General features: G+C 43.2%; 44 protein-coding genes, 1 tRNA gene, 6 pseudogenes, 1 riboswitch and 1 other annotated feature. Of the genes and pseudogenes, 38 read left to right on the plus strand and 13 right to left on the minus strand.

Going from position 1 to position 45757, the window contains the following annotated elements; genetic code table 11:
• Positions 1-239, plus strand: a 239-nt coding sequence (locus KY305_RS18995; protein WP_316252461.1) for a glycine betaine ABC transporter substrate-binding protein, incomplete at its 5' end; no start/stop codon positions are given.
• Positions 240-544: 305 nt separating this feature from the next.
• Positions 545-1154 (plus strand): annotated as a pseudogene (locus tag KY305_RS20190) (DinB/UmuC family translesion DNA polymerase); the annotation flags it as partial.
• 137 nt (positions 1155-1291) lie between these two features.
• Here KY305_RS20190 and KY305_RS19000 read toward each other — a convergent pair.
• Together KY305_RS19000 and KY305_RS19005 are read right to left on the minus strand one after the other, a co-directional pair.
• Positions 1292-1516: a hypothetical protein gene (locus tag KY305_RS19000; RefSeq protein ID WP_262417879.1), complete on the minus strand. Its 225-nt coding sequence runs from the start codon at positions 1514-1516 to the stop codon at positions 1292-1294.
• A 24-nt stretch (positions 1517-1540) separates the two neighbouring features.
• Positions 1541-2710 (minus strand): alpha-hydroxy-acid oxidizing protein, encoded by a 1170-nt coding sequence (locus KY305_RS19005; RefSeq protein WP_223063815.1) that lies wholly within the window; start codon positions 2708-2710, stop codon positions 1541-1543.
• A gap of 183 nt (positions 2711-2893) precedes the next feature.
• On the opposite strand from KY305_RS19005, the pseudogene KY305_RS20195 reads away from it, so the two are divergent.
• The 3 genes and pseudogenes from KY305_RS20195 to KY305_RS19015 form a co-directional block, all read left to right on the plus strand.
• A pseudogene (locus KY305_RS20195) lies at positions 2894-3039 on the plus strand (UV damage repair protein UvrX); the annotation flags it as partial.
• A 107-nt stretch (positions 3040-3146) separates the two neighbouring features.
• Complete coding sequence (locus KY305_RS19010) at positions 3147-4193, plus strand: LLM class flavin-dependent oxidoreductase (RefSeq protein WP_396021548.1); 1047 nt, start codon at positions 3147-3149, stop codon at positions 4191-4193.
• Between the two features lie 194 nt (positions 4194-4387).
• Positions 4388-4558 (plus strand): hypothetical protein, encoded by a 171-nt coding sequence (locus KY305_RS19015; RefSeq protein WP_223063854.1) that lies wholly within the window; start codon positions 4388-4390, stop codon positions 4556-4558.
• On the opposite strand, the gene KY305_RS19020 is transcribed toward KY305_RS19015, so the two are convergent.
• Positions 4550-4663: a YjcZ family sporulation protein gene (locus tag KY305_RS19020; protein WP_223063817.1), complete on the minus strand. Its 114-nt coding sequence runs from the start codon at positions 4661-4663 to the stop codon at positions 4550-4552. The two genes, KY305_RS19015 and KY305_RS19020, sit on opposite strands and share 9 nt — an antisense overlap.
• Positions 4664-4819: 156 nt before the next feature.
• Here KY305_RS19020 and KY305_RS19025 point away from each other — a divergent pair, with 156 nt between their 5' ends.
• Positions 4820-5035 carry a hypothetical protein gene (locus tag KY305_RS19025; protein WP_223063818.1) on the plus strand — a complete coding sequence of 72 codons (216 nt, stop codon included), beginning with the start codon at positions 4820-4822 and terminating at the stop codon, positions 5033-5035.
• 13 nt (positions 5036-5048) lie between these two features.
• Here KY305_RS19025 and KY305_RS19030 read toward each other — a convergent pair whose 3' ends face one another.
• Complete coding sequence (locus KY305_RS19030) at positions 5049-5234, minus strand: hypothetical protein (protein WP_223063819.1); 186 nt, start codon at positions 5232-5234, stop codon at positions 5049-5051.
• A gap of 18 nt (positions 5235-5252) precedes the next feature.
• Complete coding sequence (locus KY305_RS19035) at positions 5253-7316, minus strand: molybdopterin oxidoreductase family protein (RefSeq protein ID WP_223063820.1); 2064 nt, start codon at positions 7314-7316, stop codon at positions 5253-5255.
• Between the two features lie 147 nt (positions 7317-7463).
• A riboswitch (SAM riboswitch) is annotated at positions 7464-7555 on the plus strand.
• A gap of 121 nt (positions 7556-7676) precedes the next feature.
• On the opposite strand from KY305_RS19035, the gene KY305_RS19040 reads away from it, so the two are divergent.
• The 5 genes and pseudogenes from KY305_RS19040 to KY305_RS19060 all read left to right on the plus strand — a co-directional run.
• Positions 7677-8678 carry a 2-hydroxyacid dehydrogenase gene (locus tag KY305_RS19040; protein WP_223063821.1) on the plus strand — a complete coding sequence of 334 codons (1002 nt, stop codon included), beginning with the start codon at positions 7677-7679 and terminating at the stop codon, positions 8676-8678.
• Between the two features lie 18 nt (positions 8679-8696).
• On the plus strand, positions 8697-10172 hold the full coding sequence (locus KY305_RS19045) for an FGGY-family carbohydrate kinase (protein WP_223063822.1): 1476 nt from the start codon (positions 8697-8699) through the stop codon (positions 10170-10172).
• 68 nt (positions 10173-10240) lie between these two features.
• Positions 10241-11488 carry an RbtT/DalT/CsbX family MFS transporter gene (locus KY305_RS19050; protein ID WP_223063823.1) on the plus strand — a complete coding sequence of 416 codons (1248 nt, stop codon included), beginning with the start codon at positions 10241-10243 and terminating at the stop codon, positions 11486-11488.
• 536 nt (positions 11489-12024) lie between these two features.
• A pseudogene (locus KY305_RS19055) lies at positions 12025-12709 on the plus strand (response regulator transcription factor).
• Between the two features lies 1 nt (position 12710).
• Positions 12711-13181 (plus strand): annotated as a pseudogene (locus KY305_RS19060) (histidine kinase dimerization/phospho-acceptor domain-containing protein); the annotation flags it as partial.
• Between the two features lie 256 nt (positions 13182-13437).
• Here KY305_RS19060 and KY305_RS19070 read toward each other — a convergent pair.
• Both KY305_RS19070 and KY305_RS19075 read right to left on the minus strand, forming a co-directional pair.
• Entirely contained in the window at positions 13438-14181 is a 744-nt protein-coding gene (locus tag KY305_RS19070; RefSeq protein ID WP_223063824.1) for a hypothetical protein, read from the minus strand.
• 68 nt (positions 14182-14249) lie between these two features.
• Positions 14250-14552, minus strand: coding sequence for a DUF948 domain-containing protein (locus KY305_RS19075; protein WP_223063850.1), 303 nt, complete (start codon positions 14550-14552; stop codon positions 14250-14252).
• Positions 14553-14676: 124 nt separating this feature from the next.
• Here KY305_RS19075 and KY305_RS19080 point away from each other — a divergent pair, with 124 nt between their 5' ends.
• From KY305_RS19080 to proB, 4 genes are all read left to right on the plus strand, one after another.
• The gene (locus tag KY305_RS19080; protein WP_223063825.1) at positions 14677-15393 is read left to right on the plus strand and encodes a 3-ketoacyl-ACP reductase; all 717 of its coding nucleotides are present in this window, start codon (positions 14677-14679) and stop codon (positions 15391-15393) included.
• Between the two features lie 327 nt (positions 15394-15720).
• Positions 15721-16089, plus strand: coding sequence for a replication termination protein (rtp, locus tag KY305_RS19085; RefSeq protein WP_223063826.1), 369 nt, complete (start codon positions 15721-15723; stop codon positions 16087-16089).
• A gap of 172 nt (positions 16090-16261) precedes the next feature.
• Entirely contained in the window at positions 16262-17113 is an 852-nt protein-coding gene (gene proC / locus KY305_RS19090) for a pyrroline-5-carboxylate reductase (RefSeq protein ID WP_223063827.1), read from the plus strand.
• Between the two features lie 41 nt (positions 17114-17154).
• Positions 17155-18255 (plus strand): glutamate 5-kinase, encoded by a 1101-nt coding sequence (gene proB, locus KY305_RS19095; RefSeq protein ID WP_223063851.1) that lies wholly within the window; start codon positions 17155-17157, stop codon positions 18253-18255.
• A 62-nt stretch (positions 18256-18317) separates the two neighbouring features.
• On the opposite strand, the gene gltC is transcribed toward proB, so the two are convergent.
• Positions 18318-19220 carry a glutamate biosynthesis transcriptional regulator GltC gene (gene gltC / locus KY305_RS19100; protein ID WP_223063828.1) on the minus strand — a complete coding sequence of 301 codons (903 nt, stop codon included), beginning with the start codon at positions 19218-19220 and terminating at the stop codon, positions 18318-18320.
• A gap of 147 nt (positions 19221-19367) precedes the next feature.
• Between gltC and gltB the strand changes: the two genes are divergently transcribed.
• Positions 19368-23930, plus strand: a complete 4563-nt coding sequence (gene gltB, locus KY305_RS19105) for a glutamate synthase large subunit (protein WP_223063829.1) — start codon at positions 19368-19370, stop codon at positions 23928-23930.
• 16 nt (positions 23931-23946) lie between these two features.
• Positions 23947-25428: a glutamate synthase small subunit gene (gene gltD / locus KY305_RS19110; RefSeq protein ID WP_223063830.1), complete on the plus strand. Its 1482-nt coding sequence runs from the start codon at positions 23947-23949 to the stop codon at positions 25426-25428.
• 135 nt (positions 25429-25563) lie between these two features.
• Here the strand turns inward: gltD and KY305_RS19115 are convergent, their stop codons facing one another.
• The gene (locus KY305_RS19115) at positions 25564-26544 is read right to left on the minus strand and encodes a zinc-binding dehydrogenase (protein ID WP_223063831.1); all 981 of its coding nucleotides are present in this window, start codon (positions 26542-26544) and stop codon (positions 25564-25566) included.
• 118 nt (positions 26545-26662) lie between these two features.
• On the opposite strand from KY305_RS19115, the gene KY305_RS19120 reads away from it, so the two are divergent.
• From KY305_RS19120 to KY305_RS19135, 4 genes are all read left to right on the plus strand, one after another.
• On the plus strand, positions 26663-27544 hold the full coding sequence (locus KY305_RS19120) for a LysR family transcriptional regulator (protein ID WP_223063832.1): 882 nt from the start codon (positions 26663-26665) through the stop codon (positions 27542-27544).
• Positions 27545-27940: 396 nt separating this feature from the next.
• Positions 27941-28166, plus strand: a binding site (T-box leader).
• Between the two features lie 51 nt (positions 28167-28217).
• Positions 28218-30146, plus strand: a complete 1929-nt coding sequence (gene thrS / locus KY305_RS19125) for a threonine--tRNA ligase (RefSeq protein WP_223063833.1) — start codon at positions 28218-28220, stop codon at positions 30144-30146.
• A 36-nt stretch (positions 30147-30182) separates the two neighbouring features.
• Positions 30183-30485 carry an ArsR/SmtB family transcription factor gene (locus KY305_RS19130; protein ID WP_223063834.1) on the plus strand — a complete coding sequence of 101 codons (303 nt, stop codon included), beginning with the start codon at positions 30183-30185 and terminating at the stop codon, positions 30483-30485.
• A gap of 134 nt (positions 30486-30619) precedes the next feature.
• Positions 30620-31795, plus strand: coding sequence for an MFS transporter (locus KY305_RS19135; protein ID WP_223063835.1), 1176 nt, complete (start codon positions 30620-30622; stop codon positions 31793-31795).
• Between the two features lie 44 nt (positions 31796-31839).
• On the opposite strand, the gene ggt is transcribed toward KY305_RS19135, so the two are convergent.
• Complete coding sequence (gene ggt, locus KY305_RS19140; RefSeq protein WP_223063836.1) at positions 31840-33606, minus strand: gamma-glutamyltransferase; 1767 nt, start codon at positions 33604-33606, stop codon at positions 31840-31842.
• A 229-nt stretch (positions 33607-33835) separates the two neighbouring features.
• On the opposite strand from ggt, the gene KY305_RS19145 reads away from it, so the two are divergent.
• From KY305_RS19145 to KY305_RS19155, 3 genes are all read left to right on the plus strand, one after another.
• Positions 33836-34066, plus strand: coding sequence for an excisionase family DNA-binding protein (locus tag KY305_RS19145; protein ID WP_223063837.1), 231 nt, complete (start codon positions 33836-33838; stop codon positions 34064-34066).
• A 315-nt stretch (positions 34067-34381) separates the two neighbouring features.
• A complete protein-coding gene (locus KY305_RS19150; RefSeq protein ID WP_061521137.1) occupies positions 34382-34927 on the plus strand; it encodes a site-specific integrase in 546 nt (181 codons plus the stop codon).
• A 42-nt stretch (positions 34928-34969) separates the two neighbouring features.
• Positions 34970-35042: transfer RNA gene (locus tag KY305_RS19155), tRNA-Arg, on the plus strand.
• A gap of 159 nt (positions 35043-35201) precedes the next feature.
• Here the strand turns inward: KY305_RS19155 and KY305_RS19160 are convergent.
• Entirely contained in the window at positions 35202-36032 is an 831-nt protein-coding gene (locus KY305_RS19160) for a site-specific integrase (RefSeq protein WP_262417881.1), read from the minus strand.
• Between the two features lie 337 nt (positions 36033-36369).
• Between KY305_RS19160 and KY305_RS19165 the strand changes: the two genes are divergently transcribed.
• The 14 genes and pseudogenes from KY305_RS19165 (at position 36370) to KY305_RS19230 (ending at position 44062) form a co-directional block, all read left to right on the plus strand.
• Complete coding sequence (locus KY305_RS19165; RefSeq protein ID WP_223063838.1) at positions 36370-36825, plus strand: ATP-binding protein; 456 nt, start codon at positions 36370-36372, stop codon at positions 36823-36825.
• Positions 36818-37135 carry a DUF6906 family protein gene (locus KY305_RS19170; RefSeq protein ID WP_223063855.1) on the plus strand — a complete coding sequence of 106 codons (318 nt, stop codon included), beginning with the start codon at positions 36818-36820 and terminating at the stop codon, positions 37133-37135. Before KY305_RS19165 ends, KY305_RS19170 begins: the two co-directional genes overlap by 8 nt.
• Positions 37132-37680, plus strand: a complete 549-nt coding sequence (locus tag KY305_RS19175) for a hypothetical protein (protein WP_223063839.1) — start codon at positions 37132-37134, stop codon at positions 37678-37680. The genes KY305_RS19170 and KY305_RS19175 overlap by 4 nt, the downstream gene beginning before the upstream one ends.
• Positions 37681-37787: 107 nt before the next feature.
• Positions 37788-37928 carry a BH0509 family protein gene (locus KY305_RS19180; RefSeq protein WP_223063840.1) on the plus strand — a complete coding sequence of 47 codons (141 nt, stop codon included), beginning with the start codon at positions 37788-37790 and terminating at the stop codon, positions 37926-37928.
• 12 nt (positions 37929-37940) lie between these two features.
• Positions 37941-38096 carry a hypothetical protein gene (locus KY305_RS19185; protein ID WP_223063841.1) on the plus strand — a complete coding sequence of 52 codons (156 nt, stop codon included), beginning with the start codon at positions 37941-37943 and terminating at the stop codon, positions 38094-38096.
• Positions 38097-38192: 96 nt separating this feature from the next.
• Positions 38193-38375, plus strand: coding sequence for an XtrA/YqaO family protein (locus KY305_RS19190; RefSeq protein ID WP_223063852.1), 183 nt, complete (start codon positions 38193-38195; stop codon positions 38373-38375).
• 140 nt (positions 38376-38515) lie between these two features.
• The gene (locus KY305_RS19195; RefSeq protein WP_223063842.1) at positions 38516-38896 is read left to right on the plus strand and encodes a hypothetical protein; all 381 of its coding nucleotides are present in this window, start codon (positions 38516-38518) and stop codon (positions 38894-38896) included.
• 53 nt (positions 38897-38949) lie between these two features.
• On the plus strand, positions 38950-39153 hold the full coding sequence (locus tag KY305_RS19200; RefSeq protein WP_223063843.1) for a MerR family transcriptional regulator: 204 nt from the start codon (positions 38950-38952) through the stop codon (positions 39151-39153).
• Positions 39150-39893, plus strand: a pseudogene (locus KY305_RS19205) (DNA cytosine methyltransferase). Before KY305_RS19200 ends, KY305_RS19205 begins: the two are co-directional and overlap by 4 nt.
• An 18-nt stretch (positions 39894-39911) precedes the next feature.
• Entirely contained in the window at positions 39912-40619 is a 708-nt protein-coding gene (locus KY305_RS19210) for an HNH endonuclease (RefSeq protein ID WP_223063844.1), read from the plus strand.
• A gap of 64 nt (positions 40620-40683) precedes the next feature.
• Positions 40684-42735, plus strand: coding sequence for a Z1 domain-containing protein (locus KY305_RS19215; protein WP_223063845.1), 2052 nt, complete (start codon positions 40684-40686; stop codon positions 42733-42735).
• Positions 42736-42838: 103 nt separating this feature from the next.
• Positions 42839-42982 (plus strand): hypothetical protein, encoded by a 144-nt coding sequence (locus tag KY305_RS19220; protein WP_223063846.1) that lies wholly within the window; start codon positions 42839-42841, stop codon positions 42980-42982.
• Between the two features lie 88 nt (positions 42983-43070).
• On the plus strand, positions 43071-43523 hold the full coding sequence (locus KY305_RS19225; RefSeq protein ID WP_223063853.1) for an ArpU family phage packaging/lysis transcriptional regulator: 453 nt from the start codon (positions 43071-43073) through the stop codon (positions 43521-43523).
• Positions 43520-44062 (plus strand): tyrosine-type recombinase/integrase, encoded by a 543-nt coding sequence (locus tag KY305_RS19230; protein ID WP_223063847.1) that lies wholly within the window; start codon positions 43520-43522, stop codon positions 44060-44062. Before KY305_RS19225 ends, KY305_RS19230 begins: the two co-directional genes overlap by 4 nt.
• Positions 44063-44147: 85 nt before the next feature.
• On the opposite strand, the gene KY305_RS19235 is transcribed toward KY305_RS19230, so the two are convergent.
• A complete protein-coding gene (locus tag KY305_RS19235) occupies positions 44148-44579 on the minus strand; it encodes an SMI1/KNR4 family protein (protein ID WP_223063848.1) in 432 nt (143 codons plus the stop codon).
• Positions 44576-45757 (minus strand): annotated as a pseudogene (locus tag KY305_RS20430) (pre-toxin TG domain-containing protein); the annotation flags it as partial. The gene KY305_RS19235 and the pseudogene KY305_RS20430, both read right to left, overlap by 4 nt.

Genomic DNA, 45757 nt, shown 5'->3' on the forward strand with positions numbered 1-45757 from the left:
AATATAAATTGTCTGTACTGAAAGATGACAAGCACGTATTCCCGCCATACCAAGGTGCTCCATTGGTAAGGAAAGAAACATTAAAAAAATATCCAGAGCTGGAGGGCGCGTTAAATAAACTTGCGGGAAAAATAAGTGATGATGAAATGAGGGAAATGAACTATAAAGTCAATGCAGGAGGAATATCCCCCAAAAAAGTGGCAGAAGATTACCTGAAAAAAGAAAAACTTATTAAGTAACCTTAGAATCTCAATGAATTTTATTCTCATGAAATGTTTTATTCCTAATTTAGAAAAGAATACTTTCAATTAAATAGCTTGGTTTCTAGCCAGCTACTGCCGATACAAAGAAGCCCAACATCACCGACTAAAACATAAGCATCTGCTACAATAGTATCCATTGTTAAAATTCCAGACCAACTAAAGTATCCAAGCCGAGCAGTCCCGTCAATTCAACAAACTAGGACATCTGGTATGAGGAATAGGCTTTTCCAACATTTTCATCGAACTTTCGTTCTTGTTCATATTGAATAAAGAACGTTAGTTCCGTTGGTATTGGTGACAATATGTTGCTGAGTAAGTTAGCTCTTGATTAAGAGAGTAAGAAAAAAGAATGGGATAGCACGATGGAGATGTGAAGATGTCCGAAAAAGATGCGGAGTGTTCATCCGTTATCTGAAATGTGGGGAATAGAGGGAGGAAGGAGCTGTAAAGAAATTTGGGATCATGGGCAATCAGCTTTACTATCATACTCATGGCATTAACCTTTCTGAAATTCGAGCGCCTTTGATACAAGGGCAGATAAGCTATGGAGAAAGTTAAATTTTACTTAGAGACTATGCAAAGAAAGAGGAAATAAAAGCGGTTATCTTGGAGATATACGAAGCGATTGCACGACGAGTCCGTACTCATCATAAAAGCAGGGCACACCATCAGTTTAGGAGTCGGTTACAGTAAAGATGAATTTGGAGGAGGCTTTCTGAGCTAAAACGATTGATCTGCCTACAAATACCACAATGAATATTTAGAGATATTGCTTGACCCTCTTTGATAAATTCTGCTCAGGCAAAACGGTTAGAAGTATTTCAGTATATTGAGGATGTAAATCATCAGTTAAGCCTGTTTGAAAAAGATAATGAAAAAAGAGAAAGCTTGGATAACCCCAGTTTTAAGATGCCGGAATAGTCAGACCGAAACCGAGGATCACAGTCGTTTTGCAAATTCTTGATTTGAAAACACACTTTTGTTTCCGCCAACTTAACATGTTTTGCAAAGAGAGGAGAGCACCATCTTTATTGATTGTCTCCCTTTCCTCCATAGCTGGGCGGATAAGCGCCGAATTGGCGTGAGTAAAGCATTGTTAATAATTGATCATGTCTCTGAACATGCGTTAAGATCTCATTCGTTGCCGCCAATTGCTGTTCCATGATCCGGTACAGCTGTTCTATTTTATTTCTATTCATGAAGTCCGGCTGACTTGAATAGTTGTAAAAAACCTGCGGATGCCAATACATCATCTTCTTTTTCCTCCCAATGTAAAGTTATTCGGAAACATGCTGAAGCAGAGAACGATCGATGTCTGCAATGGACTTGACCCCGGCATTGGTCATGCTTATATCAATATCCTTTATAAAATTGCTTATGACCTGTTTTACGCCTGCAGCGCCTGCAACAGCTAAGCCATATATATAGGTGCGGCCTAAAAAAACCGCCGATGCCCCAAGTGCGAGTGCTTTAATGATATCGCTGCCGCCCCGGATTCCGCTGTCCAAAAGGATGGGCATACGCCCCTGAACTGCTTCAGATATCTTTGGCAAAGCCTTGAGCGAAGCAATTTCCCCGTTCAGCTGCCTTCCGCCATGATTGGAAACGATAATGCCATTAGCGCCATATTGTAAGGCCAATTCAGCATCTCTAGGATCGAGAATTCCTTTTAGCAGGATTGGGAGGTTTGTATGTTTTCGTAAGTAAGGAAGGTCATTCCAGGTTAAAGTCGGTTCATTAAAAATATCTAAGAAAAAAGCAATAGCAGCTTGCATGTCTTTTTCGGGAGATTGCCGCAGCTTAGAACGAAAGACAGGATCTGACATATAATTGGCTGTTCCTAAACCTGCTTTAGACGGAGAGTAGCCGTTGCGTATATCTCTCTCCCGCCACCCTTGTTCCGGGAGATCAAGAGTGACAACGATGGCTGAATACCCCGCTTTTTCTGCCCGCTGCACGAAACTGACCATAATATCCCGGTCCTTTGGCCAATACAGCTGAAACCAGCGCGGGGTATCCCCTAAAACAGCCGCAACGTCTTCGATTGAATAAGATGAGTGTGTGCTTAATATAAATGGAATTCCTGATTCAGCAGCAGCTTTCGCCGACCCCAAATCAGCATCGGGATGAGCAATCTCCTGTACGCCGATCGGAGCCAGAAGAAAGGGAGCAGGGAACGTTTGATCAAATAGGGATACGGTTAAATCCCGTGTCGATACATCTCTGAGTTTGCGGGGGCGGATGTTCCATTCAAAAAATGCTTCCCTGTTTGAGCGCATTGTATCTTCTGTGCCTGCGCCGCCTGAGATATAACCAAATGGACCATCAGGCAAAATCCCACGCGCCGTGTACTCCCATTCATCATGTGAGACGGGGAGCCGCTGAGCTGGAGAAGAAACTTGTCTGTCCCGCGAATTGAATCGGGCATACATTCGCTCATTGTTCATTCATCAAACCCCCCACACATTTTTTGCTATGATATGAAACTCGCCTAATCTTTGTTCACGATGTTAAAAATACAAATTATTCATTCTAATGGAGAGTATGGAAAAAGTCGGAAGGTATGCATTCTTATGCTGAATATAAAAATCTGCTGCAGCCAAGAAATGAATACATTGGAGCTTTTTACAATGATTGATTACTCACAGTTTCCGCGTAAAAACATACTTTGTTTCGATATGGAATCTTTTTATGCTTCGGTTTCAGCTGTAACAATGAAGTTGAAATCCAATGAATTGCTAATCATGCCGTAGTCGGAAACACGGGCAGACAGGGAAAGTGTCAGGATTAATTCCTTTTTTCGAAGGATTGAATAGGATGAAACAAAAGCTTTTTACATCATTGCAGGGGGAGAGAAACTTGAGTGCTGAAAATGATAATAGTATGGAAATTGGAATTTATTCATTAGCAGATTTATACCCAGATCCTCTAACAGGGAAAACAATCAGCGTAAAGCAAAGGATAGAAGAAATTATCAAGGCTGCAAAAATGGCTGACGAAGCAGGTCTGGATGTGTTTGGTGTAGGCGAGCATCATCGTTTAGATTACGCAGTGTCCTCACCGCCGGTCATCTTATCAGCCATTTCACAAATCACCCAAAACATTAAGCTGACAAGTGCTACGACTGTATTATCCACCGTAGACCCTGTTCGTTTATTCGAGGATTTTGCAACACTTGATCTCATATCAAATGGGCGGGCTGAAATTATTGCGGGACGCGGGGCTTTTTTAGATTCATTTCCGCTTTTCGGATATGATGTAAATGATTATAAAGAATTGTTTGAAGAACATATCAAGCTTTTTCTAAAGCTGAATACGAAGGAATTGGTTAGCTGGAATGGACGTTATCGTCCCTCATTGAAGGATGCAGAAATTTCTCCCCGTCCTGTTCAACAAAAAATTCCGGTATGGTTAGGTGTTTCAGGGACTCTGGAAAGTGCAGAACGAGCCGGAAACTTAGGGACTGGCTTAGCATTAGCCATACTTGGCGGTGATCCAAGCTTATATAAGCCGCTTGTTGACCGATACCGGGAATCAGCTTCTCAAAACGGCCATTCACAGGAAAATTTGAAGGTTGCAGTTACCGGACACGCATTTATTTCAAAAACTAATCAGCAGGCAATAGAAGAATTTTATCCGTATCATTCAAATTATTGGTATCACCTCAATTGTTATCATGGGATTAATGTGCCTTTAACAAGAGCAGATTTTGAACGGGCGTCTAGTAATGAAACTGCCCTTTTTGTCGGAAGCTCGCAACAGATCATCGAAAAAATCATGCGCCAATACGAGCTGTTTGGTCACCAGCGGTTCATTGCGCAAATAGACATAGGCGGTATGCCATTTAAAAAAGTTGCCGAAAACATAGAACGATTGGCTACAGAAGTAGCTCCGGTTATACGAAAAGAAACCAAGAAACGTAATGGCTGAATCACTGCCTAGATTTCAAACTGTTTGAAAACTGATCAGAAAGTATATGGATAAAATAAGAAATAAATACGGCTAAAAGGCTATCGAGCTATATCGTATACCCCTGAAGGAATGCATTGTATTAGAGCAGGTTTAACAGGCGTACACAAAACATAAAAAATACCCCCGCAAAGAGGGGGCTACATAAGTGGTACATGAGAGATGAGAGTGAAAATGAAAATATTCTTTTAGGTAAAAGAAAGTTAGCAGTTGAACTTAGCAAAACAGCGATCAACATGAAAAAACGCCATAAAAGTTTCTTATGGCGTCTATCCGAACAAGGAGGTACTGCTGATATGGCGGTGAGGGAGGTCTTACTAGCCTAAGAATGCTGCACCAACGATGATTAATAGGATGAACAGCACCACAATTAATACAAAGGAGTTATTATAACCTCCCATGCCTGAATATCCCATACCTGAGTATCCCATATTGTCTCACCTCCCTTGCGAGGATTAATATAAGATATGCTGAAATGATATTTTTCGACAGGGATGCTTGTCTAGTTGATTTTAAAATGATTTTTTAGTCTATGTAAATTGAAGCCCCGTAAATTGATGACAGAACAGAAAAGGAAGGTGTTTACGATGCAAATATTTAACTGGTCAGAACATTACGATTGGTTTAATAAAGACCATAAGAGAGATAAACAAGTGATGGCTCTGATTCGAAACGAGCTGACATACGGGGAAGTAAAGCGGTTATATTCAAAAGGGTTTTATCTGAAATCAAAAGAGCGGGATCTTCCGATAAGTGAAAAAGAGATCCGGCGTTTATTGTCAAAGGATGACAAATATGAGTAAAACAAAAAGCATTCTATATGCTGACGGCCGGTGTTATAACAGACGTCTTTGTAACTTTGATGGAGAATCGATTCGTTTTGTCAGCGGGGATTCCGCAATGCTTTCCGCTCCTTAAGATATGAGGGGTTTGAGCGGTGTCAGGCACGATATGTTTTGCTTCTTCTTTTATATGATAGAACGGATAAAAGGTTTCATACATAACAAAACCGCCGAGATTTTAATCCGGGCGGTTTTTATCACCAAGCTTCTCCACTTGTACCTTCCCTGAGAAAAAGACGGCGCCTCCGCCCATATCAGATAATCGGTCAGGGGTCAGCGAATTGACCAGCTGTTTTTTATCATTCATGTCAGCCCAAAGCCCTTGGCTGACAATTACGCCGGGGAGGACTTGTTCTCCGACAGAAGCTGTCAATTCACATTCGCCTCGATTATTCCAAATCCGGACGGTTTCCCCGTCTTTGATACCACGTGAAGCGGCATCCTCAATATGAATAAAAATCTTCGGCGCTTTTTCAAGTTTGACGTGTTTTTCGTTATTCGAGAATGTCGAATTTAAGAAATTATGATTCGGCCCAGGCACAAACAAAAACGGAAAATCTTCATCTTTGTGCAGCGGAAGATGCGTCGGCAGGGGCGGAAAGCCATCTTGCTTCATTTTTTCAGAATATAATTCAATTTTTCCGCTCGGTGTCGGGAGCTTACCCGGGAAGAGCGGTTTTTTTCGATTGGCTCTCATAAAGGATTGATTAGAGAGCGAATCGTAAGTAATATCCTCGATATACGGATTATCAGGAAAGTCTAATGCCTGTCTGATTAACTCCTCATCAGAATCCTGCAGTTCTTGTTCGGTAAATCCCATTGCCTCACCCAATAAACGAAACACTTCCGTATTTGATTTGCTGTCTCCGTATCGTTCTATAACCGGCTTTTGAAGCTGAATAAAATGATGCCAGTAAGAAGTATAGAAATCTGTATTTTCAAAAGCGGATGTAGCGGGAAGAACGATATCCGCATATTTAGCGGTCTCTGTTAAAAACAGATCATGAACGACTACAAATAAATCCTCACGCAGCAGGCCTTTTCTCACCTTATTCGCTTCCGGCGCGACCACTGCGGGATTTGTTCCGTAAATAAACAGCGAGCGTACGGCGGGATCTGTTTCTAAAAGAACTCTCCCAAGCCTGTTCATATTAAACGATCGCGGTGTGCGGCCCTGAAGCAAGCCGGGACGCTGCAGCGCTTTTCTGTTATAGCCTAATACCGCACTGTTATGCTTGATCGCGCCCCCTCCGGCGTGCAGCCACTGTCCGGTAACAGCCGGCAGACAGGAAACGGTGCGGACGATCATTCCGCCATTATCATGATGCTGGATGCCGTTTCCGATTCTGATCAGGGAAGGGGAGGTTTCTCCGTACATTCTCGCAAGCCGGAGGATATCGTCCGCCTTGACGCCTGTAATCAAAGCGACTGTGTCCGGATCATACTGTTTGACATGTTCTTTCAATTCTTCACTGCCTGCGGTGTATTCAGAAAGAAATGCTTCGTCATGCATGTTTTCTTTAAATAAAACATGCATCATACCGAGAGCGAGCGCGGCATCTGTGCCGGGACGAATAGGAATAAACCAATCGGCAAGGCGTCCCGTTTGGTTCTTATGAACGTCAATGACAACAATTTTCGCCCCATTTTTACGGGCTTTTTGAGCAATTGTCACCTGATGCATATTCGTACTGACGGCATTGATTCCCCAAAATATAAACAGCTTTGCATGAATGGTTTCCTCGGGGTCTGTTCCTGCGCCAGCTCCCATCGTGTAGTTGTAGCCTTCAGATCCGGCTTTGCTGCAAATGGTCCGTTCCAGATTGCTTGCGCCGAGACGATGGAAAAAGCGGCGGTCCATTCCTTCTGCCGCAAGTTTTCCCATATTGCCGTAAAAGCTGCATGGAAGAATGCTTTCTGCTCCTTCTTTTGCAATCAGCTCTTTCCAGTGTGTGCTGATGGTGCTGATGGCCTCGTCCCAAGAAACAGGCTCAAACACAGCTTCCCATTTCGCACCGACACGCTTTAACGGAGTGGATAAGCGCTTGTCATCATAAATGCGTTCGGCCATGTTTCTGACTTTATTGCAAATATTTCCTGATGTGACCGGGTGATCGGGATCGCCCTGTATTTTGATGATCTTGCCGTCTTTTTTTGTAACAAGCAAGCCGCATTGGTCCGGACAGTCTAACGAGCATACCGATTTAAAGACCCCGTTTGGTTGTTCGGCAAAAGAATTCATAGCCCATTTCTCCTCTTTTTGTATATTGTAAGCATTATAACATTTCGAAATTGAACGTCAATTTAGAAAAAAAGTATTGACATCACCGAAAGACTTTTCTATGATGAGTTTATTCTTTTAAACAGACTGACAATTTCATCATTTTATTTTCTATCAAGAGAGGTGGAGGGACTGGCCCTATGAAACCTCGGCAACATTATTGTGCCAATTCCAGCAAGCGTATGCTTGAAAGATAGGAAAGAATGGGTCTATACATGTTTGTGCGCATAAAGCGGATAAAGACAGTATACGAATCTCTTTCCTTCTTTGGGAAAGAGATTTTTTTATGAAAAAATTTATGTGAAAAGGATGTTTTGCACCATGACGGTTTTAATTACCGCACCATATCACAAACAAGGGGTGGATGAGCTGGAAGAGGTGTTCGGCACTGTCGTCTGCCGCTCTTGGAAAAAGCACGGCCGAGCCTATCGGGAAGATGAATTAATCCGGCTGATGGCAGAGACGAATGCGACAGGGCTTATTACCGAACTTGATGACGTAACGGATCGTGTCATTACCGCATCACCAGAGCTTGCCTTCATCGGTGTATGCAGAGGGATGCCGTCTAATGTTGATACAGCTGCAGCAACGAAAAAGGGAATCCCCGTTTTTTTCACGCCGGCCCGCAACGCTCAGGCAGTGGCTGAAATGTTTATCGGAAATGTTATCTCTTTTTTGCGCCACACATACCCGTCAAATCAATGGCTGAAGGATAAAAGGTGGAACGGGGATTATTTACAGGCTTACGTCAAATTCAGGGGGAATGAACTGACCGGAAAAACGGTGGGCCTGCTCGGATTCGGAGCCGTCGGCCAGAAAATCGCCGGGCTTTTGAAAGCCTTTGACTGTAAGGTTTTGTACTATGACCCTTTTGTAGATCATGAAAATCGTCAGTATGAGAAAACATCGATCGAACGGGTATTTTCAGAGAGTGATATTGTATCTGTTCACCTGCCGCGCACAGAAGAAACAATCGGCCTCATAGACGCCGCATATTTTCAGTTGATGAAAAAGGACGCCATTTTTGTCAATACATCAAGAGCGGCAGTGACAGACAGGGAAGATCTTTTGCAGGTGCTTAAAGAACGCCGAATCAGAGGAGCAATTCTTGACGTGTTCTATCATGAACCGCCTGAATCTTCTGATTATGAACTGATCTCCTTGCCGAATGTTTTTGCAACACCCCACTTAGCCGGCGCGACCTTTGAAGTGGAGGATCATCACGTGCGTATACTGAACGACGCGCTTATCAAATGGAAAAAAGAACAAACCTATTCAATACCCACGCTTTATAACAAAAACGAACTTCAAACCGGAGGATAAGAAAAGGGGGCGGCAATTTTGGCAAAACAAAAAGGCTATCTTGTGTTTGACATCGGAACGGGGAATGCCCGGGTCGCGGTTGTGACTGCCGGCGGAGAGGTAACGGCGATTGAAAGGGAAGATATTGAATATGTTACAGATACGCTTTATCCGGACAGCTGCTATTTCTCGCCGGAGGTGTTATGGCGGCAAATCAGCGGGATGGCAAAGCGTGCAATCGCCAATAGCCCCGATATTACATTGATCGGCATCACTTCCACCAGCCAAAGGCAGGGGATCGTTCTTATCAACAGAGACGGAAGAGCATTTCTCGGCTTGCCGAATATCGATAACAGGGGCCGCGAATGGGAAGACAAGATTGATGTAAAGGAAGAAGTGTACCGGCGCACCGGACGCCTTCCGAGTGCATTGTTTTCCGCGCTGAAGCTTTTCGGATTAAAAGAAAGACAGCCAGCTTTGTGGAAAGAAGTGCATCAAATGACGAGCATCAGTGACTGGGTGACGTTTGAGCTAAGCGGCATCTTAAGCTATGAACCGTCACAGGCGGCAGAAACGCTGCTGTTTGACGTGAAAAAAAATGCCTGGTCAGAGGAACTGTGCAGCATCTTCGGCTTTTCTTCCTCTATTCTTCCCTCGCTGGTCAGGTCGGGCACAGTCGTCGGGATGTTAACGTTTAAGAAAGCGGATGTTTTCGGCCTTTCAGAAAGGGTTCCAGTTATAGCCGGCGGCGGAGACACACAGCTTGCGATTAAAAGCGCGCATGCACAACCCGGTGATATCATCATTGTGTCGGGCACAACGACTCCCATTACCAAGGTAACCGGGGAAGCTCATGCAGACAGCGAAATGAAAGCATGGCTGAATTGCCATACAGAAGAAGGGCAGTGGCTCATTGAAACAAATCCGGGCATTACCGGGCTTAATTATCAGAAATTAAAAGCGATCTTTTATCCGAATGAGCCTTACAGCGTCATGGAACGGGAAATCGCAAGCCTTTCGAATGATAATGCCTGTGTTTCAGCGCTGGGTTCATATTTATCAACGGAAAAAAATGCGCTGACAAAAGGCGGCTTCGTATTTGACGCTCCGCTTTCTCAAGAGCTGACCAGAGCGCATTTTGTCAGAGCAGCGCTTCAGGAAATCGCTTTTTCAATCAAATGGAACTTTGATATGTTAACAGAAGTCAGCCCTTTCTCACTTGATTATGTAAGGGCGTGCGGCGGCGGTTTTCAAAGTGAAGCCCTGACACAGTTTCTCGCAAATCTCTTACAGAAGAAGATCTATAAGAGAAAAGGCTTCAGTCAGGCTTCGGCAATGGGGGCAGCAATGATTTGCAACGGAGCTCTCGGGGTGAAAGAGGAGCGGCCGAATGATACGAAGGTCATTGAACCGGAAACGGATCAGACAGATCTATTCTTATATGAAGAATGGAAACACACACAAAGCTTATTTTCACATTTTCAGCCGTCTTCAAAAACAGAGGTAATGGCATAATTTACAATTAATAGTATTTAATAAGTTAATTCTTTACACCAAGTAAGCGCATATAGGAGGAAACAGATATGCTCAATAAAATAGGTATCCCGAAACAGCTCGCCTGGGGGTTTTTTGGCGTCGTGCTGTTTATGATGGGAGACGGCCTTGAACAGGGCTGGCTCAGTCCGTTTTTAGTTGAAAACGGATTGACGGTCCAGCAGTCCGCATCCATATTTACCGTTTACGGCATTTCTCTCGCCATTGCCTCATGGTTTTCAGGCGTCTGCCTGGAGGCGTTTGGCGCGAAACGAACGATGTTTATGGGATTATTATTTTACATTATCGGAACGGCCGCTTTTATCGCCTACGGATTTGAACATCTCAATTTACCGGTGATGTATGTGACATACTTTATTAAAGGGTTGGGGTATCCGCTGTTTGCCTACTCATTTTTGACCTGGGTCATTTACCGTACTCCGAAAAACAGACTCAGCACGGCAGTCGGCTGGTTTTGGATTGCCTACTGCTGCGGCATGTTTGTATTCGGCGCCTGGTACTCAAGCTGGGCAATCAAATCATTCGGTTATTTGAATACTCTTTGGAGTTCGATTTTTTGGGTATGCCTCGGCGCGTTTTTTGCATTAGTCGTGAATAAAGATCGTTTTGAGAAGAAAAAAGCAAGCAAACAGGAAACGGTTCATGAATTGTTAAAAGGAGTGACCATCCTTGTGTCGAATCCGCGCGTACTTTCAGGCGGCATCGTTAGAATCATTAACAGCATCGGAACATACGGTTTTCCGGTTTTTCTCCCTATGCATATGGCACAGCACGGCATCTCTACAAATGTATGGCTGCAAATCTGGGGAACGATTTTTCTCGGCAACATCGTATTCAACTTAATTTTCGGCGTCATCGGTGATACGTTCGGCTGGAAAAACACCGTTATGTGGTTTGGCGGTGTCGGGTGCGGCATCTTTACTGTGTTATTATATTACGCTCCCGTTTTCTCACACGGAAGCTTGCTTTTGGTCAGCATCATCGGCTTCATTTGGGGAGGTCTTCTTGCCGGGTTCGTTCCGATTGGAGCCATTGTGCCGACGGTGGCAGGCCAAGATAAGGGTGCGGCCATGTCTGTATTAAATCTGGCAGCCGGCCTGTCAGCGTTTGCAGGACCGGCGCTGGCTTGGGCATTTATCGGCCTTATCGGCGCACAAGGCGTCGTATGGATTTTCGCGGCGTTATATTTTGCAAGTGCACTTTTGACAAAATGGATCCATGTCCCTGAAGAAAAAGCGGCAAAACATAAAGAAGCTTTGCCTGAATATGCATCTTAGCTGCAGCGCCTCGAATAATCGGGGCGTTTTTTTATTAGAGGTTCTGCCAGCAAAACGCGAAAAAACATATGCTGATTCATAATTATTCCCGCGCGATAAGGGAATGAAGTGAGTGTACTTGCGACTCTTTTCCATACAAGGTGTAATCTTAAGAAAATGATATGCTTCCGTCCAAGAGGTGAGATGTAAGACAACAGGTCTTCTCGCAGGCTTCAAAGTAATGTCGATGAACGCTCCCTTCTTCGTCATATATATGCTTTTGCCTTCATTTTGGGATAAAATCTAAAAGAGCACTTTCCGGAACTTTTCTTTTCCCGGATTCTTTCATCTGGTTCAGCCGTAAAATACCGGGGCTTTTGCGACAAAAAATTCAATAGCCTGTTAATTCAATCATGGCTAAGAGTCCGCAAGATCAGCTGCGGGAATTCTTTACATCGTTGAGACAGATGAAGCTCATCAAAAGGCATTGTAATTTACCGTTATTTTCGCTATATTTGATTGATTTTCTCAAAATAAAATAGTTAGGAGATTACCAGATGGAAATTTTGCTAGTGGAAGATGATAAAACGATCGCGTCTGGTCTTGAATATTCGCTTCAGCAAGATCACTTTTCTGCTGTTCTTTGCCATGATGTCGCATCTGCAAAAAAGGTATTAGCTGGAGAAATAGATCAATTTGCTTTATGTCTGTTTGATTTATCACTTCCGGATGGAAGCGGCTATGAATTGTGCAAGATTGTAAAAGAGCAGAGAGATATTCCGGTCATTTTTTTTAACGGTGATTGACGATGAAGTCAATGTCGTAATGGGGCTGGACATGGGGGCTGATGATTATATTACAAAGCCTTTTCGTATTCGTGAGCTTATCTCTCGAATTAAATCAGTCTTGAGGAGATACCATAAGCAGACTCAGACAAAAGCGATGATTGACATAGAAAATGTCCGTATTAACACGCTTGAAGGAAAGGTTTATAAAAATGGCGCTGAAACTTCATTGACGGCTTTAGAGTATCGCTTATTACTTATCTTTAGCAACCATATTGGACAGGTACTCTCAAGAAACCAACTTTTGGAGCAGATTTGGGATGTGGCAGGTGACTTCGTGAATGATAATACTTTAACTGTTTATATAAAAAGGCTAAGAGAAAAGCTTGAGGATCATCCTCAACAACCGAAGTTGATCAAAACAGTGCGCGGTTTAGGGTATAAGGGTGGTGATTAGCATGCTGCGTAATAGAGAAATTCAAATTCTATTACTATTCATGAGCTTAATCAGTTTAGCGGCAATCATTGTTGCGGCATTTATTTCGCCTATTGCCGCAATGATTGTGTTCATCGCTTCTGCTTTTCTTATTGGAAGCAGTTTATTATTTACACGGTGGAGATATCGTGAGATCGAAAAATTGTCTATTTATTTGCGTCAAATCAGCAGCGGAAATTATTCTCTCGATGTTCGTGATAATCAAGAAGGCGAGCTTAGCATATTAAAGAATGATATTTATAAAGTGACGCTCATGCTGTCAGAGCAGCGCTCACTTTTGCAAAAAGACAAGATCCAGCTGACAGATGCCATTTCTGATATATCCCATCAGCTTAAAACGCCGCTTACATCCATGATGGTCATGGCAGATTTATTAAGTGACCCTGAGCTGTCTGTTGTAAAAAGAACAGAATTCACTCGCAATATCCGTATTCACAGAGGATTTGCCATGTTAAGTACGACCGAATTGAAAGAGAAAATGGTTATTCGACTTTGTTCCATCAATCCAAGGACGACAGCAGAAGAATTGCTCCAAATCATGATAAAAATCAAAGCATTGGCAGAGGAAGTAAGCGCATCGTACAAACATCTTACATACGAGTATGTGCCGAGATCAAAGTGACGGTCGCCAAGTTCTATCGTTTTGAGGGTATTTCAAAATATTAGCTTGATGGGCATGTGGCAGAGCACTATTGAATACGTTCCGCAAAGCGCTGTATTTGTTCTTGTAACGATTTTTTATTTTCTCTGAATTGCTTAAAGCGATGCCCGTTTGCACCGGACGGATGCGGAAAGCCGTGCAGGAGCATCGCGTTTTTCAGCCTGCTGTGTTTTTTTAGGGTATGGCACACAGATTCGGCAGCTTTGCCGAGAGGGATGAGCAGGATATGTCTTTTAAGTGTTTCAATTTCAGCAGGGAAGCACTCAAACGCATAATGGCTGAGAAGAACTGATTGGCGGATTGATGGCCGGTGTCCCGTATAGTTTTTTTGCTGATAAAAAACGGGATGCTTGATGACAGATGTCGTATGAAGCAAATCCCGTTTATGGCTGAAAAGCTGTGATGAATCTTGAATGTGAAGCGCGGCTGCAAGGCCGCATTCATCAAGCATTCCGATAATATGCTGTCTCATTGATCCGGAGAGTCCTGCTGCTTTTTTTGTCTCAAATGCTATTTGCTCCAGAGAAGCGCCGCTTTTTAAAAGATTTGCTGCAGTGCTGTATGCTCTTTTCATCTGCGAAAAGCCGGGGGTAATCCCGGCAATGACAATCAATGCTTGGGGATTGATATATTCATTATGAGGAGAATAAAACATATCCAATTCTCCTTCCCGAAAAAGGCGGTATGGAGGGGTCAGTAAGTCTGACTTTGTAAATGGTCCTGTTTTAATCTGATTCAAATAATGCACAAGCCGCTTACGGTCGCAAATCATATTATCCCTCCCGAAACATATCAATCCCTTCTATTTTTAATCAATAAGGCCGATTACATTCAAGATCATCATCCGCTTTTTCCGGCATTCCAGAGTATTTTTAGAACGTGAGGCGTTCCTTTTACCTCAGCTGCTGTCTGTTGAATGGCCGTTTTTTTGATGAAAATATCCTCCCGCAGTTCTTTTTGTTTTTGCGACAACAAGCCGGCCTCTGTTTTGATCTCTTCAATGGCCGTCTGCATGGTGCCTGCTGTTTTGTTCATCTTTTTTAAAGCCGGGTCCATTTTCTTCTTGAAGCGCACGGCCGATACTCCTAAATAAATAAGTGCGGCTGCTGTCAAAGCTGCACTCGCATATAAAATGATCATTATCTGGTCACTCCTTTTTTCTCTTTTTACCCTAAAATAAGGCTTTGAATCGTTTTATTTGCGAATTGTTTTTTTTCTCCTTATAATGTGAAATCGTACATAAGGAAAATCAGAAAGGGTGACAGGCATGGAAAGCTTACAGAATAAAACGGCTCTTATAACGGGTGCGGGCAGAGGAATCGGACGCGCCGCCGCTATTGCTTTGGCAAAAGAAGGAGTCAATATCGGTTTAATCGGCCGGACTGAGGCAAATGTCGAAAAGGTTGCAGAAGAAGTGAGGGCCTTAGGAGTGAGGGCTTCCTTTGCTGCTGCAGATGTGAAAAATCAAAAAGAGGCAGAACAAGCTGTCGCAGCTGTGAAAAATGAACTGGGTGCTGTTGATATTCTCATCAATAATGCGGGAATCAGTAAATTCGGCGGATTTTTAGATCTGTCGCCTGAAGAGTGGGAAGAGATCATCCAGGTCAACTTAATGGGTGTATACCATGTGACCCGCGCTATTCTTCCTGAAATGATTGAGAGAAAATCAGGAGATATTATTAATATTTCCTCTACAGCAGGCCAAAAAGGCGCAGCAGCTACAAGTGCTTACAGCGCTTCAAAATTCGCCGTTCTCGGCTTGACTGAATCTCTTATGCAGGAAGTCAGAAAGCACAATATCCGTGTCAGCGCGCTGACGCCGAGCACTGTTGCCAGTGACATGTCAATTGAATTAAATCTGACAGACGGCAACCCTGATAAAGTAATGCAGCCGGAGGATCTTGCAGAATACATGGTGGCTCAATTGAAATTACATCCGCGCATCTTTATTAAAACTGCCGGTTTATGGTCAACAAATCCTTAATGAGAGGGACCTGTCTTAATGACAGGTCTTTTTTATTGCATTCGAAACGGTCCATCGGCGCTGCTGATCATCTTTTGAAGGGAATGTTAATAGATCAAAAGACTTGTTTTCTGGATTTCCGTAAACGGAAGAATGAAATATCGGCACAAACAGGTTATAATTACACTAAATAAACTATGTACCAAATGTTCATTATTTCAATTTTTCCCTCTAGCCATAAAAACAACAAGATACAAATAAAACTGATACAGCATATAAAAAGGGAAACAGGCGTCTATAGAGAATATTTAGTAAATGGAATTATCTGTAAAGGGAGAGGTGCACATATTGAAAGAAGAAAAAAGAAGTTCGACCGGTTTTTTAGTCAAGCAAAGGGCCTTTTTAAAGCTCTACATGATTACAATGACAGAGCAGGAACGCCTTTACGGACTCAAGCTTTTGGAAGTGCTGCGTTCTGAATTTAAAGCAATCGGGTTTAAACCGAATCATACCGAAGTTTATCGCTCGCTCCATGAACTTTTGGATGACGGCATATTAAAGCAAATAAAAGTAAAAAAAGAAGGAGCCAAACTTCAGGAGGTCGTCCTCTATCAATTTAAAGACTATGAAGCCGCAAAACTTTATAAAAAACAGCTGAAGGTTGAACTTGACCGCTGTAAAAAGCTGATTGAAAAAGCAATATCCGATAATTTTTAATCAGCACAGAACACACCCGGGCCGGGATCGTGCGGTGTGTTCTGTGATTCATTATACATAATGGCAGGCAGGGGACAATACATATAATAAAACCTTCAAACTTGACATCAACTTCTGACGTGGTAACATGTAAAACGTGTGAAAATTACGAACAAAAATGCGAACAAAGGAGATGTTACCGATCTTAGATCAAAAGAAAGTTGCTTTTATCGGAGCAGGATCAATGGCTGAAGGAATGATAGCAGGCATGGTCCGTGCCAAAAAAATTTCTAATCAAAACATCTGCGTGACAAACCGCTGTAATACAGAGCGTCTGGCTGAACTTGCACATCAATACGGAATTCAAGGCGTCACTTTTGACAGCATGAAAACCGAAGACATTGATGTATTTATTTTAGCTATGAAGCCGAAAGATGCTGAAAACGCTCTGGCCACGCTGAAAGCGCGTATTCAACCCCACCAATTAATCCTGTCGGTTCTGGCCGGCATTACCACCTCATTTATACAACAATCATTGCATGACCAACAGCCGGTCGTCAGGGTGATGCCCAACACCTCCAGCATGATCGGCGAATCGGCAACAGCCGCGGCGCTTGGAGACCATGTGACTGACAGCTCGGCGAAAATCGCTGTATCCCTGCTTGAATGCCTGGGTGAAGTGTATGTGATCAAAGAAGATCAAATGGATATTTTCACCGGCATCGCCGGCAGCGGACCGGCTTACTTTTATTATTTAATGGAGTTTATCGAAAAAGCGGGGGAAGAAGCCGGTTTAAACAAACGGCTGTCCCGGCAGATCGGTGCGCAAACATTATTAGGCGCGGCTAAAATGCTGATCGAGACGGGAGAAAAGCCAAATGTGTTAAGAGAAAACATTACCTCTCCAAACGGCACAACGGCAGCGGGCCTCAGTGCGCTCCGTTCAGAAGGCGGAGGGGAAGCCATCGCCAAAGCGATTAAACACGCAACCGAACGTTCCGCAGAAATCAGCAAAACGATAGAAAAAACAGCAGCAACACTATAAAAAGAGAAAACAGGAGTGATACAGTGGCGTCTCGGGCCAAGATGAAAAGAGTCGTTGTCAAAATCGGAAGCAGTTCACTGACGAGCCTGCATGGAGAAATCAGCAGAAGGAAATTAGAAGCATTGGTGGATCAAATCGCACAGCTGAAAGACAGCGGATATGAAGTGATTTTAGTGTCCTCGGGTGCGGTTGCAGCAGGTTATCGCAAGCTTGGGTTTATACAAAAGCCGGAAAGCCTTCCTGAAAAGCAGGCGTCTGCTTCAATCGGGCAAGGGTTATTAATGGAGGCTTATTCAAAATTGTTTTTAGCGCACGGTTATGTCGCTTCCCAAATTTTAATCACCAGAAGCGACTTTTCCGACGAGTATCGCTACCACAATGTCCGCAATACGATGAATGTCCTTTTGGAACGCGGCATCATTCCGATTATTAACGAAAATGACACCGTCACCGTCAACCGTTTGAAGTTCGGCGATAACGATACGCTGGCCGCAAAAGTGGCCGGTTTAATCGATGCCGACATGCTTGCAATTTTATCAGACATTGACGGACTATATGACGATAATCCGCGCAGCAATCCGAACGCAAAAAGAGTCAGACATGTAAGTGACATTACGCCTGAGATTGAAGCAAGCGCGGGAGAAGCCGGGAGTGAAATGGGAACGGGCGGCATGCGATCTAAGCTTGACGCTTTTAAAATCGTCATGGCCTCCGGAATTAAAGGCTTTCTCGGGCAGGCAAACGCTCCTGACATCTTACTTCAAGCGGTAGAAGAAACGGCCGAAGGAACTTATTTTGAAGCGGAAGGAACACTTCCGTTGAACCATAAAGAACAATGGATCGCGTTTAATTCCGGCCCGGAAGGCGAAATTGTAATGGGAAAAGAAAGCAGCCGCCATGCAGCAAACGGAAATGTTTCCCTATCGCCGAAAGACATTGATGGAATTAAAGGTGAATTCAGCAGCGGAGCGGTTGTCAGGCTGCTGGATCAACAGGGTGAGGAGCTCGGACTCGGCATTGTCAATTATTCTTCAGCTCAGCTGCAAACATTAAAAGAAGCGCCTCACAAACAAGCGGATCAATCAGTTATTGATCCAGAAGCGTTTGTCTGTCACGTTGAACTGTCTATACCGATCTGCTGACCTAATATGAAAAGAAAGACAAAGAAACCCGAAGCTTTCATCTGGAAGCTCGGGTTCTTTATTTATTGATATTGCTCAAGTGTGGAGAAAAATTGAATGACAAAATGATAAAAATCGTTCGCAGAGGGAGCCAGGTCTCTGTTTTTTGGTTTAATAATGCCCACGGTCCGTTTCACTTGGGGAAATTCAATCGGGATTTTGACCGTAAACCGGGGAGTGGTTTCTGTAAAAGTGCTTTCGGGTAATAAAGTAACTCCCATTCCCGCGGATACCAATCCTTTAATTGCGTCTAAATCCTCGCCCTCTGTCGACACAAGCGGTGCAAAGCCCGCCTGTTTGCATGCGTCAATCGCCATATTGCGGAGAATGAATCCGTCAGGGAATAAAACGAATTGATCGTTTCGCAGATCAATTAAATGAATATTTTTCTCTTTGGCGAGCGGATGATTGAACGGAACAAGCGCGTAAATTTTTTCTGTGAATAATATATTGCCTGTTATGTCCGGAAAATCCGTCGGAACAGGGCCGAGCAGCGCTGCGTCAATATCTCTGTTTCTTACCGCATCAATTAAAAACTTATAAGACCCTTGGCGCAGCAAAAATTCAACGTTCGGATATTCCTCTTTAAATGCAGAAATTACTGTCGGCAGCAGCTGGCTGGCAAGGCTCGTGGGAAAGCCGATTTTGACGGTCCCGCGGTTTGGATCGAGATATTCATCAATCTGTTCCTTCGCGTAATCGATGGCCTTCATCGCCGTTCTCACGTGCTCTAAAAACTGCTTGCCGATCGGCGTCAGCTTAATATTTCTGCCTTCCCGTTCAAACAAAGTGACCTTCAGTTCTTCTTCAAGATTTGCAATCTGCCTGCTGATGGCGGATTGAGCGACATGCAGATGATCAGCCGCTTCTGACACATGTTCTCTTTCGGCTACCTCCATAAAATACCGAAGCTGGCGCAATTCCATTTATGTCTCACACCTATCTATCTCATTTTGAGATCTATTTGATCTAAATTATATATTGTTTATATTGTTTTGAAAACTTACAATGAATTTAGAGTTGTCAGATTTTATGACCGGTAATTAACGGAAACTGATCGGGGGAGAGGAATTATGACTTACAATCAAATGCCAAAAGCTCAAGGTCTCTACCGTCCGGAATTTGAGCATGATGCATGCGGAATCGGCTTATATGCCCACCTAAAAGGGAAGGCTTCACATGACATTGTCAAAAAAGGACTGAAGATGCTTTGCCAGCTAGACCACAGAGGAGGTCAGGGCAGTGATCCGAATACGGGTGACGGCGCTGGCTTAATGGTTCAAATCCCTGATGCTTTTTTTAAAAAAGAGTGCGGAGAAATGAAACTGCCGGAAAAAGGGCGTTACGGGGTAGGAATGGTCTTTTTCTCGCAAAATGAAGAAGAAAGAAAAAAAATCGAAAAACAGGTTAATACATTAATCGAGCAAGAGGGGCAAACCGTTCTCGGATGGAGAACCGTGCCTGTTAATGTCGGAAAAATCGGAACAGTCGCGCAAAGTACATGCCCGTATGTCCGTCAAGTATTTATCGGTGCCGGCGGCGAATTAAAAGACAGTCTTGCTTTTGAACGAAAGCTGTATGTCATTCGGAAACAGGCGGAAAATTGGGGCGCAGCAGAGCAGCTCGATTTTTACTTTGCAAGCCTGTCAAGCCAGACGATTGTTTATAAAGGTTTGTTAACGCCTGAGCAGGTTGACGCGTTTTATTTGGATTTGCAGGATGAAGCATTTGTATCTGCATTTTCGCTTGTACATTCACGATTCAGCACGAATACATTCCCTACATGGGAAAGAGCGCATCCAAACCGTTATCTCATTCATAATGGAGAAATCAACACGCTCCGAGGCAATATCAATTGGATGAGTGCGAGAGAGCAGCAGTTCGTATCAGAAAGCTTCGGAGATGACCTTCAAAAGGTTCTTCCGATTTTGAATGCCGACGGCAGCGACTCATCCATACTCGACAATGCTTTTGAATTTTTCGTCATGGCAGGACGGAAGCCGGCGCACACGGCAATGATGCTGATCCCTGAACCGTGGACGGAAAACACCCATATGTCAAAAGCGAAAAGAGCTTTTTATGAATATCACAGTTCTTTAATGGAGCCGTGGGACGGACCGACCGCCATCTCGTTTACGGACGGAAAACAAATCGGCGCCATCCTTGATCGCAACGGCCTTCGTCCGGCTCGCTACTATGTGACTAAAGACGATCATATCATTTTCTCATCTGAGGTCGGCGTCATTGAAGTAGAGCAGGAGAACATTCTGCATAAAAAACGTCTTGAGCCGGGGAAAATGCTGTTAATTGATCTGCAGGAAGGCCGGATTATTTCTGATGAGGAAGTAAAAACAGAAATCGCCAATGAATTTCCGTATCAAAAATGGCTTGAGGAAGAATTGGTTCAAGTGAATCCTGATCCGGAAATCCGGGAAGAAGAACAGTTCGCAGATCTTCTCGTCCGTCAAAAAGCATTCGGCTATACGTATGAAGACATCCAGAAATATTTAATTCCCGTTATTAAAGAAGGAAAGGATCCGCTCGGTTCGATGGGAAATGACGCGCCGCTTGCCGTGTTATCAGATCGCGCCCAATCATTGTTTAATTACTTTAAACAGCTTTTTGCACAAGTTACAAACCCGCCGATTGACGCGATCCGTGAACAGCTTGTGACATCAACGGTGACATGGCTCGGGGCGGAAGGCGATCTTCTTCATCCGAGTGAAAGAAATGCCCGGCGCATCAAGCTGTACACTCCTGTATTATCGAATGAGCAGTTTAATGCGCTCAAAACGATTGTACACCCTGATGTGAAGAGTGAGAACATTCACATGCTGTTTTCTGACGATCTTGAGAAAGGCTTAAAGGAATTGTTTGATCAAGCGGAAAAAGCGATCAATCAAGGCGTGTCCCTTTTAATCTTGTCCGACAAAGCAATGACTGAGGAATTGACGCCGATCCCGCCGTTACTGGCTGTCAGCGCGCTGCATCAGCACTTGATCCGCCAAGGCCTCAGGACAAAAGCAAGCATTATCGTTGAATCAGGCGAGGCGCGTGAAGTTCATCACTTTGCCGCTCTCATCGGTTATGGGGCGGATGCGGTAAATCCATATTTGACATATGCCACATACAAACAGGAAATTGATGCAGGACGGCTTGATATCAATTATGAGGAAGCTGTCAGCAAATACGGCAAAAGCATTACAGAAGGCGTCGTAAAAGTGATGTCAAAAATGGGTATTTCAACAGTTCAAAGCTACAGAGGCGCCCAAATTTTTGAAGCGGTCGGCATCAGCCAAGGCGTCATCGACCAATACTTTACGGGTACTGCATCTCAGCTTGGCGGTATCGGCATCGAAACGATTGCAGAAGAAGCAAAACAGCGCCATCAAGCGGCATACAAGGATGATTACAGTAAAACGCTTGATTCAGGAAGTGAATTCCAATGGAGAAACGGAGGAGAGCATCACGCTTTCAACCCGAAAACCATTCATACCTTACAATGGGCATGCCGAAAAAATGATTACAGCCTGTTTAAACAATATTCTCATGCAGCAGATGAAGAGAGGATCGGATTTTTACGCAATCTATTTGCCTTTCAGGAAGACCGCAAGCCTTTAAGAGTGGAGGAAGTGGAATCGGCCGCATCAATCGTTAAGCGTTTCAAAACAGGCGCCATGTCATTTGGTTCATTGAGTAAGGAAGCTCACGAAGCATTGGCAATTGCGATGAACCGACTTGGCGGAAAAAGCAACAGCGGGGAAGGCGGAGAAGATCCGAAACGATTTGTCCCTGATGAAAACGGTGATGACCGGAGAAGTGCAATTAAACAAATCGCGTCCGGCCGTTTCGGTGTAAAAAGCCATTACCTCGTCAATGCGGATGAATTACAAATTAAAATGGCGCAAGGGGCAAAGCCTGGAGAAGGCGGCCAGCTTCCGGGCAATAAAGTATACCCTTGGGTAGCTGATGTTCGCGGTTCAACACCGGGTGTCGGATTGATTTCACCGCCTCCTCACCATGACATTTATTCAATCGAGGATTTGGCGCAGCTCATCCACGATTTGAAAAATGCGAACCGGGATGCGCGAATCAGTGTCAAGCTGGTATCAAAAGCTGGCGTCGGCACCATTGCCGCCGGAGTCGCCAAAGGCACGGCAGATGTCATTGTCGTCAGCGGTTACGATGGGGGAACGGGCGCTTCGCCGAAAACAAGTATTAAACATACAGGCCTTCCGTGGGAGCTCGGCCTTGCAGAAGCTCACCAAACACTGATGTTAAACGGATTGCGGGAACGCGTCGTATTAGAAACGGATGGTAAGCTGATGACAGGACGCGATGTCGTCATGGCTGCCTTGCTCGGCGCAGAAGAATTCGGGTTTGCGACAGCGCCGCTTGTTGTGCTGGGCTGTGTCATGATGCGCGCGTGCCATTTGGATACATGTCCGGTAGGTGTCGCTACACAAAATCCGGAGCTTCGCAAAAAATTCATGGGCGATCCTGATCACATCGTGAACTACATGCTGTTTGTTGCTGAAGAAGTGCGTGAATATATGGCGCAGTTAGGCTTTAAAACACTTGATGAGATGATCGGACGGACTGACGTTCTTCAAGTCAGCGAACGGGCAAAAGCACATTGGAAAGCCGGTCAGCTTGATTTATCCACGCTGTTGTATCAGCCTGAGGGCATCCGCACTTTCCGTACGGCGCAAAATCATAAAATTGATCAGTCCCTTGATATGACCGCCATTTTGCCGGCAGTAAAAGACGCGATTGAAGCCGGCAGGGAAGCGGAAGTTGAAATAAAGATTAATAACACAAACCGTGTAGCCGGAACCGTGACAGGAAGTGAAATTTCAAAACGCTACGGAGCGGAAGGGCTTCCTGATGATACGATCAAACTTCATTTCACAGGATCAGCCGGACAAAGCTTCGGGGCATTCGTTCCTAAAGGAATGACGCTTCATTTGAACGGGGATTCAAATGACTACGTAGGAAAAGGACTTTCCGGCGGGAAAATTATCGTGAAAGCACCTGATGCATTCAACTGTGAAACACAGGATAACGTCATTATCGGAAACGTAGCCTTTTACGGAGCGACAAGCGGAGAAGCCTATATTAACGGGCGTGCCGGAGAACGATTTGCGGTCCGCAACAGCGGAGTCAATGTCGTTGTTGAAGGGATCGGAGACCACGGCTGTGAATACATGACAGGCGGACGGGTTGTCATTCTCGGAGAAGTCGGCAAAAACTTCGGAGCAGGTATGTCAGGCGGAATTGCATACGTATTGGCTGATGACGCCAAAGCGTTTAAACGAAAATGCAACCTTGAAATGATTTCATTTGAAAAACTGACGCATGAGACAGAGATTCAAGAGGTTAAAGCGATGGCCGAAAAGCATGCGGCGCTGACAAACAGCCAAAAAGCAGCAAGCCTGCTGGACAATTGGGATGAAACCGTCCAAACCTTTATCAAAATCATTCCGAAAAATTATAAGCAGATGCTCCTCAGCATCGAAGAACAAAAAGCGGCGGGCTTATCAGAGGAAGACGCGATTATGTATGCCTTTGAAGCCAACACAAAACAGACAAAACAAGCGACGTCCCAAGGTCAAAAACAAGCGGTAGTACAGTAAGGAAGGGGAGAGGAACATGGGGAAACCAACTGGATTTATGGAAGAAAAACGAGAAAAACCGGCTGAGCGGGACCCTCTCACTCGCTTAAAGGATTGGAAAGAATATTCCGCTCCATTTTCAGAAGAAGCGTCAAAACGGCAGGGGGCGCGTTGTATGGATTGCGGCACACCGTTTTGTCAAATTGGCGCTGATATAAACGGCTTCACTTCCGGATGTCCGATTTATAACTTAATACCTGAATGGAATGATCTCGTGTACCGGGGCCGCTGGAAAGAAGCCTTAGAGCGTCTCCTTAAAACGAATAACTTTCCGGAATTCACCGGACGGGTCTGTCCCGCTCCTTGTGAAGGATCTTGTACGCTGGCCATCTCAGATCCTGCCGTTTCAATCAAAAATATTGAACGGACGATCATTGATAAAGGCTTTGAAAACGGCTGGATTCAGCCGCGAATCCCTGCGAAGCGCACAGGGAAAAGAATCGCTATTGTCGGCTCAGGCCCTGCAGGTCTTGCAAGCGCCGATCAGCTGAACCAAGCAGGTCATTCTGTAACGGTATATGAGCGCGCTGACAGAGCCGGCGGCCTGTTAATGTACGGAATTCCGAGCATGAAACTTGATAAAGACATCGTCGAACGGCGCATTAAGCTGCTGACGCAGGAAGGCATTGATTTTGTGACAAACACAGAAATCGGCGTCGACATTACAGCCGATGAGCTGAAAGAACGGTATGATGCCGTTATTCTGTGCACAGGCGCCCAAAAACAGCGCAATCTGCTGGTAGAAGGCCGGGAAGCAAAAGGCGTCCACTATGCCATGGATTACTTAACATTAGCCACCAAAAGCTATTTAGATTCTAATTTCAAAGACAAACAATTTATAGACGCTAAAGGTAAAGACGTTATCGTTATCGGCGGGGGAGACACAGGAGCCGACTGCGTAGCTACCGCGTTGCGTCAAAAAGCGCGCAGCGTGCATCAGTTCGGCAAGCATCCTAAGCTTCCTCAGGCACGGACGAATGAAAATATGTGGCCTGAACAGCCGCACGTCTTTACTCTTGAATATGCATATGAAGAAGCACAAGCGAAATTTGGGAAAGACCCGAGAGAATACTCAATCCAAACGACAAAAATGGTTACTGATAAACAAGGCCGCTTAAAAGAACTTCATACGATCCAAATGGAGAAAGTCAGAAATGATTTCGGAAAATATGAGTTCCGCGAAATTCCTGGAACCGAAAAGGTATGGCCTGCACAGCTTGTCTTTATCGCCATCGGTTTTGAAGGCACCGAACAGCCGTTGTTAAAACAGTTTGGCGTTGATTCAGCAAATCATAAAATTAATGCAGCATATGGGGAATATAAAACAAATGTTGACGGCGTTTTTGCTGCAGGGGATGCAAGAAGAGGCCAAAGCTTAATTGTATGGGCAATTAATGAAGGCCGTGAAGCGGCGCGCGAAGTCGACAGTTATTTAATGGGGAGCACTGTTTTACCGTAAATAAAGGGGATTATTTATAAAACCGGCTGATGGCAGCCGGTTTTTCTGTGTGACAATGAAACCTCTTTCTTCCTTCATCATATAAAAAGCTCATCAATGAATGAAGGAACGGGTGCCAGCCCGCTCCTCTTCATTCTATTCATTAAAGACAAATCCGAGGTTTCCGAATTGCTGTCCCTGCTTCATCCTGGTAAATGCTTCAGCCGCCTGTCCGAGCGGATACATACGATCAATAACGGGTTGAATCTTATGAAGCTCTATAAATTCAATCATTTCCGCAAACTCCTCACTGCTTCCCATCGACGTGCCGAGGATGTTGATTTGCGGGAAGAACAATGAACGGATCGGAAAGTCAATATGATCGCCTGAGCTGGCGCCGAAGGTTACAATCCTCCCGTTCGGCTTGATGATATTGAAATAGTTTTGGAACAAGGCGGGACCTACACTGTCAAGGATGATATCAGCCTTTTCGCCTTTCAGTGCTCCGGTCCAATCTCCATAACTGTCTATTGCGCCGTCCGCTCCGTATGTCAGAGCGGCGTGTTTTTTCTCTTCACTGCGGGATGTGACGCTGACAGCCGCTCCAATCGCTTTTGCCATTAACAAGGCGTACGTTGCGACACCGCTTCCGATACCCGGGAGAAGAAGGTGTTCCCCTTTTTTTAATTGCCCTTTTGTAAATAATGCGCGATAAGCGGTTAATGCTGATAACGGCAGCACGCCGGCTTCTTCCCAGGAAAGGCGGGTTGGCTTTTGAACGGCATTTTCCGCAGGAATGATCACATATGGAGAAAATGTTCCGTCTGAAGGACCTCCTAAAATGTCGGGAACCTGCGGTACAACCTGAATTGTTTTCCAATTCAGCACCGGATTGATGATGACCTCTGTATGGAGCAAATGTAAAGGAACGCCTTCACCTGTTTCTGTAATGATCCCCGCTCCGTCTGAACCAAGAATAAATTCAGGATCTCCTTTCCTATGTTTTTTCAGTAAAAACAAATCGCGGTGATTTAATCCGGCTGTTTTCAGTTTCACTTTTACTTCTCCGTGCCCGGGCTGTCTGTCAGGCACTTGTCTGAAATCAAACCCATTTTCTTGTATGGTAAGGGCATTCATTATTTTTTTCTCCTTTATTATTGATGAGAAAAATTTTACATGCAGTTTCATTTTGAGTAAAATAAACAAAATTGATGGCTGGTTATCAATAAAAATCATAGCAGGAAGGTGTCCTTATATGGAAAGCGGAGACTTAAAAGTGTTTCAGGCTGTCGCTAGGGCAGGAAGCATTTCTAAAGCGGCGAAAAGCCTGCACTATGTCCAAACAAATGTAACAAATCGTATTCAGCAGCTGGAACGGCAATTAAACACGCAGCTTTTTTACAGGACGAACAGGGGAATAAAGCTTACGGCTTCAGGTGAAAGTTTATTGAAAGATGCAGACCGGATACTTCAGTTGCTGCAAGACGCACAAAAATCTGCACAATTAACCGATCTTCCGAAGGGCCCGCTCCGGATCGGATCACTTGAAACGGCAGCAGCCGTTTATCTCCCTAAGTTTTTTGCAGCCTATTATAATCGCTATCCCGAAGTGAATCTTTCATTGTCCACAGGTGATACGCACACCTTGGTGCAAAACGTTCTGCACTATGAATTAGACGGCGCTTTTGTATATGGGCCGGTTGTTCATGAAGATCTTAAGCAAATCGCTGTTTTTCAAGAAGAATTGGTTTTGATTTCAAGTGAACGGGAAAGCGCTTTGCAGAACATGCTGCAGCAGCCGATTCTGTTTTTGGCCGCAGGCTGTTCACACCGCCAAAAAATAAAAAGCTTTCTGGAAGAAGAGGGAATTACCACTGATAAAATCATAGAATTCGGAACGTTAGAGGCCATTATAGGGGCGGTGGAGGCGGGGATGGGAGTTTCTTTTTTACCTGCATCTGCATGCCGTTATTTTAAAAACAGAGAGAATATTTATCTTCATGAGCTGCCTGAGGGCTTTCGGAATATGAATATATCGTTTATTTACCGGCATGATTTGTTTTTAACACTGGCATTTGAAAAAATGCGGGATGAATTGGAAGAAATGTCTGATAACAGTGTTTTTGAAGAGCTGTGAGTACAGGAAGAACTGCCTATTCCGAACATGCAAAATATTTTTTTAAAGGAAAGACTTTCTTTTTCAAAACAATTATGTATAATAAAATAAAGATTTCAGACGAAACTGTTTTTAATGGGAAAACAAAAATGTAAATCTGCGATGATAAGGACATGAGTCATTCTAACCGGCATACAGAGAGGGAGGGCGCCGGCTGAGACCTTCCCGGCACGAAGACTGACTTACCGCCTTTTGAGCTGTATTGGTGAACTGATGAGTAACTGATACCGTATAGCCGCGTTACGGCAAAAATGAGCCGTCACTTTAATGTGGCGGGAATTTGGGTGGAACCGCGGGTCTGACACACACTCGTCCCTTGTTTAAGGGATGGGTGTGTTTTTTATTTTGACAGATTAGAAAATTGCGATGATAAGGATACGAGTCATTCTAACCGGCATACAGAGAGGGAGGGCGCGGCTGAGACCTTCCCGGCACGAAGACTGACTTACCGCCTTTTGAGCTGTATTGGTGAACTGATGAGTAACTGATACCGTATAGCCGCGTTACGGCAAAAATGAGCCGTCACTTTAATGTGGCGGGAATTTGGGTGGAACCGCGGGTCTGACACACACTCGTCCCTTGTTTAGGGATGAGTGTGTTTTTTTATTTATTATAAATAAAGGAGAGTCGAACCGTGAACGAGCAATATATTGTCATCACATTTCCGGACGGAAATCAAAAAAAGTATCCTAAAGGCGTAACGTTAGGGGAGATCGCGCAATCAATCAGCCCGAGTGTAAAAAAGACTTCAGCAGCAGGCAAGGTAAACGGGTCACTGTATGACCTTGGGCGGAGTATTAATGAGGACTCAGTGATTGAGCTGTGCAGCTTACAGTCAGAAGCGGGGCTGGAGGTAATGAGACATACAGCCGCTCACATTTTGGCACAAGCCGTAAAACGTCTGTATAAAGATGTCCATTTCGGAATCGGCCCTGTTATCGACAATGGTTTTTATTATGATTTTGATATGAAAGATACTGTAACGGCGCAAGACTTGGCGGCAATTGAGAAAGAGATGAACCGTATTATATCGGAAAAACCGGACATTATCCGTGAAGAAATCTCCCGGGAAAAAGCAAAGGAAATGTTTGCTGATGATCCCCTTAAACGTGAGCTTTTAGAAGAAATTCCGCTTGAGGATACAGTGAGTATTTACCGTCAGGGCGAATTTGCTGATTTATGCCGCGGTCCGCACTTGCCGTCTGCCGGTCTGATTAAAGCTTTTTCTCTTACACATGTGTCAGTCGCTTATTGGCGCGGCGACAGCAATCGTAAAGTGCTGCAGCGTATCTACGGGAAGGCATTTGCGACAAAAAAAGAGCTGAAACAGCACTTCCAGCTGATGAAGGAGGCAGAAAAGAGAAATCATCGAAAACTGGGAGCTGAATTAGACCTTTTTATGTTTTCAGAAGAAGCGCCCGGCATGCCTTTTTATTTGCCGAACGGGCAGTTCATTCGGAATACGCTCGAATCGTTTTTGCGGACTTTACAGAATTCTTATCAATATCAGGAAGTGCGGACACCGATGATGATGAATCAGCGGCTTTGGGAACGATCGGGGCATTGGGATCATTATAAGGAAAATATGTATTTTTCCGATGTCGATCATCAGCGCTTTGCGTTAAAACCGATGAATTGCCCCGGCCATATGCTGATGTTTAAGGATAAGCTCCGTTCCTATCGCGATCTTCCGATTCGGATGGCGGAATTCGGGCAGGTGCACCGTCATGAATTCAGCGGGGCGCTGAACGGTTTACTGCGCGTCCGGTCTTTTTGCCAGGATGACGCGCACATTTTTGTAACGCCAGAGCAAATTGAGGCGGAAATAGCATCAGCGCTTCAAATAATAGATGAGGTCTATAGTACGTTTGGTTTTTCCTATGATATCGAGCTGTCAACAAGACCTGAACATCATATGGGGAGTGAAACGCTGTGGGACCGGGCTGAAGGCGCATTAGAAAATGTCTTAAAAAAACTGGGTTGCAATTATCGTGTTAATCAGGGAGATGGAGCGTTTTACGGTCCGAAAATCGACATTCACATAAAAGATGCCCTGAATCGAAGCCATCAGTGCGCTACCGTGCAGCTGGATTTTCAAATGCCGGAAAAATTTGATTTAACATATATCGATGAAGAAAACAAAAAAGTCCGGCCTGTCGTGATTCACCGCGCCGTATTCGGTTCTCTTGACAGATTTCTCGGCATTATCATCGAACATTTCGGGGGTGCATTTCCGTTATGGCTGGCGCCGGTTCAAGTGAAAATTATTCCTGTCTCTCACACTGTCCATCAAGAGTATGCAGAAGAGGTGCAGCGGCAATTGAAAAAAAGGAACATCCGGGCGGAACTGGATGTGCGCGAAGAAAAGCTCGGCTATAAGATCAGAGAGGCACAAATGAAGAAGATTCCGTATATTGCAGTTGTAGGTGATCGGGAGTGCGATCATCAATCTGTCCATGTAAGACAATACGGAAAAGAATCGTCATTTGAAGTGAAGCTGGAAGATTTCATTTCACAAATCAAAGGTGAGACTGATCGAAAAACACTGCTTCAGGAAAAATAATATTGACATATCGTAAATTCACGATATAATGAGCGTATGAAACCGATAGATATTTTTAAAGCATTGTCCAATGAATCTCGATTACAGATTTTACAATGGCTGAAAGAACCGGACCGTCATTTTGCCCCTCATGAAGGAATTGATATGAATGATATCGGCGTATGCGTCAGTCAGATTACCGATAAGCTGCAGATGACGCAGTCGACGGCGTCTCAATATCTCTCCATCCTTCAGCGGGCAGGCCTCATTCAGACAAAACGTATCGGCAAGTACACATACTATAAAAGAGATGAAGAAGCCATCAAGAAGATTGCCGATTTTTTTCAGCATGAGATGTAAGGCTGAATCCTTAAGAAGGGTTCAGTTTCTTTTTCAGACTTCACATCGACATATTGCGATTTGTTTGTCTCTATTTATTATATCGATATATTCTAATATATCTTTATATAAATCACATCTAAGGAGTGTGTAAGATGAAAAACACATGGAAGGTTTATATTTTGGCCATTATCAGTTTTTTAGTCGGAACATCAGAATACGTCATATCCGGCGTGCTTGATAGGATTGCTGATTCCTTGGGCATCACGCTGGCAGCGGCGGGGCAGCTCATTACAATTTTCTCACTTGTTTATGCGATCGGAACGCCTGTCATGATGGCTCTTACTGCAAGGCTGGACAGAAAAAAACTCATCATGTACGCCCTCGGTTTGTTTGTTTTCGGTAATCTGTGTTCCTTTATCCTTCCGGGATACGGGCTGTTTGTGGCGGCTCGGGTTATCATGGCGATTGGTGCGGGAATGGTTGTGGTAACCGCACTCAATATCGCCGCAAAAATTGCTCCTCCCGGAAAACAGGCAAGTTCCCTTGCTACTGTCATCATGGGATTTACGGCAGCGCTTATCATTGGTGTACCCATCGGCAGAGTCGTGTCGGAGGCTTTTGGATGGAGATCTGTTTTTGGAGGAATCGCCGTCTTCGGAATCATTGCCATGATCATTATTTTTTTCGCATTGCCGCAGACGAAAGGAGATAAACCGGTACCGCTCGTTCAGCAATTTTCTCTTTTAAAGAAACGTAAGGTAGCGGTCGGCTTGGCCATTACGTTCTTTTGGTTAGGGGGATATTCCGTTGCGTACACGTATCTCTCACCGTATTTACTGAATGTGTCCCATATAAGCAGCGGGATGCTGAGTTCGCTGCTGTTCATATTCGGAGTTGCAAGTCTTATCGGTTCTAAATTAGGCGGTTTCAGCGCTGACAGGTGGGGGGCGCGGGTGACTTTAACCGGCGGGATGGCGCTTCATACCCTGATGCTGATCTTATTGTCGCTTATCACACATTCTGTGGCCGGCGTAGCGGTGGTGCTTACATTATGGTCATTTGCCGCCTGGTCATCAGGCCCGGCCCAGCAATATCATTTAGCAACCATGGAGCCTGAATCCTCTGGTGTCTTACTCGGCCTCAACCAGTCTATGATGCAATTGGCTATGGCCGCAGGTGCCGGAATCGGCGGCATTGCTGTAACCCAGCTTTCTCTTGCTTCGGTTACTTGGATTGGAGCAGGCGGGATGATTATTGCGATATGTGCCGTGATCTCTCTTTCTCCTTTACGCAGTAAAAAACCTTCTTCAGAAATCAGTGCAGAATAAAAGAAGCCTAATTTCTCTTATTGAGAAATTGGGCTTCTTTTTATTTATTTGCATTCCTTTACATTAACGCCGATGGCGGCTCCGTTTCGGCTTGAATCGGCAACTCCCGTGAACGTGCCGTTTTCACGATCGATTAATATACTCTGCACATTGCCGATATCAACTGGACTGGCGCCGAATTTATGTCCCATTTCGTTCAGCTTAGTGCGGACATCTTCCGGCACTCCTTCTTCATAACGGTAAGATGTCATGCTGTTTGTGTAAATTCTCGGCTCCTCGACAGCCGCTTTCAGCTCCATGCCATACTCAACTTTATTCAGGATGGTCTGCAGAACGGAGGAGATAATTGTCGCTCCGCCAGGGGAACCGACGCTTAATACAGGTTCATCATTTTTAAATAAAATGGTCGGTGTCATGCTGCTCAGCGGCCGTTTATTTGGCTGAACTTCATTTGCGCCGCCAGGCACCGCGTCAAAGTCCGTTAATTCGTTGTTCAGGACGACGCCATAACCGGGAACCATAATACCGGAACCGAATAACTGCTCAATCGTAGTCGTGTAGGATACGACATTGCCGAAGCGGTCAGCTACTGTGAAGTGAGTTGTTTGGCCTTCTTGTTTGTCGGTCGGCTGCTCAACAATCTTATAGTTTGCAGAGCCTTCCTGGTAAGCCCAAGGATCACCGGCTTTCGGTTTTTTGTTTACTTTATTGGTGTCTATCAGTTGTCTGCGGGCATTGATATAGTCGGAATTAAGCAGCCCTTTCAGAGGAACGTTGACAAATTCGGGATCCCCTGCGTATGCAGCGCGGTCAGCATAAGCCAAATGCATTGTTTCTGCAAGAAGGTGATATTTTTGCCATGAACGGATATCATATTGAGAAAGCTTAAAATCATCCAAGATATTCAGCATTTGTAAAAGGAAAACACCGCCGGAACTTGGAGGGGGCGCAGTGGCAATATGATAACCTTGATAATCTCCCCAAATCGGTTTGTCAATCGTAACATTGAAATTTTTAATGTCTTTTTCAGTCATCGAGCCGCCGAATTCCTGTACGGTATCAGCAAGCTTTTTGGTGAAGGCGCCGTCATAGAAGGCTTTAGTGCCTTTATATTTGATGGCTGTGAAGGTTTTTGCTAAGTCTTTTTGAACGAGTGTGTCTCCTTCTTTCAGAGGTTCCCCGTTCGGAAGAAAGACATCTTTTGCGGCAGTGTGTGATAATTTGTCTTGATAATCTGAGATGGCGTCAGCTAAAACCGAATCAATCGGAAAGCCTTTTGAGGCAAGTTTAATGGAAGGAGTGATGAGCTGCTTCATGGAGCGTGTGCCCCATTTGTCGAGCGCTTTTTCAAGGCCTTTTAGTGTTCCCGGAACACCGACAGCGGTGCCTTTTGTAACGCGTTCGGAGAAAGGAATGGCTTTTCCGTTCTCATCCAGAAACATATCTGGAGTTGCGCCTGCCGGTGCACGTTCCCGGCTGTCAATAATGGTGGTATCTTTCGTTTTGGCGTCATAAACCATCATAAATCCGCCGCCGCCGATACCTGACATCATAGGTTCAGTCACGTTTAATGCAAATTGAATTGCGACTGCGGCGTCAACTGCATTGCCGCCTTTTTTCAGTACGTCAGCTCCGATTTCTGAAGCGAGAGGATGAGCGGTGGCTACCATACCGTCCTTGCCGACATCCACTTGTTTGTAGTCGTCGTAGGAAAATGAGTGTTTTTTAGCCTGGGCATGATAAGGGATGCTTCCGGCCGTCAGCAAAGCACTAAGCAGAACGATAAAACAGAGATTTTTCACTTTTTTCATAGTCTGCCTCCTTTATTTTCCTCTTACAATTATAGAATAAGAAAAATGTGCTGTTTTCACAAGTGACAAAGGGAATAGTCCGGCATATTAAAAGCTATGATTTCTGTGTGAATATAATCAGACGGGAATAGGCTGAAGGGGAAACTGCTTTAAAAGAGGATGCAATACAAGCATATTTGTGAAAAATAAGCTACAATAAAAAGCATGATGAATGAAAGGAATGTGAGCCATGTATTTAACGATCAAGGAAACAGCGGAGTTTACCAGCCTTCCTGAAGAATATGTGCAAAACTTGGTTCTGACGAATAAAATAAGGGCCGTTCATGACGGTCATCAGTATTTAATTAACAAGGAACAATTTCACACCCATCTTGAGCAGCTGGAAAAATATAAGGAAATGATTCAAGAGATTTTAAATGAACCGATTCCTGAGGATATTGATGTAAAAGACGAGGACTAGGACACAATTACATATTGTGTCTTTTTTTTGCATTTTTTCAGCTGTTCATGAAAAAAACGAGTGCTCAGATTCCGTTTTAAAGGTGCTGTTTTTCGTTTTTAATACCGTGGGTATCCAGATCACCAAAAACCACTGAAAACAGTTTAAATGGCTTTATGGGGTGTCTTGCTGAAACTAAGACTCTTTGCCCCCTTATGTAACACTATGTATATTATGTTACATAAGGGGCTTTATCCTTTATCATTCAACAGGTTTCGACTATAATAGTAACATAAGACTCAATATGTTACTTTACCATTTTTAAGGGGTTTTTTGATGCATATCGTACAGCCGATCCGAAGCTTGGAAAAAATTCAGGAAGTCAAACGTTATTTAATGAACAAAAGCGAGAGGGATTATTTTTTATTTATTTTCGGCATGAACAGCGCGCTGCGCATTTCTGATATTTTGCCGCTTCGCGTGAAAGATGTCAGGAACAAAGATCATGTGTGGGCAACCGAAAGCAAAACGAGAAAGAAAAGAAAAATTTTGATATTAGAATCACTGAAAGCTGATATTTACGCCTATACAAAAGATATGAAGGAGAATGACTATTTATTTAAATCCAAACGGACGAACAAGCCCATTTCCCGCATTCAGGCGTACAGAATTTTAAAGGAGGCGGCAGCTGCCTGCGGATTGGAGGAGATCGGCACGCATACGCTGCGAAAAACGTTCGGCTATCATTTTTATCAGCGGACGAAGGATATCGCCGAGCTGCAGCGGATTTTAAATCATTCTTCTCCTTCGATTACCATGCGCTATATCGGTATTGATGAAGATACGACAAGAGCCGCATATAAAGTATTCGGAGGGCTGTAGACTTGAAAAAAATGAGCATCAGCGGTACTATTATGAAAGTAAGCTCTAGTAGCACAGCGGATAGTGCAGCAGTTTCCTAAACTGCAGGTCGGGAGTTCGAATCTCTCCTAGAGCGTTTTTTGCATAGGATAGGTGCAGGTTAATAATGTCTGCAAAACAACAAAAACCCTTGTATAACAAGGGTTTTTGTTGTTTTCGCGAGTTTTTTATTTTTGTAAGAATCCGCTGAAAAACGATGTGAATTTATTTTGTTTTGTACATTTTTTGCACATTGCTATACAGATGTTTTCGCGGTCGGCATTTTTTCAAATAAGTCGATGGTGTTTCGTGTATCTTCTTCACGGAGTTCTTTAATTACATGTGAATAATAATCAAGCGTGGTATCTATCTTCGCATGTCCTAAACGTTCTGAGACATAATAAATTGAAATCTTCTTATAGAGCAACACGCTGGCATATGTATGTCTCAACCTATGTATCGAAATTGTTTCTATTTTCAAGTCTGTCAATGTCTTTTTCAATATTTTGTTGACAAATTCGTTGGTAATGACTTTTTTAGAACTGCGAGGACTATAAAATACAAGATTATGTATGTTGTCAGGCATTTCAGCAAACAACTTTTTGAATAAATCCATTGTATTGGAGTCCATTTTAATGGTCCTATATGAAGACGCATTTTTTGTCTTAGCAAAACCCTTTCCTTTTTTATAATCCCAGGTTTTGTTGATTGTAATCTCATTTAAATCAAAGTTGAAATCCTCGGGAGTTAACCCCACCATTTCAGCAAATCGCATTCCCGAAGTAAGGGCCAGTATTAATAAATAATATCCGATAGACTGATCTTTGCGCACATATAATTCATTTAAAAGCTTTTGACTCTCAACATAATTCAAGTGTTTTTCTTCGGGACGTTTTGATTCCACACTTCCAGTCAATTTTGCTTTCCTAATAAAATCAAATTGAATAATTCCTTCTTCAATAGCTTCTTGCACACAAGCTCTAATGTGCGTATTCAGTTTTCTAACCGTTTCTTTGGCATGTTCAGCTCCAAACTCATTTAAAAAGAAGTACCCATACATTTCTAGTATACACAATAACGTTTTCATTTCGTCACATGAGGGAGTAAATTCCTTTAATCCTTCGGTATACTCAATGTTTCCAAAAGAGAATCTTGAATTAAGTATAAATCTATAAATGTTAGACCAACGGCATAGCCGGTGTTTATCATGCGATAACTTAGCGCTTGAAAAAGAAATGATTCAATTTCAAGAAGAAACAGCAGCTGACGCTTTTTTCTGGAATAACAGTCTTGTCCCTCCGGATACACAGAAAGCCAGATTCGGAAATTTTAATTTGAAAGGTTTATCCGATTCGTAACAGGACGCATTTCGCAAGCTGAAATGGTACGCGGAGAACTTTGGAAACTGGGGTGATTTTGATTCTTTGTTATTGCAAGGCAATTACGGGATCGGAAAGAGCCACCTTTCTCACAGCGTCGCACAGCATGTGAAGAGTCTACGGAAAAATGTCATCTTCGCCAATACAAAAATGCTACTTAGAAAAATCCGAAACTCTTATGGCGATTCAAAAGAGACAGAAGCACACATTTTGAAAAACATTGAATCATGCGAGTTACTGGTGCTGGATGATCTTGGGGCTGAGTATGTCAGGAAGGATAAAGACGGGGAGGAATCATTGGCTGCTGACTTGATTCTGACAATTATTGAGTCTCGGGAGGACAAGCCCAATATCATAACGACCAACTACAACGTTGAAAGCCTCCAAAACAAATACGGTACACACGGCGGTCGGATCATATCTCGAATGATGCAAGGGACGAGGGTTGTCAAGTTCACTGGAGAGGACAGACGCATTAAAGGAGGTGGGAATAGTGCTTAGAACTAAGGCTGACATGATCATGCCCGGCGTTTGGAATTTTGAAGCGGAGCGAAAGCTTACCGACGCCGAACGCAACCAAGAGCTTGATAAGCTTATCACTCTTCTTGATCAAAAAATAGCAGACTATCAGAACTTTAGGGGGGAATGCAGTGTGAAACGTGGCAAATCTCCAACGCGTGCACAGAAGGCAATCATTAAGGCAAACGGCCTGACCATTGAGAACTGGCTTGTCTTAGAGCACTTACAGCACGAGCACCGTCTCATACTGGTTCACCGCTATATGAATTACAAAAGGGAGTGTTTAGCATGAGTCAGGCGGTCAATGCCGAACGGTTCGAACTGGCTTTAGAAAATATGAATCATGAATGGTCAATGGTCCAGCTGAAAAAGGTCGTTCAATACTGGCATGATGGGAAATCAACTCTTGATATGTCGGAATTATTAAACAGGGATTCGGACGAAATCATTCTCCTGGTCATGGACTTTGCAAGAAAAAACATCCTGCCCGCACGTAAGAACGGTTTACGCGCTAACAACAGAATAAGAATATCTGAGAAAACGATGAAAGAGAAAATGATTCGGCTGCGCTATTTGTTTGAAGAAAGCCCGGTGTATATCCCTTTTCAGGAACTAAACTTCATGTTTTATGACAGTGAAATCAGGCGTTTCCGGGAGCTATGGGCGGCGAATGAGTCTTACCTCAACATAGCAAAAGAGCTGAAACGGAATGAAGACGAAACGTTATTTCTTATCATCGACCAAGCAAAAAAAGACCTCATTGAGCCTCGGGAATCCGGCTTGCTCGGAAAGGAAGCGTCAGAAGATGAACGCAACAAGCAAAAGCTTCCCTTTTGAAAAAGAAACGATCCAGCAACTTATGGTTATCGTGCGTTATGAGGACTGTGCCCCAGAGGTACGGAACGCGGCTTTGCAAATGCTGATTATGAAGGGAGCGGCAGACATTGGGACAGGCAGAACGTCAGCATTTAATTGAATGGCTTTTGCTTATCGGTTCATACGGCAAGGATTTTTTAAACCGTAAGACAGACGAAGAGCTTGAGCGCTTATACAATCTCGCAATCAAAGGCTTAAACGAAGAATAGGAGGACAGCACCATGACAGAAAACAAAAACTTGCGCCGGCATGGTGAAGTAATAACACGGGTGATGAGCGAAGAGGAACGTCTTACGTATATAAAAAAACACCCAATCATTCCGACGGAAAAACCAAAGGCTGGTATGCAGCTCTTCCCGTCAAAATATTGGATGTAAGGACGGCCAATAAAGCAACCGCCACCGTATGGTAAATAAAAACTCGACACTTTTATTATACCATACGGTGGCTTTGAACATGCAGCCAAAACATATATCAATCAAAATACAGGTATTTCTCAGTTTATTGAGCCGGGAAAGGTGTCTGTCATCGTGTTAGACGGCAACCAAAACGCCGCGTACATCGTTGAGGCACCCGAACACGGTAAAACAATCATTCAAACAATAAAAGGCGGCCTGGCTCGTTGTGATTACGAGATCGGCCATAAATTCAATTAGCAGGGGCATTCCCCTGCGGGGGAGGAAACGAAAATGTATCAAAACGAAATTGCCCGCAAGTGTGAACGCTGCGGAAAAATATATTACTCAGCTCATTGGGTTGTATGCAAAACATGTCTTTTTGACCGGGAGGCCTAGGCATGAAAGAATTCAAAATCAATTTGTCAAAAGGTGAAGTTTTATATACCGGCTCTTACATTTGCGCCCTTTCAAAAACGCCGGCCAGTACACCTGAGCAAATTTCTTTAGAAGCAGCAGCCGAAAAGCTCGCTGAAGAGGTAATCATGCAGCAGGCTGCTAATCGGGAACACCAGCGACAGCAGGACATTGCGGCCAATCAATTCCGGCAGGCACAGAAAGATATTCAGTTGCTACAGGCAGAAAACAAGCGTTATAAAAATGAATTGGAATTTTACGCCAAAGAAACCACATACACAAACGAATTTGAATACTGTCCGCCTGCTATTGATATGGATTGGGGAGACGTCGCCAAAAAAGCATTGGAGGGGGTTGCGGAATGATGCCATTACAAGTAGTGCTGTAACGGAACGTGAAGGCCACGAAAGACTAACCAATGACCGTCGAGCAGGCTGCCGAGCTTTTAAAGATTTCCCCGCAATACATCCATACGCTGGTCGCTCGGTCTGACGATCTGAATATGGTCGGTAATACCATTATCGCTAAACGAGATAAAATAAATACTTGGCTGGTTGGGGGATGCGTGGCGCTCTTCTTCGCTATCTCCGGCATGCCGGGAATGTTGGGGATGACGGGATGAAAAGTATTGAATTGTTCGCCGGCATTGGAGGGATTGCTCTTGCGGCTAAATGGGCCGGCGTTGAGACGGTAGCATTCTGCGAGCGCCACCTTTTTGCCAAAAGGTATTAAACAAAAATTTTCCGGGCGTTCCCATCTTCGATGATGTATGCACCTTGAACAGACAGCTTTTAGAAGAAAAAGGAGTGATTGAACCAGGTGGAACAATTGACATTATTGATATCCCTGCCAGGGTGAAAGTGTTATCGGTAAGAGAAAAGGAAAGGCGGACGAGAGATGGCTATGGCCTGAAATGTTCCGGCTCACAAAAGAATTGCAGCCCGATTGGGTTGTTGGAGAAAACGTTGCTGGACACATCACAATGGGCTTGGACACAGTCCTGTCCAACTTGGAAAGTCAAGGCTACCAAACAAGGACATTTGTATTTCCGGCTGTCAGTGTCGGCGCGCCGCATCAAAGATACAGGACATTTGTTGTTGCCAACGCCGGCGCAAGTCAGAACCACAAGCCTATCAGACCTTTAGCGCCTTCAGAAGCGGACGGAACTCACGGGGTAATCTTGCCCGGGGGATTGGGCCATCTGTTTCCCAATCTTACTGGAAAATACATCAATCCCCAGTTGTTGGAGTGGATGATGGGTTTCCCAATCGGGTGGACCGAAGTATAGCATTGGGAAACGCGGTAGTGCCTCAGCAGATTTTTCCTATTTTTTATGGTATAAATTATATATCCAAAAAATAGAGAAGTTGGGTGAACTTGATGAAAAATCCAAAGTGGAATAGAGATGAACTTATATTGGCTCTTGATCTTTATTTCAAATTGCCGGCGTCGAAGATTTCCTCAACAAATGACGAAATTATAAAACTTAGTAAGATATTAAACCAGTTATCGTCAAGTGATAAACAAAAAGAGGAAACTTTCCGTAATCCTAACGGTGTAAGTATGAAACTCAATAATTTTAAAAGACTAGACCCTGACGTACCAGGCTCAGGGCTAGTTAGGGGTGGGAAATTAGAAAAAGTCATATGGGAAGAGTTCTCTGCAAATAGATCTATGCTGGAGGTAGTTGCATCTAAAATTAGACAGGCTGTAAAAGTCGGAGCTTTCGCGGCTGTAGCAGAGGCAAGTGAAGAAGATGAATTATTTCCTGAAGGAAAAGTGCTTTTTAGATTACATAGGTATAGGGAGAGAAATTGTAAAGTTGTCAAAGCATTAAAAAAGAAAGCAATGGAAAAAAATGAGCTAAGGTGTTCTGTTTGTGGCTTTGATTTTTATCAGACATATGGAGAATTAGGTAAGGGATTCATCGAATGCCATCATACTGTTCCAATTTCAGATTATCAGTTTGAAGGTAGCAAAACCAATATGTCAGACCTAATACTAGTATGTTCAAATTGTCATAGAATGTTGCATAGAAAAAGGCCGTGGATAAATAAGGATGAAATCAGAAATATCCTAACTATTTGACTATCTGTGAAATAGGTTATATTCTTTTTTTGAAACATTTACAATTCATGGTAAGAGGTGTTGTATGAATAATTTATTAAATGGTGGAAAAACAGAGACTCATTTTTTTAATTTATTATCAACTGAAATTGGATTAAAAGCTGCCGAAAAAGTTGTAAGTCATGCAAGAGAAATAATGAAACATGCTCCTGAGGTTGGAGCAAATACAACAGATAATAAATTATGTTTACTTTATGGATTAATCCAAAGTGGTAAAACTAATATTATTAATATGACGATTGCTGTGGCTAAAGATAACGCGTATAAATTGTTTGTGATTTTAACAGATAGGAATAAGTCACTCCAAAACCAAACATTTGAGAGGGCTGATTCAGCTTTAAAAGGTCCTTTAGTCAGAAATATAGCTGATTTAGATGAACATAATAATTTCATTGAGATGGTATTAAAGAATGATGGTATTGTTTTGATATGTAAAAAAGATCCAACTGATTTAGAGAAATTAAAAAATTTTTTAACTGATAGAGATGATTTAGCTAATACACCAACCTTAATTATAGATGATGAGGCTGATGCAGTTGGCTTGGATACAAAGCAAAGAATGGAAGGAGAATCGCCCAGTACTATTAACAGCCAATTAAGAGAGATTAGGCAACTAGTTGGTACTCATATGTACCTCCAAGTTACGGCAACGCCGCAAGCTATTATACTACAAGATAAAGAAAGTGATGGATTTCATCCTGAGTTTATTGAGGTAGTTGAAGCTGGCAGTGGATATACAGGAATCCATAAATTCTTCAAAGAAAATAAGGAAAAACACATTCGCTCTGTTGATTTGCAAGAAATAACTAAATTGCGTGATTTAAATGATGAAAATTTAGAATTTCCAGAAGGGTTACTTAAATCATTAGTAACTTTTGTATTAGGTGTTGCAATTAAACTGCAGGACAAATCAGAGAAACCAGAGGATCAGAAATTTTCTTTTATGTGTCATATTAGTCAATTGAAAGATATTCATAATAAGATTAAATCTTTAGTCAATGTTTTTATTAAGGATTTATATATTGCTTTAAAGGACAAAGATAATATTGAGAATAGAGATAAATTTTTAGGATTGTTAAGTAAGGCATACGCTGATTTACAAAGTACGCTTCCTGATATCCCAGAATTCCCAATATTGTTAAGCACATTAAACGATTATATTAATAGCTATGAAGTGTTTGTGCTTAATACCTCTAAAAACTCAAATACAGAAATAAAATTAACGAAAAAATTTAATTTTATAATTGGTGGGAATAAATTAGGTAGAGGTATAACAATTCCACGTCTTCTAGTTACTTATTATGGAAGGCTAACTGGTAATCCACAAGTTGATACATTAATGCAACATGCAAGAATGTGTGGTTATCGTTCAAGAGATTTAGATATTACACGGGTTTATATCCCAGATGATATAGCTGATTTATTTGAGACAATTTGTGATCATGATGCTATTCAACGAGATATTATCAAAAATCATAGTCAAGATTCTAGTTCTACGCTTTATTTGGATAACAAAGGTATTAATCCGACTAGGCCTCCGGTTATTCCAAAAACTGTTGGGGCATATAAAGCTGGTCAAAGTATTTCTCCGAAAATACCTGAATATCGTAAAAGCAAATCAGAGAAGGTTACAAAATATTTAGATGAAAAAATTAAAAGTCTAAATAAGGAAAAACAGATAATTAGTTATGAAATCGATGAGATGCTAGACGTTATTAACAGATTGCCGATTAAAGTTAATGGGAAATGGAATAAACAAGTGATAAGTCAGTATCTCAAGTGGTTTAAGGAGAGTAAATCGAATACTGGACAGTTAATTTATGCACTAGATTTAAAGTTGGGTTTGTCAGAAACTAGAGGATACAGAGAAATCGCTTCTGTTTTAAATCCTTCTTTACAAGAATTAGTTAATTCTGCAGATACGGATAAACCAGTCTTAGTTCTAATAAGAAACAAAGTGTCTTTAAGTGATAAAGGAAATCAGGGCAGAGAATGGGACGGCTCTGATTTCTGGATTCCATTATTTAAGTTTCCTTCCAATAAAATAAATGTCCTTTTTAATTACGAAAGTTTTTAAAAAACCCAAGATGTCCAAGACGGAAAGCCTGCGGACACTGATCATTGCACAGAATCACTGTGCAATGATCAGTGTCCGTTTTTTATTTGAACGGAGGGACGGCATGAAAGCGAAGAAAAACGCCGCGCAGAACGTTGGTTTTAAAGAAAAACAGCCATCGCCACGCAAGAGTATTGAAAAAAAGCCACAGAAGCTTACCGAGAGAAATTTAGAGAACCTCATGGGTGTAAACAAGGCCTACATATAAAAGGGGCCGTGGCGGAGCTTTTAGACAGCAATAATAACGGGAGGGAAATGCTATGGATAAAAAAGATAAAAACAACAATGAAAATAAAATAGACCAGTTGAGATTGAACATACCTCAAATTGACGAAGAAGCAACGAGAATTAACGCAGAAAAGCTGCTCGAACAATATCGCATGTACTTGCTACAAGTGCCGGAAGATTTTTTGCCGAAAGTGACCGCAACATACAGCCTTGTTCCTCCCAGCTTTTCGAATGAATTTCATTCCTCCACAGAAGACGCAGCATTAAAACGCATGGAATGGGAGATTAAAAGGGACCGGTTTTTAAAGAGAATGCAAAGAGCGGTTAACCGGCTTTCTCAAAAGGAGCGGCAAATACTTGTCATGCTCTACATGCAGAATGAAGAGATGTATGATTATGAGGTTTATGTAGAAATGAGACTCAGCCAGCGCAGTTACTACCGGACGAAAGCAAAAGCATTTTACCGGCTGGCCTTTGCTCTTCGCGTGGAAGTCTATAAGGACGGGGGCGCGCCGGAATGAATTTTGTTCAGCCGATAAGGGATCTGGAATGCATTTTCTATATCAAACGGTTTTTAAAAGAACAGAGTGAGAGGAATTACATGCTATTTGTTACCGGTATAAACTCAGGTCTTCGCATATCAGATATACTGGAGCTGAGAGTAAGAGACGCCAAGCGGCCGTATTTCAATCTTATAGAGAAGAAAACCAAAAAGAAAAAGAGAATTGACATGACGCCAGCTATTCAAAAGGAATTAAAGGCGTATATTGAGGGGAAAGAAGATCATGAATATCTTTTCAAAAGCCGCGAAGGGATCAATAAGCCCATTTCCCGGTCGATGGCTTATAAGATTCTGAGGGCTGCCGCTGAGTATGTCGGTTTGGATGATATAGGCACGCACACGCTGAGGAAAACATTCGGATACCATTTTTACAAGCAAACAAAAGATGTTGCCATGCTGCAGGAGATTTTCAACCACTCTGACCAGCGGACAACCCTTCGATACATTGGGATTAACCAGGATGCCATGAACAACGCCATGAAGAAATTTAAAATATAAGCAGGCTCATCTCATAAACAAGATGAGTCTCAGGCTGTCGAGAAAATCTCGACAGCCTGAAGCCCTCTATATAAGAGGGCTTAAATTAATTTTCTAATAATTTTTCTATACCTGTATCCTGAATTAATAAATCATTTAAAGATGGGGCGACTTTTACAGCTTCATCTGCATCTAAATCTCCGAATCCCACAATATATAATCCAAAACCTTCTGTTCCTTCAAAATAAATCAGAGCATTCCCACCTTCATCGTCGCCGACAGCAAGCGAGTTTGGTATGTAGTCCTGTATTTCATAGGCTTCATTCATATCAACACAACCAGCGGGACTCCATATTCGTATATACTTTTCACCAGCTACATTTATTTCTACTTCTGTGGCTTCACTTACTATGTCTAAATAATCAGATGGTACATTAATAGAGGAAAATCCCGTTAATGCTTTGATTTCTTCTTCGGTTGCCGCTGCTTCTTTCGCATCTACTGAAAAACGAGAGCTTATTTTATTGAGCAAAGTCATTTCAGATCAATCCTTTCAAATTTTACTCCGAGCTTTTCTAACATCTTATATTGTTGTTCGAGTACATTTTCAATAGTTTCGCGTGAAAATACTGCTGCTTTTAAATCCTCCACTGTATGATTGAGTTCTTCTTGTAAAGTCGAATCCCATTTCCCTTTCCCGTGGGCGACCCGTTCATTACGTCTCATGTTCTGTCTTTTACTTATTTCAGTGTGGGGGAACCCTTTTCCTGTTTCAATAGTTATAGTAGGCGCTTTATTAGCATCATAACCATACTTTTTTAGATTTTCTTTTGCCCACTGCTGTTGTAATCCATGATGGGATTGTAACCGTCCTCCACTAGGGCCCGTACCTTTTGGTTTTGGCATTGAATCTTTATGAGTCTTGTTAAATATTACGAAATTCTCAGCGGTGCCATTTGCTTTTACATTAAGCTTCCCACTAACCCCACGTACCCCGAACGGCACAAATGCAGCTAAGGCAGTATGTATACTGTTATTTCGTTCTTCGTCCGATATTTTATTCCCAAACATATCTCGACCGGTTATGGCCTCACTAAAACCGTTCGCAGATGCGAGCCCATAAAGTCCTTTGTCAGAGTTCTGAAGAGCTTGGAAGGTTTTTGGAGTTTTATATATTTCGAGCGCTTTATCTGCTTTGTAAATTGCTTTTCCGGTTGAATAGATTGTTTTTCCACCTTTAAAGATACGGCCGGCCCAGCCGACAATTGGAATATAACCAGCCGCAGCCATTCCCCGGCTGCGGCTCGCTGACCGGCAGTGAGTTTTTCACCTTTGACGGGGTCAACTCCATCAGCCGCTCTTTTATAATCATAATACCCAGTAACTTCTCCTGTAAAATTACAAACGACATCCCATGTTTTTTTGTACCAGGTCCTGTTCGCAAGCTCTTCCTGTTCCTTGGCGATTCTTCGCTCTTCAGCCTGCTGCTTTTTGAACGAAAGATAATCGGACGACTGCTTATGTAATCCCGCTTGCATCTGGTGGATCTCGCTTTCTCGGTACGCCTTGGCATTATAGTTGAGCGGGGTGGCGTTATTGCCTTTCCCTGTCGCATCTTGTAATGCCTGAAAATCTGCCATAATAAACGCCTCATTAGCTTCTGTCAGCGCATATTCATTTGAAAGGTTGTTATCCAGCTCACCAATTTTTTGTATT

The sequence above is a fragment of the Bacillus sp. YC2 genome, assembly GCF_019891195.1.
GTDB lineage: Bacteria > Bacillota > Bacilli > Bacillales > Bacillaceae > Bacillus.

Excerpts from the sequence above, each read along its gene's own strand:
- KY305_RS19000 (WP_262417879.1), bottom strand. The coding sequence starts at position 1,516 with ATGATGTATTGGCATCCGCAGGTTTTTTACAACTATTCAAGTCAGCCG.
- KY305_RS19215 (WP_223063845.1), top strand. The coding sequence starts at position 40,684 with ATGAATAATTTATTAAATGGTGGAAAAACAGAGACTCATTTTTTTAAT.
- KY305_RS19020 (WP_223063817.1), bottom strand. The coding sequence starts at position 4,663 with ATGGGATACTCAGGTATGGGATATTCAGGCATGGGAGGTTATAATAAC.
- KY305_RS19005 (WP_223063815.1), bottom strand. The coding sequence starts at position 2,710 with ATGAACAATGAGCGAATGTATGCCCGATTCAATTCGCGGGACAGACAA.
- KY305_RS19210 (WP_223063844.1), top strand. The coding sequence starts at position 39,912 with ATGAAAAATCCAAAGTGGAATAGAGATGAACTTATATTGGCTCTTGAT.
- KY305_RS19040 (WP_223063821.1), top strand. The coding sequence starts at position 7,677 with ATGACGGTTTTAATTACCGCACCATATCACAAACAAGGGGTGGATGAG.
- gltD (WP_223063830.1), top strand. The coding sequence starts at position 23,947 with ATGGGGAAACCAACTGGATTTATGGAAGAAAAACGAGAAAAACCGGCT.
- proC (WP_223063827.1), top strand. The coding sequence starts at position 16,262 with ATGTTACCGATCTTAGATCAAAAGAAAGTTGCTTTTATCGGAGCAGGA.
- KY305_RS19195 (WP_223063842.1), top strand. The coding sequence starts at position 38,516 with ATGAAAGAATTCAAAATCAATTTGTCAAAAGGTGAAGTTTTATATACC.
- gltC (WP_223063828.1), bottom strand. The coding sequence starts at position 19,220 with ATGGAATTGCGCCAGCTTCGGTATTTTATGGAGGTAGCCGAAAGAGAA.
- KY305_RS19200 (WP_223063843.1), top strand. The coding sequence starts at position 38,950 with ATGACCGTCGAGCAGGCTGCCGAGCTTTTAAAGATTTCCCCGCAATAC.
- KY305_RS19035 (WP_223063820.1), bottom strand. The coding sequence starts at position 7,316 with ATGAATTCTTTTGCCGAACAACCAAACGGGGTCTTTAAATCGGTATGC.
- KY305_RS19080 (WP_223063825.1), top strand. The coding sequence starts at position 14,677 with ATGGAAAGCTTACAGAATAAAACGGCTCTTATAACGGGTGCGGGCAGA.
- KY305_RS19145 (WP_223063837.1), top strand. The coding sequence starts at position 33,836 with ATGTATTTAACGATCAAGGAAACAGCGGAGTTTACCAGCCTTCCTGAA.
- KY305_RS19030 (WP_223063819.1), bottom strand. The coding sequence starts at position 5,234 with ATGTATGAAACCTTTTATCCGTTCTATCATATAAAAGAAGAAGCAAAA.
- KY305_RS19025 (WP_223063818.1), top strand. The coding sequence starts at position 4,820 with ATGCAAATATTTAACTGGTCAGAACATTACGATTGGTTTAATAAAGAC.
- KY305_RS19235 (WP_223063848.1), bottom strand. The coding sequence starts at position 44,579 with ATGACTTTGCTCAATAAAATAAGCTCTCGTTTTTCAGTAGATGCGAAA.
- ggt (WP_223063836.1), bottom strand. The coding sequence starts at position 33,606 with ATGAAAAAAGTGAAAAATCTCTGTTTTATCGTTCTGCTTAGTGCTTTG.
- KY305_RS19185 (WP_223063841.1), top strand. The coding sequence starts at position 37,941 with ATGACAGAAAACAAAAACTTGCGCCGGCATGGTGAAGTAATAACACGG.
- KY305_RS19175 (WP_223063839.1), top strand. The coding sequence starts at position 37,132 with ATGAGTCAGGCGGTCAATGCCGAACGGTTCGAACTGGCTTTAGAAAAT.
- KY305_RS19230 (WP_223063847.1), top strand. The coding sequence starts at position 43,520 with ATGAATTTTGTTCAGCCGATAAGGGATCTGGAATGCATTTTCTATATC.
- KY305_RS19120 (WP_223063832.1), top strand. The coding sequence starts at position 26,663 with ATGGAAAGCGGAGACTTAAAAGTGTTTCAGGCTGTCGCTAGGGCAGGA.
- KY305_RS19135 (WP_223063835.1), top strand. The coding sequence starts at position 30,620 with ATGAAAAACACATGGAAGGTTTATATTTTGGCCATTATCAGTTTTTTA.
- KY305_RS19115 (WP_223063831.1), bottom strand. The coding sequence starts at position 26,544 with ATGAATGCCCTTACCATACAAGAAAATGGGTTTGATTTCAGACAAGTG.
- KY305_RS19015 (WP_223063854.1), top strand. The coding sequence starts at position 4,388 with ATGAGAGATGAGAGTGAAAATGAAAATATTCTTTTAGGTAAAAGAAAG.
- proB (WP_223063851.1), top strand. The coding sequence starts at position 17,155 with ATGAAAAGAGTCGTTGTCAAAATCGGAAGCAGTTCACTGACGAGCCTG.
- KY305_RS19150 (WP_061521137.1), top strand. The coding sequence starts at position 34,382 with ATGCATATCGTACAGCCGATCCGAAGCTTGGAAAAAATTCAGGAAGTC.
- KY305_RS19010 (WP_396021548.1), top strand. The coding sequence starts at position 3,147 with ATGGAAATTGGAATTTATTCATTAGCAGATTTATACCCAGATCCTCTA.
- KY305_RS19220 (WP_223063846.1), top strand. The coding sequence starts at position 42,839 with ATGAAAGCGAAGAAAAACGCCGCGCAGAACGTTGGTTTTAAAGAAAAA.
- KY305_RS19050 (WP_223063823.1), top strand. The coding sequence starts at position 10,241 with ATGCTCAATAAAATAGGTATCCCGAAACAGCTCGCCTGGGGGTTTTTT.
- KY305_RS19160 (WP_262417881.1), bottom strand. The coding sequence starts at position 36,032 with ATGAAAACGTTATTGTGTATACTAGAAATGTATGGGTACTTCTTTTTA.
- KY305_RS19130 (WP_223063834.1), top strand. The coding sequence starts at position 30,183 with ATGAAACCGATAGATATTTTTAAAGCATTGTCCAATGAATCTCGATTA.
- gltB (WP_223063829.1), top strand. The coding sequence starts at position 19,368 with ATGACTTACAATCAAATGCCAAAAGCTCAAGGTCTCTACCGTCCGGAA.
- KY305_RS19070 (WP_223063824.1), bottom strand. The coding sequence starts at position 14,181 with ATGATTTGCGACCGTAAGCGGCTTGTGCATTATTTGAATCAGATTAAA.